Source organism: Paraconexibacter sp., from assembly GCF_059438195.1.
Genome location: NZ_JBLKKY010000018.1, coordinates 1 through 55685 on the forward strand (window position 1 = coordinate 1; position 55685 = coordinate 55685).

Here is a 55685-nt window from a genome sequence, read left to right on the forward strand (position 1 = left end):
CTAGGTGTAGTTCCTGAGCACGTTGTTCATCCGGTCCTCCTTGGAGGCTGGTGGTTCTCTAAGCCCCAGTCCCAAGGAGTTCCGGATGAAGTTGCACGGTAACGCCGCGCTCAGTCTGAAAGGTCGTCGGCGGATGGTCGCCGCGGTCGTCGATGAGGGCCGGTCGGTCACGGAGGCCGCCGAGGCGGCCGGAGTGAGCGACCGGACCTGCTCGAAGTGGGTCCGTCGCTTCCGGGCTGAAGGAGATGCCGGTCTGCTGGATCGGTCCAGCGCCCCGCAGCGGGTGCACAACCGCACCGATGAGCAGCTCGTTCAGCTCCTCGCGGGGCTGCGGAAGCTGCGGTTCACCGCGCCGGAGCTTGCCGATCTGCTCGAGATGCCGGTCTCGACGATCAGCGGGATCCTCAAGCGCATCGGGATGGGCAAGCTCGGCCGGCTCGGGATGGAGCCCGCGGTCCGCTACGAACGCCAGCGTCCCGGAGAGCTCGTCCACATCGACGTCAAGAAGCTCGGCCGGATCCAGGGCGGCGCCGGGAAACGGATCACGGGCGGACAAGGCCGCAACGGCCGTCGCCAGCGCACCGATGCCGCCGGGGTCCGCCGAAACACGAGAGGCTGGGAGGCCGTTCACGTCGCGATCGACGACGCGACGCGCCTTGCTTACGTCGAAGTGCTCCCCGACGAGAAGGCCACGACCGCGATCGGGTTCCTGCGCCGCGCCGTCGCGTTCTACGAGCGCCACGGCATCACCGTCGAGCGTCTCATGACCGACAACGGCTCCCCCTACCGCTCCGCTGCGCACGCCGTCGCCTGCCGCGCGCTCGGCCTGCGCCATCTGCGCACCCGGCCCTACCGCCCGCAGACCAACGGCAAGGCCGAGCGGTTCATCCGCACCATGCTCGGCGGCTGGGCCTACGGCGCGATCTACGCCTCAAGCGACGAACGCACCGCAGCCCTTGACGGATGGCTCTGGCACTACAACCATCACCGCCGACACTCAGCCATCGGCCGACAACCACCCGTCCAACGGCTGAACAACCTGCTCGGGACTTACACCTAGGCGCGCCGGCGCGCATCTGCGACGAGCGTCATCCCGCCAGGGCGGGCCACCCGTAGGCTGAGGGACGACCCCGTCCCGACCCAGGAGAACCCGCCCTCATGAAGGTGACCGTCACCGGCGCGACCGGACTCATCGGCACGAAGCTCGTCGAGGCGCTCCGCGCCCGTGGCGACGAGGTGACCGTGCTGTCCCGCTCCCCCGAGAAGGCGAGGGAGAGCCTCGGCGTCGAGGCTCACGCGTGGGACCCGAAGAGCGAGCCGGCGCCCGCGGAGGCCCTCCGCGGACGCGATGCGGTCGTCCACCTCGCGGGCGCGCCCGTCGCGCAGCGCTGGAACGACGAGCGCAAGCGCGAGATCCTCGAGAGCCGCGAGCTCGGCACGCGGAACCTCGTCGCCGGGATCGCCGCGGTCGAGGAGGGGCCGCGGACCCTCGTGTCCTCCTCGGCGGTCGGCTACTACGGGAAGCACGGCGACGAGCGGGTGCCGGAGTCCACCCCGGCCGGCGACGACTTCCTCTCCGACGTCTGCGTGCGCTGGGAGCGCGAGGCGCTCGCCGCCGAGGACCACGGCCTGCGGGTCGTCGTCGTGCGCACCGGGGTCGTCCTCGATCCCGACGGCGGCGCGCTCAAGACGATGCTGCCGCCCTTCAAGGCCGGCGTCGGCGGCCCGGTCGCCGGCGGCGACCAGTACATGCCGTGGATCCACGTCGACGACATCGTCGGCCTCTACCTCAAGGCGCTCGACGATCCGCAGTGGACCGGTCCGGTCAACGGCAGCGCGCCCGAGCCCGTGACGAACAAGGAGTTCTCGAAGACCCTCGGCTCGGTCCTCAAGCGTCCCGCGTTCGCCCCCGTCCCCGCCTTCGCGCTGCGGATCCTCTACGGCGACATGGCGGAGATCGTCACCGAGGGCCAGCGGGCGGTCCCCGAGAAGCCGCTCGCCGGCGGCTACGAGTTCAAGCACCCGGAGCTGCGACCGGCGCTCGCGGACGCGCTCGGGAAGTCCTGAGCGCGGGCGGGTCGGCGCGCGGCGGTACGCGCGGGCGCGCGACGGTCCTCTGAGCTCTCGCCTCCGCCTCCGGCTCCGGCTCGGACGCCGCTTCAGAGGACCGTCGCACGCCCGCGCTGCTCGTCGGGCGGCGGCGCCCCGGGGCGTCGTCCGGTCGCGCGGGACGCGCAGGCCGGCCGTGTGGCGTTCCGGCGACACCGAGCGTCGCTCGGACGCCGCACCACCTCACGGATACGCACGTGGGGAGAAATCGGGACGCGCCTGCGGCGCGTCCCGATGAGACCGGCCACCCGAGTCCTCGGAGTGCACGACGTACCGTCGCCATGTGCTCACACTCGCCGAGAAGGGCGGGCGATTGCTGGTCGAGACGTCACGCAGGCCGCCAGGCCTAGGCGGCATCGCGCCCTGCCACCGGGATGTTCACAGTCGTGACGTTCTCTTCCGCCTGCGCGATCCGGAACGCCTCGTCGATCCCCTTGCGACGCCGGTGCGACCGCTCGAACGCTGCGCGCTCGTAGCCCTCGAAGAGGTGCGGTGAGAGCGCGATGAGTCGCTGCGACACATGGGGCGGCGTGATCCGGGGCCGGTGCATCCACATGACCTCGGCCTGCGCCACGGTCCCGTGGTTCACCTGACGGAGCGCCGAGGACGAGAGCTTCGAGACGGGGATGTCCTTTTCTGGGATGTCGACCCACGACATGAGGACGACGTGACGCGAGTCCAGCGGCACGCGGACCTCGACGACGCTCGCGAGCCCCAGGGCAGGGATGGGCTCCGGGATCCCTCGGTTATCGATGGCCACGAGGACGATCGGGTGGTCCGACGTCACGATTCGCGGCGAGCTACTGCGCAGGAGCGTCCAGTGCATCGAAGCGAAGACGGCGGAGAAGACCTGTGCCTGGCGGGTCATCTGCGTCGCGATGCTCTGGTCGGATGCAAGGTGGTTGCAGACCTGACGCCACTTCTCGGGCGGGAGTGCGTCACCGAGCGCTCGCCCCTCGATCTCGAGTTGCTGAGCGAGAAGCTCCCGATAGAGCGATCGCCAGTAGGGGCCGCGGACGGCCTGCAGCCCAAAGAGCTGGGCGAGGGCGAAGCGCTCATCGCCCGTGAGCGGCCACCTCTTCGCGGCGGTGGCCGCGACGGGGAGGAACTGACTCTCCGCCCCCGCCAGTACCTCCTCGACGGTCGTGTCGCGACCGGCGCGGGTCGCGATCACGTAGAAGTTCTTCCGGACCGCTGCATGCGTGGTGGCGATCCTCCGTCGCTCACCCGTGCCTACGAAGTGTGCGTCGAGCTGACCGTCGACCGCGAACAGGTCGAGCCATCCTCGCGGGACGATGTGATTCCGGGCGTAGCCTGCCATCGCGATTTCCTTGCCGATGGTAGGCCGAGGGTCGGAGGTCTCATGGTGGCTTCGGTGGGTTCTCTGCCGGCGCACCCGGAACACTGACCATGCAGCGAACGGATGACCTTCTGACGACGCGGAGCGTCGCTGGAACGCCACACGTGCCACCGACACGGTGGCGCTGCCACCCCGCACCCCAGCAAGGACGGGGGCGCGGGGACCACGCGCGTCGACGTCGAGCGGGAGCGGACGTCCCCCGGAGCGGCGTCGCAGAACGGCCGGAGGCCGGACTGCGGAGCGCAGGGGGATGTCCGCTCCCGCTCAGACCACCCGCTCAGACCACCCGCTCACTCGGCCGCAGCAGCCGGCTCACGCACGCGCAGCACGCCCGCCGCCGAGTACGCCTCGGCCTCGTCCAGCGTCTCGCAGCGCAGGAGCTCGCGGACGAGGGAGTCGAGCTTGTCGCGGTTCTCGGTGAGGAGGATCGTCACGTCGTGGTGGGCCTCGTCGACGATGCGGCGGACCTCCTGGTCGACGAGCTCCTGCGTCGCCTCCGAGACGGGGCTCGCCCCCGGCAGCAGCATCCCCTCGGCCTGGCGCGCCTCGACGGCGATCGGGCCGAGGGCCTCGCTCATGCCCCACCGCGTCACCATGCCGCGCGCGATGTTCGTGAGCATCTGGATGTCGGACTCGGCGCCGGCGGTGATCTTCCCGTAGACGACCTCCTCGGCGACGCGGCCGCCGAGCGCGACGAGGATCTTCGAGCGCAGGTACGCCTCGTCGTAGTTGTAGACGTCGCTCTCGGGCGCGGAGACCGTGACGCCGAGCGCCTGGCCGCGAGGGATGATCGACACCTTGCGGACCGGGTCGGCGCCCGCGGTGAGCATGCCGACGAGCGCGTGGCCCGCCTCGTGGTAGGCCGTGCGCTCGCGGTCCTCGTCGCTCATGACGACGCCGCGCTCGGTGCCGAGCATGATCTTCTCGAGCGCCTCCGTGAAGTCCGAGGTCCTCACGCGCTCGTGGTCGCGGCGCGCCGCGATGAGCGCCGCCTCGTTGACGAGGTTCGCGAGATCCGCGCCGACCATCCCCGGCGTCGAGGCGGCGATCGCGTCGAGATCGGCGTTCTCATCGAGCGGCACCGAGCGGGTGTGGACCTCGAGGATCGCGCGGCGGCCGTTGACGTCCGGGGAGCTGATCTCGACCCGCCGGTCGAAGCGGCCGGCACGGAGGAGCGCCGGGTCGAGCACGTCGGGGCGGTTCGTCGCCGCGAGGACGACGACCCCCGAGGTCGGGTCGAAGCCGTCCATCTCCGTGAGGATCTGGTTGAGCGTCTGCTCGCGTTCGTCGTGGCCGCCGCCGCCGAACCCGTTGTTCCCCGAGCGCGAGCGGCCGATCGCGTCGATCTCGTCGATGAAGATGATCGTCGGGGCGGCCTCCTTCGCCTGCTCGAAGAGGTCGCGGACGCGGCTCGCGCCGACGCCGACGATCATCTCGATGAACTCGGAGGCCGACGCGCTGAAGAACGCGGCGTTCGCCTCGCCGGCGGTCGCGCGGGCGAGCAGCGTCTTGCCGGTGCCGGGCGAGCCGCTCAGCAGGACCCCCTTCGGCACCTTCGCCCCGAGCTTCTTGTAGCGGTCGGGGTTGCGCAGCATGTCGACGACCTCGGAGAGCTCGCGCTTCACCTCGTCGATGCCGGCGACGTCGTCGAAGGTCGTGCGGACCGTCTCCTCCTGGACGCGCTTGGCCTTCGACCGGCCGAACGTGCCCATCGGCCCGCCCTGGCCGGCCATGCGGCGGAAGAAGTAGACGATGAGCGCGATGAGGAGGATCGTCGGCAGCAGCGAGATGAGGAAGCTCGCGAAGAGGGAGCGGCCCTGATCCGGCGGCTCGGCGTTCACCTCGACGTTCTCGGACACGAGGAGGCCCGAGAGCTCGTCGTCGTTCGCGAAGGTGGGCACCTCGGTCGTGAAGCTCGTCGTCGGGCCGACGTCGTCGCCCGGCGGGTCGACCTCCTTCTTGAAGTCGCCGCTGATCGTCTCGCCCTTCGAGGCGATGGACTCGACGTTGCCCTCCCGCAGCTCGGTGAGGAACGTCGGCGTGTACGAGATCCGGCCGGGCTTGTCGCCGCCGGGCAGCAGCGTCGCGAGGAAGAAGTTGAGCGCGAGGAGGACGAGCAGGATCGTGAAGAAGCGCTGCCACGACATCCCGCTCTTCATCGGGCCCTTCGGCGGCGGACCGCCGCGACCGTCCGGCGCGGGGCTCACGCGCCATGGGGGCTTCTCGGGCTCGTTGCCCGGGCGCTCCCGCTGGGGACCGCGCCGCTGACCGGCGCCGTCGTTCGTCGGGCTCGGGCGGTGGGTCGCCGGGCTCGGACCGTGGGGAGAAGGGCCGGTGTCGCTCATCTGCTCACCGCATGGTACGCAGACGACATACGGTTCCGATCAGGATCTCGTGCGAGCCGTCACTCGAGCTCGAGGACGCGGTCGAACGCGAGCGTCCCCGCCTCGACGCGACTCGCGCCGTAGAACGGGAGCGTCGTGTCGCCGTTCGCGTCGATCGAGTACTTGCCGAGGACGGACTCGCGGTCGGCGATCCGGAAGAAGGCGTCCGTCACCGCGATGCGGTTGTTGCCGCGGTCACCGGCGTTCTGGATCGCCGTGAGGACGACCTTCATCGCCTCGTAGCCGTAGAGCGCCCACGGGTCGGGCGCGACGCCGGCCCGCGCGGTGAGCGTCTCGAAGACCTCCGCGGAGGACCCCGGGTAGGAGTCCACCGGATACGTGGGGTGCGTGAAGCGGACCACGTCGCCTGCCATCCCGAGAGACCGCGCGAACCGCTGCTCGTGGAGGGCGTCGGGGAGGAAGACCGAGATCTCGCGATCCGCGGTCCGCACGTCGCGGACGAGCTGCGCGACGTCGCTCTCGAGCGTCGCGCCGACGAACACGCAGTCGGCCTCCGCGAGCACGACGTCGGAGGCGAGCTGGCGGAACTCGGAGTCGTCGCCGTCGAACGACTCGTTCGCGACGACGTCGATGTCCTCGTTCCTCGACGACTCCGTGACGGCGTCCGCGAGGCTGCGGCCGTAGGGGGTCGAGTCCTTGAGGACGTAGAGCCGCTCGCAGCCCTCCTCCTCCTGGAAGGTCGCCTGCGCCTGGGCCTGGCGGTGGTCGGGCGGCATGATGCGCCCGAACGTCCGGCGACCGGCCGGGTAGTACTTGTCGGGCTCGCCCTTCCCGGCGTGATCGGCGCGCGTGAGGCCGATCGCACGGTCACCTGGCGAGACCTGGAGCACGCCCGCCTGGTTCATGAGCGGGATCGAGATCGCCGACGCGTTGTTCTCGAGCTCGCCGAGGTACGCGATCGTCGTGCGGTCCTTGATCGCACGACGCGCGTTGCCGGCCACCTGCTCCGGCTCCCATCCCTCGCCGTCCGGCGTCGAGGAGTCGAGGCTCACGAACTTCACGGTGAAGCGGCCGACGCGGCCGCCCGCCTCGTTGAGCGCGAGCTTCATCCCCGCGATCGCCGCCTGGCTGCGCGCGCGGTCCGGACCTTGGAGCGGCGCGCTCGAGTAGACCGTGAGGCTGTCGGAGCCGACGTTGCCGAGCGCCTCGTCGTCGTCATCGCCGCCGCAGCCGGCCACGGCGAGTGACAGGGCAGCGACGAGTGCCAGTGGAAGTGCTCGCAAAGGGGACCGGGGTCGAAGTCGGGGACCGCCGCCACGGCGGCCGGGAACGGCGACTCTACCGCGCGCGGCCGGGCGCACGCAGCGGTGCGATCGTCAGGTCTTGTGCTGGTTGCCGGGGACGAAGCGGCCGGCGATGCGCCCCATCGAGGCGATGAGGACGATGACGATGCTGATCATGATCGCGTCGATCGCCTTCACGTCGATCGACCAGAGCGCGAGCCAGATCGCGAGGGCGGCGGTGGTGGCGAGGACGAGTCCCATGGGGCCAGAATATCCCAGCGAGGTCCCGTCAGGCCTCGAGCCCCGTGGCCAGCTCCTCGACGACGGCGCGGACGGCCGCGGCGGGGTCGTCGGCCTCCTGGGCGGCCCGCACGAGACGGCTGCCGACGATCACGCCGTCGGCGCCCGCGTCGGCCGCCTCGCGGGCCTGCTGCGCGGTCCCGATGCCGAACCCGAGCGCGACGGGGACGTCCGTCGCCCCCTTCGCGCGGGTGACGATCTCGGCGAAGCGCTGTGAGAGCGCCGCCCGCTCGCCGGTCGTCCCGGTGACCGACACGGTGTAGAGGAACCCGCGGGCCCGCGCGCCGATCCGGGCGAGGCGCTCGTCCGGCGTCGTCGGCGCGACGAGGGGCACGAGCGCGACCCCGGCCGCATCGCAGGCGTCGAGGACCTGCGGGGCCTCCTCGAGCGGGAGGTCGGGCACGATGAGCCCGCTCGCACCCGCGGCCGCCAGGCGCGAGGCGAACGCCTCCGGGCCCCGCGCGAGAACGAGGTTCGCGTAGCACATGACCACCACCGGGACCCGCGGAGCGAGGCTCTCGCAGACGCCGAGGACGTCGTCGACGGTGGCGCCCGCCTCGAGCGCGGCGGTGCCCGCGGCGTGGATGACCGGGCCGTCGGCGAGGGGGTCGCTGAACGGCACTCCGAGCTCGATGAGGTCGGCGCCGCCGTCCACGTACGCGTGCCCGATCCGGGCGCTCGTCTCCACGTCAGGGAAGCCGCCCATGAGGTAGGGCATGAGCGCCGCGCGACGACCGTGCCCGGCGAAGGCGGCCGCGATCCGCTCGGCGCCCTTGTTCGCGGGGCGCGTCTCGGTGCTCATGCCTCCTCCTCGGCGGCCGGGCGGCGGAGGGCGTCCGGGCCCTCGCGCTCCTTCAGCTGGGCGATGACCTCGGCGAGGTCCTTGTCGCCGCGGCCGGAGAGCGCGACGACGTCGAGCGTCGACTCCGAGGGCTCGCGCAGGACGTAGTGGAGAGCGTGGCTCGGCTCGAGCGCCGGGATGATCCCCTCGAGGCGCGCGACGTCGCGGAACGCGTGCAGCGCGTCGTCGTCGGAGACCGCGACGTAGGTCGCGCGGCCGGACTCGCGCAGCCACGCGTGCTCGGGCCCCGACCCGGGGTAGTCGAGCCCGGCGCTGATCGAGTGCGCCTCGCCGATCTGCCCCTCGTCGTCCTGCATGATGAGGCTGAGCGAGCCGTGGAGGACGCCTGGGCGCCCGCCGACGGTGAGCGGCGCGCCGTGACGGCCGCTCTCGAGCCCCTCCCCGGCGGCCTCGACGCCGATGAGCGCGACGTCGGCGTCGTCGACGAAGGCCGCGAACGTCCCGATCGCGTTCGAGCCGCCGCCGACGCACGCGACGACCCGGTCGGGCAGCCGCCCCTCGCGCTCGAGGACCTGGGCGCGCGCCTCGTCGCCGATGAGCCGCTGGAGGTCCCGGACGATGACCGGGTAGGGCGCCGGGCCGACGGCCGAGCCGATGATGTAGTGCGTGTCGGCGACGTTCGTCACCCAGTCGCGGATCGCCTCGCTCACCGCCTCCTTCAAGGTCCGCGCCCCCGCCCGCACGGGCTCGACGGTCGCGCCCAGGAGCTCCATCCGCTCGACGTTGGGGCGCTGCCGGCGGATGTCCTCCTCGCCCATGTAGACGACGCAGTCGAGGTCGAGGAGGGCGCAGGCGGTCGCGCTCGCCACCCCGTGCTGTCCCGCGCCGGTCTCGGCGATGATCCGCCGCTTGCCCATCCGCTTCGCGAGCAGCGCCTGTCCGACGGCGTTGTTGATCTTGTGCGCGCCGGTGTGGTTGAGGTCCTCGCGCTTGAGGTAGATCGTGCGCCCGGCGAGCGCGCTGAGCCGCTCGGCGAGGTAGAGCGGCGTGGGACGACCCACGTAGTCCCGCAGGAGGCGGTCGAGCTCGGCGGCGTAGCCCGCGTCCTGACGCGCCGCGACCCACGCGGTCTCGAGCTCGGCGAGCGCGGGCATGAGGGTCTCGGGGACGTACTGGCCCCCGAAGGGGCCGAAGCGGTGCTCGACGGACGCGACGTGGCTCATCGGACGCGCGCCTCCTCCGCGCCGGCGACCTCGGAGCCGGCGGCGTGGGCGGAGGCGATGAACGCCTCGACGCGACCGTGGTCCTTCACGCCGGGCGCCGACTCGACGCCGCTCGCGACGTCGACCGCGAACGGCCGCACGGCGCGGACCGCGTCACCGACGGTCTCGGGCCGCAGGCCGCCCGAGAGGATGAGCGGCGTCGGCGAGCGGCGGTCGGCGACGAGCGCGTGGTCGAAGGCCTGACCGGTCCCGCCGGGGACCCCGTCGACGTGTGCGTCAAGGAGGTGGAAGTCCGTGTGGAAGGGCTCGAGCGCCTGGACGTCGCCGCGGTCGCGGACCCGGGCCGCCTTGATGACCTTCGCTCCGGTGCGGCGGGCGACCTCGGCGCAGAACGACGGCCCCTCGGAGCCGTGGAGCTGGACCATCGTGAGACCGACGCCCTCCACGGTCCCGACGACCTCGTCGAGCGTCGCGTCGACGAAGACGCCCGCGATCTCGACGCGCCGCCGCAGACGGCGCGCGATCGACTCCGCCTCGGGGAGGGCGCAGGCTCTCGCCGAGCCCGGCCACATGACGACGCCGACCGCCCAGGCACCGGCCTCGGCGGCGTGCTCGGCGTCGGCGAGGCGGGTGACCCCGCAGATCTTCACGCGCGGCTGACTCACCCGACCATCGTACGGCTTCGCGCCTCGCTGCCCGGCACGGGCCGGCGCTGCGGGACGCTCAGCCGAGGACCTGCTCGTCGGGACGCGAGCCGAGCTTCACGGTCGCCTTGTCCCGCTTGCCGTCCCGGAAGAACTCGACCTCGATCTCGTCGCCCGGCTTGTCGTCCTCGATCGCGGCGGCGATGTCGTCCGAGGAGCGGACGGCCTGACCGTCGAGCTTCACGATGATGTCGCCCCCGAGCTGGATCGGGCCGTCGGTGAGCTGGGCGCTGATCGCGCCGCCGCGCAGGCCCGCCTCGTCGGCCGGGCTGCCCTGCTCGACGGTCTGCACGAGGGCGCCGCGCTCGGCGGAGAGGTCGAGCGCCTCGAGCGAGCCGTCGATCGTGAGGGTCGTGATGCCGAGGTACGCGCGGTCGACGCGGCCGGTCTCCTCGAGCTGCGGGAGGATCCTCTTCGCGGTGTCGATCGGGACCGCGAAGCCGATCCCGACGTTCCCGGACGAGCCGCCCGTCTGGATCTGCGAGTTGATGCCGATGACCCGGCCGGCGCCGTCGATGAGCGGACCGCCGGAGTTGCCGGGGTTGATCGCCGCGTCGGTCTGGATGACGTCGGTGATCGCGAAGTCGTTCGGGGCGCGGATCTCGCGCTGGAGGGCGCTCACGACGCCGGTCGTGAGCGTGCGATCGAGTCCGAAGGGGTTGCCGATCGCGATGACCGGGTCGCCGACCTGCACGTCCTTCGAGCTGCCGAGGGCGAGCGGCGTGAGGTCGAGGCCGTCGGGATCGATCTCGAGGAGCGCGAGGTCCGTCGAGATGTCCTTGCCGACGACGCGGGCGTCGACGGTCTTCTTGTCCTCGAACTGGACGGACACCTTCACCGCCCCGTCGATGACGTGCGCGTTCGTGAGGATCTTGCCGTCCTCGTCGATGACGAAGCCCGAGCCCGTCGAGAGGCTCTCGCGCGCCGTCGGGATCCCGAAGTCGAACGGCGACTCGGTCTGCTGGACGACCTGGGCGCGGATGAAGACGACGCCGGGAGCGTCGCGCTCGTAGATCTCGCGGGGCGTGAGGGCACGCGCGTCGCCGCCGTCGGTCACGCGCGCGCGGCCGTTGGCGTTCTCGAACGGCGCCTGCTGGACGACGGTCGTCGTCCCGCCGCCTCCGCCGACGTCGAAGATCGCGACGGTGCCGACGGCGAGACCGGCGCCGAGGACGGCCGACGCGAGAGCGACGGGCAGGAGCTTGTTCCTCATGAGGACATCGTGCGGTCGCGGTCTGAGCCCGGAGTGAACGGCGCCTGAAGCGCGACTAAAGCGACGTTCCCCGGCCCCGGCGGTCAACCGTAGCGGAGAGCCCGGGCGGCGCCCGCCGGTCGCCCCCGGCGGCGAGGATCAGGGTGCCGGCGGCGCGACGGTGAGGGCGCGACAGGCGGCCTCGGGGTCGTCGGAGCGCATGAGCCCCTCGCCGACGAGGACGGCGTCGACGCCGACGCGCTCGAGGTCGTCGAGCTGATCGCGGGTGTGGAGCCCCGACTCGGAGACGACGAGCTTGCCCGCCGGGATGTCGGAGAGCAGCTCGTAGGTGCGCTCGACGTCGACCGAGAAGTCCGTGAGGTCGCGGTTGTTGATGCCGATGAGGTCGGCGTCGACGACGTCGAGCGCGCGCTCGAGCTCCTCGCGGTCGTGGACCTCGACGAGGACGTCGAGGTCGAGCTCGCGGGCGGCCGTGTGGAGGCGGAGGAGGCGCTTGTCGTCGAGCGCGGCGACGATGAGGAGGATCGCGTCCGCGCCGGCGACCGCCGACTCGACGACCTGGTAGCGCTTCACGACGAAGTCCTTGCGCAGGACGGGGAGCCCGGACGCCCGGCGCGCCTCGCGGAGGTCGTCGAGCGAGCCGCCGAAGTTCGCCTCCTCGGTGAGGATCGAGAGCGCCGCCGCGCCGCCGCGCTCGTAGGCGGAGACGACGTCGGCGACCGTCGCGCCCTCGCGGATCGTCCCGGCGGACGGCGAGCGGCGCTTGTGCTCGGCGATGACGGCGATGCCGGGACGCGTGAGCGCCTCCGCGAACGGCCGGCCGTCCTCCCTGCGGTCGAGCTGCGCCTCGAGCGCGCTCATCGGCACGTCCTTCTGGCGGCGCTTCACCGCGTCCTTCGTCTCGTCGACGATGCGTTCCAGGACGTTCACGACTCGGCTCCTCCGAGCTCCTGCGAGAGGGCGACGTAGCGGTCGAGGGCGTCGGCGGCGGCGCCGGAGTCGACGGCCTCCGCGGCGGCGGCGACGCCCGAGACGAGGTCGTCGCAGCGGCCGGCCGCGTAGATCGCGGCCCCGGCGTTGACGAGCGCGAGATCGCGCGCCGGGTGCCCGGCCCCGTGCTCGCCGGCGAGGATCGCCCGCGTCGTCGCGGCGTTCTCGTCGGGCGGCCCGGCGGGCACGAGGTGCGGCTCGACGCGCTCGACCCCGAGCTCCTCGGGGGTGATGTCGTAGCGCAGGAGGCTGCCCCCGCCGACCTCGACGACGTGCGTCGCACCGGAGGTCGAGATCTCGTCGAGGCCGTCGGCGGACGAGACGAGGAGGGCCCTGTCGACCCCGAGCCGCTCGAGCGCTCCGGCCATCACGTCGAGCATACCCGCGTCGCTGACGCCGATGAGCTGACGCCGCGCCCCCGCCGGGTTGGTGAGCGGCCCCAGGACGTTGAAGATCGTGCGGACCGCGAGCTCCTTGCGGACGGGCACGACGTGGCGCATGGCGGCGTGGTGCGCCGGGGCGAACATGAAGCCGAAGCCGACCTCGTCGATGCAGCGCGCGACCGCGGCCGGTGCGAGGTCGATGCGGGCGCCGAGCGCCTCCAGCACGTCGGCGGAGCCGGAGAGGCCCGTCGCCGACCGGTTGCCGTGCTTCGCGAGCGCGCAGCCCGCCCCCGCCGCGATGAGGGCCGCCGTCGTGGAGACGTTGAACGTCGGGCGCCCGCCGCCCGTCCCCGCGGTGTCCACGAGGTCGTCGCGGCCGGTCTCGACCGCCGTCGCGAGCTCGCGCATCGTGCGCGCGAGGCCCGCGACCTCGTCGACCGTCTCGCCCTTCACCCGCAGCGCGACGAGGAACGCGGCCGTCTGCGCGTCCGAGACCTCGCCGGCCATGATCTCGGCGAGGACGGCGCCGGCCTCGTCGAGCGTGAGGTCGCGGCGGGCGGCGAGCGCGTCGATCGCCGCGGTGAGGACGTCGTTCGGCATCGGAGGTCGCGGCAGCGTATCGGGATCTGCGGTCCTTCTCCGCTGTCGCGTGTTGAGCCGTCACGGGCGCCCGCGGCAGTCTGCACGCGGATGTCCCCCCTCCCCCGCGAGATGCAGCTTCGTGACCGCGGCGGTCACGTTCCTGCATCTCGCGGGGCGTGGCGGCGGGCCGGCGCGCGAGCGACGCAGCAAGCCGGCCGAGCGGCGGACCGGCAGCTCATCGAGGAGGGCCTCACCCGACCGATGGTGCGCCGGGCCGCGCGGGAGGGCCGCATCCTTCCGCGGCCGGGGAAGGTCTGGGCGATCGGGCACGTCGCCGTCTGCGCGGACGCACGCTGGCACGAGGCGCTGCTCGCCGTCCCCGGCGCGGTCCTGTCCCATCGCAGCGCAGCCGTCCTGTGGGGACTGCTCCCGGACGACCGGGGCCCCGTCCATCTCGTCGCGCCGCACCGGCACGTCCGCGTCGCCGGCGTCGTCATGATCTCGACTCGCTGGAGCCTCGGCGCGACGTCCGCCGCCGCCGCGGTCTCGCCGTCGTGGAGCCGATGCGAGCGATCCAGACCCTCGCCGCGGTCGCGCCGCCTCCCGTCGTCGCGGCCGCGATCGACGAGGCGGACGTCAAGGGCTGGCTGCACACGGCGGCGGTCGAGCGTCTCCTCCATCTCGTCCACGGGAGGCGAGGCGCGAGAGCCGTCCGCGCCGCGCTCGCCGACAGGGACCTCGGCCGCGGGATCCCGCGCAGCCGGCTCGAGCGCCGCTGGCGCCGCTTCGCGCGCGAGTGGGCGCTGCCGCGGTACGAGCGCGGGACGCACGTCGACATCGGCGGCGGCGAGCTGCGGGAGTGCGACGTCGTGTTCCCGGAGGCCGACCTCGGCGTCGAGCTCGACGGCGGCCGGGTCCACGGCACGCGCAAGGCCCGCCGGCGCGACCGGCGCCGCGACCGCCGGCTCGCCGCCGGCGGACGGGTCACGCTGCGGGTCGCGTGGGAGGACATGGTCGACCCGATCCTCGAGCGCGAGCTCGCCGAGGACGTCCTCCGTCTCCTCGGCCTCGACGAGCGCGCCGATGCGATCCGCGAGCACCGCGAGCACCCTGTCCGGCGGCGCCGCTGACGTCGCGAGATGCAGCTTCGTGACCGCGGCGGTCACGTTCCTGCATCTCGCGGGTCAGGGGCCGGCGAGGAACGTCGCGAGCATCTCCTTGCCCGAGTGCGTGAGGACGGACTCCGGGTGGAACTGGACGCCCTCGGCGGGCAGCTCGCGATGGCGCAGGCCCATGAGCACGCCGCCGCCGTGCGCGGTGGGCTCGAGGCAGTCGGGGAGCGTCTCCTCCGGGACGACGAGCGAGTGGTAGCGCCCGACGACGAGCGGGTTCGGGAGGCCCGTGTAGATCGAGCGGCCGTCGTGCACGATCTCGGTCGTCTTGCCGTGGACGGGGACGTGCCGGATCACCTCGCCGCCGAACGCCTGCGCCATGGACTGGTGGCCGAGGCAGACGCCGAGCGTCGGGATGCCGGCCTCGGGGAAGCGGCGCACGGCCTCCACGGAGACGCCCGCCTCGTCGGGCGTGCACGGCCCCGGCGAGACGACGACGCGATCGGGCGCGCGCTCCAGCAGCGCCTCGATCGGCTCGACGTCGTTGCGGACGACCTCGATGTCCGCGCCGAGCTCGCCGAGGAACTGGACGAGGTTGTAGGTGAAGGAGTCGTAGTTGTCGATGACGAGGACGCGGGTCATGGCGTTCCTAGGCCCAGTCCGGCTGACGGGCGGCGAGAGCGATCGCGGCCTGGACGCCGCGGGCCTTGTTGACGGACTCCTCGTACTCGTAGTCGGGCTTCGCGTCGGCGACGGTCCCCCCGCCGGCCTGGACGTGCGCCCGGCCGTCCTTCATGACGACGGTCCGGATGTGGATGCAGGTGTCGAGGTCGCCGGTGTAGCTGAGCCAGCCGATCGCGCCGCCGTAGCCGCCGCGCTTCACGGGCTCGAGCTCATCGATGATCTCCATCGCGCGCACCTTCGGGGCGCCCGAGAGCGTGCCGGCGGGCAGGACCGAGCGCAGGGCGTCCATCGCGCCGATGCCCTCCCGCAGCGTCCCCGAGACGTTCGAGACGATGTGCATGACGTGCGAGTAGGTCTCGACGACCATGAAGCGGTCGACCTCGACGGTCCCGTACTCGCACACGCGGCCGAGGTCGTTGCGGCCGAGGTCCACGAGCATGACGTGCTCGGCGCGCTCCTTCTCGTCCTCGAGGAGGTCCTCGGCGATCGCGATGTCGTCCCGCGCCGTCTCCCCCCGCGGACGGGTCCCGGCGATCGGGCGCGTCGAGACGTGCCGGCCGCTGACGGTGAGCAGCGGCTCCGGCGAGGCGCCCGCCACCTGGAAGTCGACGAAGTCGAGGAAGTACATGTACGGCGACGGGTTGACGACGCGCAGGCCGCGGTACACGCTGAACGGGTCGATGTCGATGTCGGCCGACCAGCGCTGGGACGGGACGACCTGGAAGGCGTCGCCGGCGTGGATGTACTCGACGATCCGCCCCACCATCCCCTCGAACTCCGAGCGCTCGAGGTTCGAGGCGAAGGCCGGGGGCTCCCGCGGCGGATGCGCCTCCGGCGCGGGCACGGGCCCGGCGAGGCGCTCGCGCACCTCGGCGATCGTCCGCCGCGCCTCGGCGTCGCGCGCGCCGACGTCCTCCCCCTCGCCCGCGAAGACGTTCGCGAGGATCGTGATCGTGTGCTTGAGGTGGTCGAAGACGACGAGGACGTCCGAGAGCATCAGCGCCATGTCCGGCAGCCCGATGACGTCCTCGTTCGGCTCGCCGAGCGTCGTCTCGACCGTCCGCACGAGGTCGTAGCCGAAGTAGCCGACCGCCCCGCCGGCGAAGGGCGGCAGGTCCTCGAACTGGGCCTGGGAGTGACGCTCGACCGCCTCGGCCGCGAGTCGGTACGGGTCCCCCTCGTCCCCGAGCGACCAGCGCAGCACCGAGCGCGGGCGCACGCCGATGAAGCTGTAGCGGCCGACGCGCTGGCCCTGCTCGGCGCTCTCGAGGAGGAAGGACGGCGAGTCAGGCCGGTCGCCGCGGAGCTTGAGGAACGCGGAGACCGGCGTCTCGCAGTCGTCGATGAACGTGTGACGCAGCGGGACGAGGTTGTGATCGCGCGCGAGCTCGCGGACGACGTCCGGGCCCGGCTCGATCGTCAGCGCGCCGCCGGCCTCAGCGCCGTCGGCCACGCAGCACCTCCTGGGCGTCGGCGAGGCTCCGGTCGCGCCCGTGGAGGAGCACGAGGAGGTGGTAGAGGACGTCGGCGGCCTCCGAGTCGACGCGCTCGTCGCTCTCCTCCCGGGCGGCGCGGGCCACCTCCTCCGCCTCCTCCATGACCTTCTCGCCGATGTGCGGCGGGTCGTCGAGGAGCGCGACGGTGTAGGACCCCTCGGGGCGCTCCGCCTTGCGCTGGGCGAGCGTGCGCTCGAGCGCGGGCAGCACCTCGTGCGGCGCGAGCGGCTCCGTCTCGCCCTGGAAGAAGCACGTCCGCTCGCCGGTGTGGCAGGCCGGGCCGGCCGGCTCGACGAGCGCGAGGAGCGCGTCGCCGTCGCAGTCGAGGCGCAGGGCCCGGACCTTCTGGACGTTCCCGGACGTCGCGCCCTTGTGCCAGAGCTCGTCGCGCGAGCGGCTCCAGAGATGGAGCTCACCGGTCTCCCGGGTCTTCGCGACCGCCTCCGCGTTCGCGTAGGCGAGGGTGAGGACCTCCCCCGTCGTCCAGTCCTGGATGACGACGGGGACGAGGCCGCGCTCGTCGTAGGCGATGTCCACCCGCGGCAGTCTAGGACGCGCCCGTCCGCGGGGCGGTCACCGGCTCGGCGGGAGGATCCGCAGGAGGCGGTCGTCCTCGGCGATCGGGTCGCCGCGGCCGTCGGTGTTCGACGTGAGCGCCCAGATCGCGCCGTCGGGCGCCTCGGCGACGGCGCGCAGGCGCCCGAGCTCGCCGGCGAGAAGCGTCTCGTCGCCGCCCGCGACGCCGTCGTCGTCGATCTCGATGCGGCGAATCTGCTCGCCGACGAGGCCCGCGACGAGGAAGTCGCCCTTCCACGGCGTGCCGCCGCGGGTCACGAACGTCGCGCCCGAGGGGGCGATCGACTCCTCGTAGACCTCGATCGGCGCGGTGAAGTCCCCGTGGTCGGCGCCGACGACGAGCGGCCAGCCGTAGTTCTCGCCCTTCCTGATGACGTTGACCTCGTCGTTGCCGACCGGCCCGTGCTCGGTCGCGACGAGCCGGTCGGTGCCGGGCTGCCAGTCGAGGCCCTGCGGGTTGCGGTGGCCGATCGAGACGACCTCCGGGTCGGCCGGGCCGTCCCCGCGCGCCTGCGCGAGGTCGAGCCTCAAGATCTTCCCGTTGCGCGAGCCCTCGTCCTGCGCGAGACCCTCGTTCCCGGCGTCGCCCGTGGGGACGTAGAGCCGGTCGTCGGGCCCGAAGCGCAGGCGGCCCGAGTCGTGGATCGGCCCGACCTCGATCCCGTCGAGGATCGTCGCCTCGCGTCGCACGTCGTCGCCGTCGAGCCGGTAGCGATCGACGCGGGTCTCGTCCGAGGCGGTGAGGTAGAGGTAGACGAAGCCGTTGTCCTCGAAGGCGGGGTCGGTCTCGACGCCGAGGAGACCGCCCTCGCCGACCGAGACGACGTCCTCGACGTCGGCGAGCGGCTCGTCGCGGACCTCCCCGCCGGCGCTCACGAGCCGCAGCCGTCCGGGGCGCTCGGTGAGCAGCGCCCGGCCGTCCGGGAGGAAGGCGAGGTCCCACGGGACGTCGAGGTTCGTCGCGAGCGTCTCGACCTGCGGTGTCGAGCCGTCGGCGCGCGCGGGGCCGTCCCCGTCGGTCGGCGACGGCGGCGCCGCCGTCGTCTCCGGCCGCGGCGGGGACGTCGCGGCACCGGGGGCCTCGTCGTCGGAGTCGCCGCACCCGGCGAGCAGCGCGGCGGAGGCGAGGAGGGCGACGAGGCGTCCGGAGGTCATGTGAGCGGGCTACCCGGATCGGGCGAGGACGCGCCGGGGACCGGCGCGGCGACGCTCGCGCGGGGCGCCGTCGGCGGGCGGCGGGGCCTGATCGAGGTACCAGCCGAACGCCCGGTCGCAGATGGGCCGGCGGCCGACGAGCTTCAGCACGAGGTGGAGGGCGCGCGGCGGCAGCGCCGGGACGATCCGCTGGAGGAGGAGCGCCCGGCGGAACGCGGGCGCGTGGGCGGCGCTGAACGCCGCGTAGCGCCGCAGCGCCTCGGTCCTCCCCTGCCGGCCCTCGACGACCGCGCGGATCTCGGCCCCGGCGGCGAGGCCGAAGTGCATCGCGGTGCGGATGCCCTCGCCGGAGAGCGGGAAGCAGTGGCCGGCGCTGTCGCCGGCGAAGAAGACGCCATCGCCGGTCGCGTCGCGCAGACGGTGCGGGAACCAGTTGCCCTGGTAGCGCTCGCGGTCCTCGTCGAGGCGCTCTGCGAGGCGGACGGTGGGCTCGCGGACGTGCTCGCGCGGGTCGTAGCTGCCGACGCCGATCCGCGCCTCCTCCCCCGCGGGGACGCACCAGCCGTAGCCGCGGCGGACGAAGTCGCGCTCGACCCACACGTCGAGCGCGTCGCCGCGCGGCGCGACGCGGTGCGGGTGCACCTCGAGGCCGCGTGAGAGGGGAGCGTCCGGAGGCTGGTAGGGCGAGCGCTCCGCGGGCGCGGCGGCGAGCACGCGGCGCCACCCGAGCGCGTCGACGACGAGCGGCGCCCGGATCGGGCCGCGATCGGTGTGGACGACGTGGTCGGCCTCGCCCCCGCGGTGCGACGCCCGCCCCTCGACCTTCGCGCACGCGAAGCGGGCGTCGGACTGCGCGAACAGCAGCTCGCAGAGGCGCCGGTAGTCGAATGCCGACCAGCTCCACGGCAGCCGGTAGCGGTGCGTCCCGTGCGGGGTCGTGAACGTCATGTGGGGCAGCTCCTGCAGGATCGCGTCCTGCAGCCCGAGCGCCTCGAGCCACGGCGTCGGCGCCGCGCAGGCGCTCGTCGCGCGCTCCCCGATCTCGTAGCGGTCGACGACGAGGACGTCCGCGCCGCTGCCCGCGAGCGCCCGGGCGACCGCGAGCCCGGCGAAGCTCGCCCCGCACACGAGGACGTCGGGCCGCTCGCCCTCGAGCGGCCGGCGCTCGGGGCGCGCCGTCGTGCGGCGGACCGTCACGCGACGCCCCTCAACCCGCTGACGCCCGCGACGGCGACCTCCCAGGGGCCCAGGCTCGGCCGCCCGCCGAGGACGTCGTAGCCGAGCCGCTCGACGCGGTCGAGCACCCGCACGTACACGGAGCGCGCGAGCCGGACGCCCGGGCGCACCGACGGCGAGAGCTCGCGATGGAGCCCGTCCGTCGCGGCGAAGAGGCGGCGGGCGCGGTCCACCTCGCCCGCGATCCGCTCGCGGAACGGGTCGCTCGCGACCCCGAGCGCGAGATCGGACTCGGCGAGACCCGGGAGGTAGACCCGGTCGAGCACCCAGTCCTCCTCGACGTCGCGGATGAAGTTCGTGAGCTGGAAGGCGACGCCGAGCGCGGCGACGTCCTCGTGACGGTCGGCCGGCGCGCCGATGAGCGGCGCCATGATCCGACCGACGGTCGCCGCGCTGCCCTCCGTGTAGCGGTCGAGCTCCACCCCGCTGCCCAGGCGGACGGGGCCGCAGTCGACGCGCATGCTGTCCATGTAGACCGCCAGCCGCTGCAGCGGGAGCGCGTGGCGCGGGCCGGCGTCGACGAGCGCCGCGATGACGGGATGCGGCGAGCGGCCGTCGCGGAGGCCCTCGTCGAGCGCGCGCTGCCACGCGTCGAGGGCGAGACGGCGCCGCTCGGGAGGCGCGTCGCGCAGGGGCCCGGGTCCGTCGACGATCTCGTCGGCCCCCCTGAGGAAGCCGTACAGTGCGTGGACGGCCGGACGCCTGTCCGCCGGCAGACAGCGCGTCGCGGCGTAGAAGGTCGGGTCGTGGCGACGCTGCATCCGCCGGCAACGCGCGTAGGCGCGACGCAGCTCCACCCTCTCGTTCACCCGATCGTCCACCTCACCTGCGCTTACGTATACCGGACGTGCTCGGATCGACCGACATCCTGGACCGCGAGCTCGTCTACGTCACCGGCAAGGGCGGCGTGGGCAAGACGACGGTCGCCGCGGCCATCGCCCTCGCCGCCGCGCGCGCCGGCCGCCGGACGATCCTCTGCGAGGTCGGAGACCAGCACCGCGTCCCCGGGATGTTCGGCGCCGCACCGGGCGAGCACGGCGCCGAGGTGCCCCTCGCCGAGGGCCTGTGGTCGACGTCGGTCGACCCGATGCAGGCCCTCGAGGAGTGGATCGCCCGGCAGGTCGGCTCCCGCCAGCTCACGCACGTCCTCGCCCGCTCGAACGCCTTCCAGTACTTCGTCGCCGCGGCGCCGGGGGCCCGCGAGCTCGTGACGATCACGAAGGCCCACGAGCTCGCCCAGGACGAGCGGTGGGACAAGCGGGCGACCGCCTACGACCTCGTCGTCGTCGACGCCCCCGCCTCCGGCCACGGGCTCGGCCTCCTGCGCACCGCGGGGACCTTCGCCGACATCGCGCGCATCGGGCCGATCGCGTCGCAGGCGGGCGCGGTCCGCGAGGCGCTCCGCGACCCCGCCCGCAGCGCGTACGTCGCCGTCGCGCTCCCCTCCGAGCTGCCGGTCAGCGAGACGCTCGAGCTCGAGGCCCGCCTCGCGGACGCCGTCGGCCGCGGCCTCGACGCGGTCGTCTGCAACGCGGTCCTCCCCCGCCGGTTCGCCGAGGCCGACATCACGACCGTCGCGAGCGCCAACGGCGCCGTGCCGCCCACCGTGAAGCGCAGCATCGCCGCCCATTCCGGCCGCGTCCGCGAGCAGCAGTCCCAGCTGCGCCGGCTGCGCCGGCGCGCCTCGTCGGGCGTCGTCACCCTGCCGTTCGTCACGGGCGAGCTCGACGCCGGAGCGGTCGGGGAGCTCTCCGCGCAGCTCATGCGTTAGGGTTCCCTAACGACATGGAGATCATCGATACGCTCGGCGACGAGAGGCTCGTCGTCTCGCCCCATGGACACGAGTGGGTGACGATCGGCGTGCAGTGCCCGCGCTTCGGCGGCATCTCGCACGTGCGGCTCAGCCACGACCAGGTCGCGTCGCTCGCCGGCGCCCTCGCCGGGATCGCGCTCGAGCAGGGCGCCCGCCTGGCCGACGAGCCGTCGACGTAGCCCGCTACTCGATCCCGAGGCGGTCGAGCAGGCGCTCGTCCCCGCGCCACCCCCGGCGGACGCGCACCGAGAGGTCGAGGTGGACGTGCGTCCCGACCTCGCGCTCGAGCTCCTTGCGCGCCTTCGTGCCGATCGCCTTGATCATCCGGCCGCCGGCGCCGATGAGGATCCCCTTCTGCGACTCGGTCTCGACCCAGATGAGCGCCCGGACGCGGACGAGGTCCTCCCGGACCTGCTCGATGTCGTCGACGACGACCTCGACGGCGTGCGGGACCTCCTGACGGGTGCGTCGGAGGATCTGCTCGCGGACGAGCTCGGCGAGGAGCACGTGCTCGGACTGGTCGCTCGTCTCGTCGGGGGCGAAGAAGAACGGCCCCTCGGGGACGAGCCGCGAGAGGTGCTCGACGAGAGGGCCCACGCCCTCGCCCGTCTGCGCGCTCACCGGGAACACGTCGTCGCCGACGTCGAGCGCCGCCGCCGCCTCGAGGGCGAGGACCGTCCGCGGGCGGTCGAGGCGGTCGACCTTGTTCACGGCGACGACGACCGGGACCGGGGCGTCCCGCAGCGCGGCGGCGATGAAGCGGTCCCCCGGCCCGACGCCTTCCATCCCGTTGATGACGAAGAGGGCGGCGTCGCTGTCGCGGAGCTCCTGCTCGACGCGCCTCTGCATCCGCTCGGTGAGGGCGTCCCGCGGGCGCTGGACCCCCGGGAGGTCGACGAGGACGAGCTGCGTGCGGTCGGTCGTCGCGACCCCGCGGATCGCGCGGCGCGTCGTCTGCGGCTTGTCGGAGACGATCGCGACCTTCCGGCCGACCATCGCGTTGACGAGGGTCGACTTGCCGACGTTCGGACGGCCGGCGAGGGCGATGAACCCCGAGCGCGTCGGCTCCTCCCCCGCCCTCGGCTCCGGCGGCGCCCCGCTGCCCGGCTCGCTCACCACGTGAGGATCTCCGCCTGGAGGGCGAGCATCTCGCCGTCGTCGGTCTCGTGGTCCATGCCGGTGAGGTGCAGGACGCCGTGGACGACCGCCTCCCGCAGGTCCTCCGTGTGCTCCGGGCAGATGACGACGTCGCCGAGCTCGCGCAGGGACGGCGGCCCCGAGATCGGGGCGGCCTCGTCGATCGGGAAGCTGAGGACGTCGGTGGGGCCCTCCTTCCCGCGGTGCTCCTCGTTGAGCGCCGCGATCTCGTCGGCGTCGACGAACGAGACCGCGAGATGCCCCTCGTCGATCCCGGCCGAGGCGGCGGCGAGGCCGGCGAGGCGCTCGATCTCCGCCGCGGGGAGGACGGTGATGAGGCGCTCGCCTCCGATGACGTCGACGTCGAGCATCTCGCGTGGGTGCGCCGGGGCGGCCGCGCCGCGCTCAGGCGCGCTTGCGGTCGGCCGGGCGGATGCCCGGCGCCTGCCGCTCGGCGTGCTCGGCGTAGGCCTCGACGATCCGCTGGACGAGCCGGTGCCTGACGACGTCGTCGCCCCCGAAGCGCACGAAGTCGACGCCCTCGACCTCGCGCAGGATCTCGCCGACGACGATGAGGCCCGAGCGCTGGTCCTTCGGCAGGTCGACCTGCGTGACGTCGCCGGTGACGACCATCCTCGAGTTGAACCCGAGGCGCGTGAGGAACATCTTCATCTGCTCGGGGGTCGTGTTCTGCGCCTCGTCGAGGATGACGAAGGAGTCGTTGAGCGTCCGGCCGCGCATGAACGCCAGCGGCGCGACCTCGATGACGCCCTTCTCGAGATGCCCGGCGACCTTCTCCGGATCGAGCATGTCGTGGAGCGCGTCGAAGAGCGGCCGCAGGTACGGGTCGATCTTCGCCATGAGGTCGCCGGGCAGGAACCCGAGCCGCTCTCCGGCCTCGACCGCGGGGCGCGTGAGGATGATCCGCGTCACCTCGCGACGGCTGAGCGCCGCGGCGGCCGCGGCGACGGCGAGGAACGTCTTGCCCGTGCCGGCCGGGCCGACCCCGAAGGTGATCGTGTTCTCGCGGATGGAGTCGACGTAGCGCTTCTGCGTCACCGTCTTCGGCGCGATCTTCTTGCCGCGGTGGCGCCACACGACGTCCTCGAGGATCCGCGCCGGCGACTCGTCCTGCTCGAGCGCGCTCCCGACCGCCCGGATCGTCCCGGGACCGATCTCGTGGCCCTGGTCGACGAGCTCGGAGAGCTCGCGGACGACCGTCGCCGCCCGGCCGACGTGCTCGGCCTCGCCGTCGAGCGTGACGACGTTGCCACGCAGGAAGACGTCGCAGTCGACGTGGGCCTCGAGCGCCCGCAGGATGTGGTCGCCGCTGCCGCTCATGGCGGCCGCGACCTCGTTCGACACTTCGAGCTGGCGCCTCACGCGCGGAGGACCTCCTGGACGACGCTGGATACCCGCTTGCCGTCGGCGCGCCCCTGGACGCGGGACATCGCCGCCTTCATGACCTTCCCCATGTCCTGCGGCGAGGAGGCGCCCGTCTCCGCGGCGGCGTCGTGCGCGATCGCGCGCAGCTCGTCGTCGGAGAGCTCCGCGGGGAGGTAGGCGGTGATGATCTCGGCCTCCGCCTCCTCGGCCGCCGCCATCTCCTCGCGGCCGCCGTCGCGGAAGGCGCTCGCGGAGTCGAGGCGCCGCTTGCGCTCGCGGCGCAGCACGGCGACCTCGTCGTCGGAGCCCTCCTTCGCGGCCTTCTGCAGCTCGCTGAGGATCATGCGCAGCGTGCCGACGCGGTGCTTCTCGCCCGCCTTCATCGCGCTGACGAGATCCTGCTTCACGGTGTCGGTCACGTCCACTGCGACCGATGATACGCCTCGCGCGGACGGTGCCCGCGAACCTCAATCCGGCGACGGCTGCAGGCGCTCCGCCGGATCGTCGCGGTCGCCCTCGCCCGGGCCCGGCGGCGGGGCGTCCGCGCCGCGCGGGACATCGAGCGGCGCGGGGTGACCGAGCCGGCCGAGCTCGCTCGTGTCACGCCCGAACAGGAGACCGACGTTCCAGTCGAGGAGGAGGCGCAGGCGGCGCTTCACGCCGGGCATGGCGAGCAGGTGGTAGGTGCGGGCGAGGAACCAGGCGGGCCGTCCGCGCCACTTGATCCCCATCGTCGACGCGACCGCCTGCGAGCGCCCCATGTCCACGAAGACCCCGCGGGTCTTGTAGCGGAACTTGCGCACCTTGCCGTCGCCGAGGCTCGCCGCGATGTTGCGCGCGACGCGCCGGCCCTGGCGGATCGCGTGCTGGGCCGTCGGCGGGCAGGGGCGCCCGTCGTCGCTCGCCGGGTCGGGCACCGCGGCGGCGTCGCCGATCGCCCACACGCCGTCGGCGCCCTCCACGCGCATCGTCTCGTCGACGCGGATCCGGCCGCCGTCGGTGAGCGGGAGCCCGAGGCGCTCGACGATGGGCGCCGGCTTCACGCCCGCCGTCCACACGACCGTGCGGGTGGGCACGATCTCGCCGTCCGAGAGCCGCGCGGTGCTCTCGGTCACCTCCTCGAGCGTCGTCGAGGTGCGGATCTCGATGCCGCGGCCGCGGAGCTCCGCCTCGGCGAAGCGGGCGAGGTCGGACCCGATCTCCGGCATGACCTGGTCGCGCGCCTCGACGAGGATCCACCGGATGCCCTGCGTCCTGGCCCGCGGGTAGAGCTCGAGGACGTCGGCGGTGAAGTCCTGCAGCTCCGCGAGCCCCTCGAGGCCGGCGTAGCCGGCGCCGACGAAGACGTAGGTGAGCCACGCGCTTCGCTCGACGGGGTCCTCGGTGTTCTCGGCCGCCTCGAGTGTGCGGATGACGTGGTTGCGCAGGCGGATCGCCTCGGGGAGGTCCTTGAACCCCATCGCGTGCTCGGCGAGCCCCGGGACGGGGAGCGTGCGGCTCACCGAGCCGAGCGCGACGACGAGGTGGTCGTAGCGCAGCCGCTCGCGGCGGCCGGTGAGGTTCTTCACGTCGATCGTCTTCCCGGCGGGGTCGGCGCCGCAGACGCGGCCGAGACGGAGGTCGGTCCCGCGCAGCTCCTCCCGGAGCGGGACGACGACGTGGCGCGGTTCGAGGGTGCCCGCCGCCGCCCCCGGGAGGAGCGGCGTGTAGAGCATGAGGTTCTGGTCGGTGACGAGCGTGAGCCGCGCGCTGTGGCGCGGGAGGATGCGCTCGAGGGTCCGGGCGACCTCGAAGCCGCCGAACCCGCCACCTGCGATGACGACGTTCCAGGCCATGGCTCTCAGCTTCCCCGGAGATGGCGCACGAGGAACTCCGTCTGGTCGGCGACCGCCTGCTCGAAGCCCTCGCCGACGTAGATCTCGAAGTGCCCGATCGGGTAGCGCCGCAGCTCCCCGCGCGGCGCGCGCTCCGCGGCGCGGGCGGCCGGCTCGGGCGGCGTCGTCTCGTCGCGGTCGCACACGCAGACCAGGAGCGGGCAGCGGATGTCCGCCGTGCCGGCCGCAGGCCGGTAGAGCCCGACGTGGAGCATGACCCGGGCGCTCACCTCGTTGCGCCAGCGCGACCACTCTGGGGTGATCGCCTCGAACCCCGGCCGCGCCTCCGGCGCGGTCATCACCGCGAACTCGCCGGGGTCGGCGACCGCCGGGATGCAGCGCGGCGCGCGCCCGGCGAGCGCCCCGGCCTCGTCGGCGAGCGCCTCCGCGCTCGCCCTCAGGACGTTCTTCATCGAGCCGGCGCGGATCGCCGAGAGCCCGTCGGTGAAGGGCGCCTGGGCGACGACCGCCGCGATGTCGTCGCGCCCCTGCGCGAGCGCCATGACGTGGCCTCCGCTGAACGACGAGCCCCAGAGGGCGATCCTGTCGGCATCGACGGCGTCCTGCGCGCGGGCGAACGCGATCGCCGCCTCGTAGTCCTCGTGCTGGCGGCGGATGTCGAGGAGCTGACGGGGCTCGCCGGTGCTCGCCCCGAAGTGCCGGTAGTCGAAGACGAGCGCCGCGAGGCCCGCCTCCGCGAAGCGCTCGGCGTACGCGGGGAGCCCGTCGTCGCGCGTCGCCGAGAAGCCGTGCGCCATGACGACGCACGGCGCCGGGCCGGGAGCGCCCTCGGGGGTGTAGAGGTACGCGGCGCACTCCTCGCCGCCGGAGGGGAACGTCGTGTCGATCCGGTCGGGCATATGGCCACGAGCCTATCGCCGCCCGTATCCCCCGCATGCACCTCGACGGGAAGGTCTGCCTGCTCACCGGCGCCTCGCGCGGGATCGGTCGGGCGACGGCCCGCGCCCTCGTCGCGCGAGGCGCGATCGTCGCCGCCGGCGCCCGGTCGGTCGACGGGCTCGCCGACCTCGGCGCCGCGAGCGTCCACGGCGCCGACCTCGCCGACCCCGCGGAGCGCAGGCCCTCGCCGAGGAGGTGCTCGACGCCCACGGCCGCGTCGACGTCCTCGTCTGCAACGCGGCGCTCCGCGTCGACGGTCGGATCGGCGAGGTGCCCCTCGACGCGCTCGACCGCAGCTTCCAGGTGAACGCGCTGTCCCCGTTCGTCCTCGCCGGCGCCGTCCTCCCCGGCATGCGCGAGCGCGGCGAGGGAGTCGTCGCGACGCTCGTCGCCCCCAAGGTGAGCGCGGGACGCAAGGGCCTCGGGGCCTACGCGGCGTCGAAGGCGGCGCTCGCGTCCCTCACGCTCACGCTGCGCCAGGAGGCCGGCCGCGGCGTCGCGGTCTTCGGGTTCGACCCCGGCTGGGTGCGGACGGACCTCGCGCCGGACGGCGAGGAGGAGCCGGGGCCCGTGGCCGAGCGCCTCGTGGGGCACATCGAAGCGGCGCGGAGCAGCCGCGAGTGGCTCACCTAGTCGCCCGCGCCGCGCCTCGGCCATACTCGGCACATGGACGACGCGACGCTCCTGCGTCACCTCCGGGCGAGCCTCGCGGGCGCGTGGATCGACTGCGTCGCGCAGGGGTCCGAGGGCGCGCACGCCGTCGAGCTGCCCGGCGTGCGCGGGGCGGTCTGCCCCGCCGCCCCCGACCGGTCGCTCCCGAACTGCGCGCTCGCCGCGTCGGCCGAGGCGCTCGCCTCTGCCTACGACGAGCTCGCCGCGCACTACGAGGCCGAGGGGATCCGCTCCTGGACCGTGCTCGTCACCGAGGGCGACGCCGGCTCCGCGGGCGTCCTCGCCGACCGGGGTCACCTCCTCGACGCCGTGCCCCGCGCCATGGGACGCGCTCTCGATGGCCTGCCGCCCGCGCCGGCGGAGATCGAGCTCGACGATGCGCCGGGCGCCGGGGTCGTCGCGGCGATCAACGACACCGCCTACGACGAGCCCCTCCCGGTGTTCGGCCCCGCACTCACGCGGTACCCCGCGAACGCCGATCTCCTCGCCGCGCGGGTCGGCGGCGAGCACGTCGCGTGCGGCTTCGTCCTCGACGGGGGCGTCGACGCGCACGTGAGCGGGATGGCGACGCTCGCGCCGCACCGCGGGCGGGGCCTCGCCGGCGGCATCCTCTCGCACCTCCTCGCGCGCGCCGCCGCGCGCGGCCGCCGGACGACGACGCTCATCGCGACCCGCGCCGGCGCGCCCGTCTACGCCCGGCTCGGCTACCGCGACGTCGGCGGCATCGAGATGTGGGAGCGCCGCCGCCTGCTCTGAGCGTCCTCAGCGCACGAGGAGGAGCGCCGCCCACTCGTCGCTCTCGCGTCGGTCGGCCTCGCGCAGGCCCATCCGGTCCGCGAAGGCGGCGGCGACCTCGTCGGCCTCGTGCCGGAGGAGGCCGCTCGCCACGAGGGCCTCGGGGAGGACCCCGTCCGCGAAGCCGTCACGCGCGATGCGCAGGAGCAGCGGCCGCAGGAGATTCGCGAGCACGAGCGGCGCGCCCGGCGCCGGGCCGTCGTGGACGATGTCGTGGCGACGCGCGGCGACGACGACGCCGTTCGCCTCGGCGTTGGCGAGCGTCGCCTCCACGGACTCGCGCTCGTGGTCGACGCCGAGGACCGGGGCGTGGCCGAGGAGCGCCGCGGCGATCGCGAGGACCCCCGAGCCGCAGCCGACGTCGACGACCTCGCGGGGCGGATCGGCGCCGAGCGCGACGAGCAGCTCGAGGCAGAGGCGGGTCGTGTCGTGGGCCCCGGTGCCGAAGGCCTGCCCCGGGTCGATGACGATCTCGCGGACGGCGCCGCCCGCCGCGGCCGGACCTCCCTCGTGGGGCGGGCACCACGGGGGGCGGACGTGGAGCGCGTCCGCGACGAGGATCGGCTTGTGGAACGCGCGCCACCGCTCCGACCAGTCGTCGGCGACCTCGGTCGTCGTGATCTCGACGAGCGCGCCGCCCGCCGCCGCCTCGAGGTCCGGCAGCTCCGGCAGCTCACCGGGCGCCCCGTAGATCGCGTACTCCACCTGCGCGCCGAGATCGGTCTCCTCGACGCCGGACGGCGCGAACGTGAGGAGCTCGGCGAGCGCGACCTCGGCGTCCTCGCGGCGGACGCGGACCGCGAGCCGGATCACCGGCCGCCGACGAGCCGGCGCAGCTTGCCCATCACCGACTCGTCGGTGCGGAGGTTGTCCTCGGTCATCGCGTCGGCGAGCTGCTCGACGAGCTTGCGCTGCTGCTTGGTGAGGCGGCGCGGGACGACGACGTTGACGACGACGCGCATGTCGCCGAAGCGGCCCGGCCGCCGCAGCTGCGGCATGCCCTTCCCCTTCACCGTGAGGACCTCGCCGGGCTGCGTGCCGGCGGGCACCTCGAGCTCGACCGCGCCGTCCATCGCCTCGATCTCGACGCTCGTGCCGAGAGCCGCGCGCGGGGCGGCGACGTCGAGGACCGTGACGAGGTCGTCGCCGTCGCGGAGGAGGTTCTCGTGCGGGGCGACGGTGACGACGACGTAGAGGTCGCCCGCGGGGGCGCCCGGCTCCCCCTCGTGGCCGCGCCCGGAGAGGCGGATCCGCTGGCCGTCGGAGATGCCGGCGGGGATGTCCACCTCGAGCTCGCGCTCGGCGAGCTCGCGGCCCCGGCCGGCGCAGCGGTCGCACGGCTGCTCGGCGACGCGGCCGTCGCCGTGGCAGACGTCGCACTCGACCGTGCGCACGACCTGGCCGAAGGGCGAGCGCGTCACCGCCTGCAGACGGCCCGCGCCGTTGCAGCGCTCGCACGCTGTGATCGGCGTCCCCGGCTCCGCCCCGTTCCCGCGACACTTCTCGCAGCTCGCGACGATCTCGTAGGCGACCTTCTCCTTGCCGCCGGTGAAGGCGGTCGCGAGGTCGATCTCGACCTCGACGGCGACGTCGCCGCCGGGCGCCGGCCCGCTGCGCCCGCCGCCGAACCCGCCGCCGCCGAAGAAGGCGTCGAAGAGATCGCTGATCGAGCCGAACCCGTCGAAGTTCGGGGCGGCGCCGCCCTGGCGCAGGCCCTCGTGGCCGTAGCGGTCGAACATCGCGCGGCGCTCGGGGTCCGAGAGGATCTCGTAGGCCTCGGCGGCCTCCTTGAACTTCTCCTCGGCCTGCGGGTCGTGCGCGTTGACGTCCGGGTGCAGCTCGCGGGCGAGCCGCCGGAACGCCTTCTTGATCTGGCCCTCGTCGGCGTCGCGGGCGACGCCGAGGACCTCGTAGGGATCGCGCTTGGTGGGGCTGCTCATGCGTCGTAGACGTCCTCGATGAAGCGGGAGAGCTGGAAGCTGGCCTCGCGGACGGTCGCGATCGCGCCGGCGTAGTCCATGCGGACCGGGCCGATGACCGAGACCGTCCCGAGCTTGCGGGCGGGGAGCCCGTAGGCGGCGGCGACGACGGCGAGGGACCGCAGGGCGGGCACGTCGTTCTCCTGGCCGATGCGCACGAGCACGTCGCGCTCGCCGAGCGCCGCCTGGAGCGTCCCCAGCACCGACATGCGGCGCTCGAGCATCGACAGGAGATCCTCGACCTGCGACAGGTCGCGCACGCCGTGCTCGGCGAGGAGCCGCGTCGCCCCGTCCACGTAGAGGGTGTCGTCGGCGGTCGCGGCGAGGTCGGTGAAGGCGGGAGCGAGGGCCTCGAGGAACGCGCTCTCGGTCGGGCCGAGCGTCGGGTCGTGGAGGCGCTGGTGGAGCATGCGGGCGCCGAGCCCCATGCCGACGAGGCGGCCGTTGAGCTCGTCCGCCGCCCACGACACGAGACCGCTGTCGACGGCCCTCCCGAAGGTGAAGACCCGCTTCGTCACGCCGCCCGTCGAGGTGATGACGACGACCATGACGACGGTCGGCTGGAGCGCGAGGACCTCGATGTGCCGGATCGTCGCGGTCTCGAGCGGCGGCGCGGAGACGATCGCGAGGAGGTTCGTCACGCGCGAGAGCGTCTCGGTCGTCTCGCGCATCGCCTGGTCGACCTCTCGGCGGACGAGCTGGAGCTCGAGCGGCTCGCGCAGGACGGGCGTCCCCTCGGACAGGAGCCGGTCGACGACGTAGCGGTGCCCGGCCTCCGTCGGCACGCGGCCGGAGGAGGTGTGCGGATGCGCGAGGAGGCCGTGCTCCTCGAGCTGGGCGAGCTCGCCGCGAATCGTCGAGGGGCCGCAGTCGAGGTCGGCGTCGGCCGCGAGCGCCTTCGAGCCGACCGGCGTGCCGGACTCGAGGTACGCGTCGACGACCTTCTGGAGGATGGTCTCCTGTCGGGGGCTCAGCACCGTCCCCCCATGGTACGAACCCGGCGCGCGGACGCGCGGAGGGGAGCCGGTCGTCAGGACGACGCCCGCTCCTCGTCCTGCGAGCGGACTTCCGCCACCGCGTTGCGGATGATGCGCTTGCCGTCCTGCTTGGCGACGATGTCGAGGACGGCCGTCCCGTCGTCGCGGACCTCGCGGACCGTGCCGCTCACCGCGATCTCCTTCTCGGGGAGGCCCATCCCGCGGAACTGCACCTCGAGCCGGCGGAGCGTGGCGGGGCCGCCGGCCGCCTCCGTCGCCGCGCGCGCGACCTGGGCCATCGACCACAGGCCGTGGAGGATGCGGCCGGGAAGCCCGACGGCCTTCGCGAACTCCTCGTCGATGTGGATGGGGTTGAAGTCACCCGAGGCGCCCGCGTACCGCACCGTGAGGTAGCGGTCGGGGGTCGTCGTCAGCTCCGGGATCTCCGTGCCCTCGGTGAGATCGATCGGCTGTCCCACGGCGCTCACCCTCCTCGCACGATGTTGGTCCAGGTCCCGACGCAGACGGTCTCGCCGCGGTCGTTCGTCGAGCGCGACTCGAAGACGTAGAAGCCGCGGCCGTCCTGCTCGCTGATGTCGGCGACGGCGACGCTCGTCGTGATCTCGTCCCCGGCGACGACGAGCGGGCCCCATTCGAACGACTGCCCGCCGTGGACCATGCGCGCGAAGTCGATCCCGACCTCCGGGTCGAGGATCGCGGGGCCGAGCGCGGGGGCGCAGTAGACGACGGCGAACATGGGCGGCGCGACGAGGTCCGCGAAGCCGGCGGCGCGCGCGGCGCTCACGTCGAGGTGCAGCGGGTCGCTCTCGCCCACGGCGAGCGCGTACTCGCGGATCTTCTCCCGGCCGACCATGTAGACGGTCGGCGGGTAGGTCTTGCCGATGGCGTCGGTCTTCACGCCGGGGACCCTAGTCGGTGCGGCGGGCGCCTAGGGCTTCGAGACCATGAGGACGACGATCGCGAGGAACGCCAGCCCCGACGCGTAGTTGAGGACGGCTGCGAACCGGTCGTCGAGCCGGGCGCGCAGCTCCGGCCCGAGCGGCGTGCCCTCCTCGGCGTGGCGGACGGCGAGGAGCCGCGCCTCCTTCGGCCGGCGTCCGCCGAGCGCCCCGAGGACGAACATGACGACGAAGAGGGTCAGCGACCAGGAGATCCACCCGTCGGAGAAGCTCCAGGGACCGAGGTCGATGAGCCAGATCCCGAAGCCGAGCGCGCCGAGCGAGCCCGCGGCGACGAGGAGCACGCCGATCCGCGACAGGCCGAGCACGACCGCGATCTCCCGCGGGTCCTCGCGCCGGCGCGCGACGGCGTGCGCGACGCCGGCGACGACGACGCCCGAGAAGAGGGTGAGGACCGACAGGATGTGGAGGGTGAGCGCGAACTCGTAGTCGGACATCGCGCCGAGGCTACGCGAGGCACCTGACGCATCCCGTCCGTACTTCCCCGCGCTCCCTGCGCGGTGGCGCCCGGAGGCTCGGGTCCGCCGCTGCGCGTACGGTTGGCGCACGAGCCATGCCGCCCGCCGACTCGGACAGCCGTCGCACGCCGTCTCCCCCGTCGGAGAAGAAGACCCCGTGGCGCGTCGAGGGCCATCCCGACGAGCACGAGACGGCCGGCGCGGGCGGGGGCGGCAAGTGGGCGCTCCTCTGGATCTTCGCGGCGCTCCTCGCGCTCAACTGGCTGATCGCGAGCGCGGTCACGCAGACCGACCGGATCACCGTGCCGTACAGCGAGTTCCGCGACCAGGCGCTCGCCGACAACGTCGAGGAGGTGAGCTCGCAGGCCGAGACGATCGAGGGGCGCTTCCGCGAGCCGGTCGTCCCGCCCGACGGGGACGAGGGCGACGCCGCGGAGCGCTTCGAGACCGAGCGTCCCGCCTTCGCCGACGACCGCATCCTCGACCTCCTCCTCGACAACGACGTCGAGATCAGCGCGACCCCGCCCGACGACCGCTCGCTGTGGACGACGCTCCTCATCGGCTTCGGGCCGACGATCCTCCTCGTCGCGCTCCTCATCTGGGCGTTCCGCCGCGCGGGGGCGATGCAGGGCGGCGGAGGGCTCCTCGGCGGCCTCGGCAAGTCGCGGGCGCGCCGGTACTCGGGCTCGGAGACGCGGACGACGTTCGCCGACGTCGCCGGCATCGACGAGGTGACCGACGAGCTGCAGGAGGTCGTGAGCTACCTGAAGCACCCCGAGCGCTACCGGCGGCTCGGCGGGCAGATGCCGCGCGGCGTCCTCCTCACCGGCCCACCGGGCACCGGGAAGACGCTCCTCGCCCGCGCGCTCGCCGGCGAGGCCGGCGTGCCCTTCTTCTCGCTCTCGGCCTCCGAGTTCGTCGAGATGATCGTCGGCGTCGGCGCGAGCCGGGTCCGCGACCTCTTCGAGCAGGCGAAGGCCGCGGCGCCCGCGATCATCTTCATCGACGAGCTCGACGCGATCGGCCGCGTGCGCGGAGCCGGCAACCTCGCCGGCGGCAGCGACGAGCGCGAGCAGACGCTCAACCAGATCCTCACCGAGATGGACGGCTTCACCGGCAACGAGGGCGTCATCGTCCTCGCCGCGACGAACCGGCCCGAGATCCTCGACCCGGCGCTCCTGCGCGCGGGGCGCTTCGATCGCCGGCTCACCGTCAACCCGCCGGACCACGACGGTCGCCGCCGCATCCTCGAGGTGCACACGCGCTCCGTGCCGCTCGACGGCGACGTCGACCTCGACGTCCTCGCCTCGAGCACGCCGGGGATGACCGGCGCCGACCTGCGGACGCTCGTCAACGAGGCCTCGCTCTCCGCCGCCCGCCGCGGCGTCGAGCGGGTCTCGCACGGGGACTTCACCGGCGCGCTCGAGAAGATCGTGCTGGGGACGGCGCGGAAGATCCTCCTCTCCCCCGCCGACCGGCGCCTCACGGCCTACCACGAGTCCGGCCATGCGCTCCTCGGCATGCTCGAGCCCGGGGCCGACCCGGTGCGCAAGGTGTCGATCATCCCCCGCGGCCAGTCCCTCGGCGTCACCTTCCAGAGCCCCGAGCGCGATCGCTACGGCTACAGCGCGCGGTACCTGCGCGGGAGGATCGCCGGGGCGCTCGGCGGCCGCGCCGCGGAGGAGCTCGTCTTCGGCGACGTCACGTCCGGCGCCGAGTCGGACCTCGAGGTCGCGACGAGCCTCGCCCGGCAGATGGTCGGTCGCTGGGGCATGTCCGAGTCGCTCGGTCTCGTGTCCCTCCTCCCCGGTCCCGGCGAGGAGGGCTTCGTCCTCCCGGGCTCCCCCTCGTCGATCGCCGACAGCACGCGCGACCGGCTCGACGCCGAGGTGCGGCGGATCACCGACGAGTGCTACGCCCACGCGCTCCAGGTGCTGCGGGACCACCGCGCCCAGCTCGACAGCCTCGCGCAGACGCTCCTCGAGCGCGAGACGCTCGACGAGGCCGACGCCTACCAGGCCGCCGGGCTGCCGCGGCGTCCCGCGGGCGGGGGCGACGTGCCGGGCGAGGACGCGCCGGCCGGGGCGACCGGCACGACCTCTAGAGGATGATCGCCACCGCGCCGCCGTCCGCCGACCAGGCGGCGCCGGTGACGGTCGAGGAGCGCTCGCTGCACAGGAACGCGACGACGTCGGCGATCTCGCCCGGCTCGGCGAAGCGTCCGAGCGGGATCTTCGCGGCCTGACCGGCGAGCGCCTCGTCGCGGGTCATGCCCTTCTGAGCGGCGACCTGGTCGGCGAGACCGCCCTCCGCGACCCACAGCTCGCTCGCCGTCGCGCCGGGCGCCACCGCGTTGACGAGGACGCCGCGGCCGGCGTACGCGTCGGCGTAGGCGCGGGAGAGCGAGAGCTGGCCGGCCTTCGTCACCGCGTAGGCGACGTTCGTGAGCGAGGGCCGCTTCCCGGCCGAGGAGGTGACGTTGACGATGCGCCCCCAGCCGCCCTCCGCCATCCGCGGGGCGGCGGCGGCCATGAGGCGGTGCGGCCCGAGGACGTGGAGCGCGTACTGCGACTGCCAGTCCTCGTCGGTGAGCTCGTCGAGGGGCACGGGGCGGCTCGTCCCGGCGTTGTTGACGAGGACGTCGACGCGGCCGAAGGCCTCGAGGCAGGCGGCGACGATCGCCTCGCCGGCGCCGGGCGCGGTGACGTCGGCGGCGTGGGCGACGGGCCGGCCGGCGTCAGCGCGCGTCGCGGCCGAGAGCGCCTGGACGGCGTCGTCGAGCCGCCCGCGGTCACGCGCGACGCAGAGGACGTCCGCCCCCTCGGCGAGGAGCCGCTCGGCGGTCGCGCGACCGATGCCGCTCGACGCGCCCGTGACGATCGCCGCCCGTCCTGCGATGCCGAGGTCCATGTGCCTCAGCCTACGCGGGCGATCGCACGGCGCGGACGTGCGGAGATCCGGCGACGCCCCGCGTCGCCCGATCGCCACACGTCGCGGCGCCGCCGGACGTGCGACGTCTCAGCGACGCTCCGCGTCGCCGGCTCGCCCCACGCCGGGGGACGGCGGGGTGATCGCCCACGGCTCGGTCGGGAGGTCGAACGCCCCGCAGAGGAACGCGACGAGGTGGTAGAAGCCGGCGACGCAGACGACCTCGACCTGCTCGGCGTCGGTCCAGCCGTCGGCCAGCGCGGCGGCGAGGTCGTCGTCGAGCCGGCCGGTGTCGTGGAGGGAGTCGGCGACGCGGACGAGCGTCGCCTGCCGCGGCGTGAAGGCGGGGTCGTCGGCGTCGCTCTCCCACGTCGCCCGCAGCCAGCCCTCACCGAGGCCGAGCGCGGGTGCGAACGCGGCCGCGTGGACGCCCCACTCGTACGCGGCGCCGCAGCGCGCGGTCGTGCGGTGGATGAGCGTCTCGCGCTCGTCGGGGGCGAGGGTGCCCCGGCCGAGGAGCGTCGAGCCGATCTGCCGGAACCGGTCGAGGAGCTGCGGATGGTGGGCGATCGTGCGGAAGAGAGCGAGCGACGGTGCGTCGACGCCGCCCATCAGGCGGCTGAGCGCCGACTCGATCTCGGGGGCGAACGGCGGGTCGAGCGGCGCGGGTCGGGTGACGGACACGAGAAGGCCTCTTGGTTCGAATTCCGAAGCAGTCCAGACGCTACCACGGTGCGCTTCGTTTTTCGAACTGCGGTCGGATAGGCTCCGCCGCATGCCCCCCGTACGCGGCTCGCGGACCGGCCGGCCGATCATGGCCCTCCTCGACCTCCTCGGGCGGCGGTGGGCGCTGCGCGTCCTCTGGGAGCTGCGCGACGGCGAGGCGCGCCCGTTCGGCGCCCTGCGCGCCGAGGCGGACGGCATGTCGACCTCCGTCCTCTCGCAGCGCCTGCGCGAGCTCGTCGACGCGGGGTTCGTCGCGAAGGACGACGACGGCTACGTCCTCACCCCGCTCGGCGCGGACCTCCTCCGCGACCTCGCGCCCCTCGACGCGCTCGCGAAGCGCTGGCGTCCGCGTTGAGAGCTGCGACTGCGCGGCGCAACTCCTCCCGTCCTCGGGCGTTTGAGCCGACACCCGACCCGGAGCAGTGTTCGTGCGCCACGCCATCATTGCCGCCCTCGCCTCGGCCGCCGCTCTCGTCGCGCTGGCACCCGCCGGCCACGGCCTCGCGGCCGGTCCCGGTTCGCCCGCCCCGAGCGACGTCGACGCGACCCCGATCGCCCTCGTCGCGGACCCCACCCCGATCGCCGCGCACGACGGCTGGGTCGGCTGGAGCGTGAAGGACGACGCGGGGTGGCACCTCACCGTCGCGCGCGGCAGCCGCGTCCGCCGGGTCGGAATCGCTCCGTCGCCGCGGGCCCTCGACCTCGACCTCGGCACCGACGCCGACGGCCGCGTCGTCGCGACGTTCTCCCGCTGCGCGACGGTGCCGCCCGACGCCGGCCCGGGGCCGCGGGAGTCGCTGGACTGCCGCATCCGGGTCGTCGATCTCGAGACGGGACGGGAGCGCGGCGCGGGCATCCTGCGGCCGCCCGGCGCGAGCGACCGCCACCCCTCGATGTGGAACGGCGACATCGCGTTCGCCCGCCTGTTCTCGCCCGACGACCGGGTCGTCCAGATCATGCTCGCCGAGCGCGGCGAGCGGCTCCGCCGCCTGCGCCACGGTCGGATCGCGTCGTGTGACCCGGACGAGGACTCCCAGGACGACTACGACTGCAATCTGCGTGGACGCGTCTACGGCCTCGACCTCGGGGAGCGGTTCGTCGCCTTCGGCTGGGGGGTCGCGGCTCTCTCCGGCGGCGGCGGCCAGGAGATCCGTGCGGTGAGCCGGGCGAGCGGCCGGTCGGCCCTCCTCGCCAGAGGTGGGTACGACGGCGAGGTCTGCGCCTCCGAGTTCGCCGACCAGGGCTACTCCCGGCCGTCGGTCGTGGGCGGCTCCGTCTGGTTCCTGCGAGAGACGTTCAGGTGCTTTCACGAGACCTATCAGGTCCGCCGCGGACGGCCGACGCGCACGACGCCGCGTCTCGTCTACGGCCGCCTGGACTCGACGCTCTCGCCGATGACGATGGCGAGGTCGCGCCGCGCGACCTACGTGCTCGCCGCCCGAGCGGACGACGAGGACTTCGAGCGCTGCACCGCCCCAGCCCCGTGCGTCATCGCCCGGATCGATACGCCCCCGTGGCGTCGGACGACGAACCCACGCTGACTGCACCAGCCGCGGCCGCGCCCGGCCGCTACGACTTCGACGAGCCCGACGAGTCGCCGAGCTCGAGCACCGCGAGGAACGCCTCCTGGGGGACCTCGACGCGGCCGACCTGCTTCATGCGCCGCTTGCCCTCCTTCTGCTTCTCGAGGAGCTTGCGCTTCCGCGAGATGTCACCGCCGTAGCACTTCGCGGTGACGTCCTTGCGGAAGGCCTTCACGGTCTCGCGGGCGACGATGTGCGAGCCGATCGCCGCCTGGATCGGGACGTCGTACTGCTGGCGCGGGATCTTCTCGCGCAGCTTCTCGGTGAGCGTGCGGCCGAAGGCGTAGGCCTTGTCCTTGTGGACGAGCATCGAGAGCGCGTCGACGATGTCGCCGGCGAGGAGGACGTCGAGGCGGACGAGCTCGGAGGCCCGCATGCCCTCGACCTCGTAGTCGAGCGAGGCGTAGCCGCGCGTGCGCGACTTCAGCTGGTCGAAGAAGTCGAGGACGATCTCGCTCAGCGGCAGGTCGTACTCGAGCTGGACGCGGTCCGCGCTGAGGTAGTGCATGCCGGAGTGCTCGCCGCGCTTGTCCTGGCAGAGCTCCATGATCGTGCCGACGTACTCCTTCGGCGTGAGGATCGACGCCTTCACGTACGGCTCGCGGATCTCGGCGATGCGCGCCGGCTCGGGCATGTCGCTCGGCGCGTGGACCTCGATCTCGTCGCCGTTGGTCAGCGTCACCTCGAACCCGACCGACGGCATCGTCGCCATGAGGTCGAGGTCGTACTCGCGGCCGAGCCGCTCGCGGACGATGTCCATGTGCAGCAGCCCGAGGAACCCGCAGCGGAAGCCGAACCCGAGCGCGTCGGAGGTCTCGGGCTCCCACTGCAGCGCGGCGTCGTTGAGCGTGAGCTTCTCGAGCGCGTCGCGGAGGTCGGGGTAGTCGTCGGCCTCGAGCGGGAAGAGGCCGCAGAACACCATCGGCTTCGCCTCGCGGTAGCCGGGGAGCGGCTCGGTCGCGCGGTGGCGCTTCGACGTGAGCGTGTCGCCGACGGCGAGCTTCGTGACGTCCTTGATGCCGGTGATGAGGAAGCCGACCTCGCCGGCGCGGAGCTCGTCGGCGGCGACCATCGCGGGCGTGAAGAAGCCGATCTCGTGGATCTCGGCCTCGGTGCCGGTCGCCATCGCGACGATCTCGTCGCCCTTGCGCAGGACGCCGTCGACGACGCGGATGTAGGCGATGACCCCGCGGTACTGGTCGAACTCGGAGTCGAAGATCGCGGCGCGCGGCGGGGCGTGGGGGTCGCCCGACGGCGGCGGGACCTTCTGGACGAGCTCCTCGAGGACGTCGAGCACGCCCTCCCCCGTCTTGCCGCTGATGCGCTTGATCGACTCGGCCGGCTCGCCGAGCAGCTCGGCGACCTCCGCCCCCACGCGCTCGGGCTCGGCGCCGGGGAGGTCGATCTTGTTGAGGCACGGGATGAGCTCGAGGCCGGCGTCGAGCGCGAGGTAGGTGTTCGCGAGCGTCTGCGCCTCGACGCCCTGCGAGGCGTCGACGACGAGGAGCGCGCCCTCGCAGGCCGCGAGCGAGCGGGACACCTCGTAGGTGAAGTCGACGTGACCGGGCGTGTCGATGAGGTGCAGCTGGTACTTCTGCCCGTCCTTGGCGTTGTAGTAGACGCGGACGGCTTGGCTCTTGATCGTGATGCCGCGCTCGCGCTCGAGGTCCATCGAGTCGAGCAGCTGGTCGCGCATGAGCCGCGGGTCGACCGACTCGGTGAGCTCGAGGATGCGATCGGCGAGCGTCGACTTCCCGTGGTCGATGTGGGCGATGATCGAGAAGTTGCGGATGTGCTGCTGGTCGGCCATGCGGACGGTGAAGGATGGCAGGGCTGCGCGCCGGGCCCGTTCCCGGCCGCGAGACTGCGGGTCCGATGATTCTCCGCCCCGGCGACGAGGCCTGGCCCGCGCGGCTCTCCGCTCTCCCCGACGCGCCCTCGCGTCTCACCGTCCGCGGGGACCCGGCGGTGCTCGGGCGGCCGGCCGTCGCGGTCGTCGGCGGACGCGCGCCGAGCGCGGAGGGCATCGCCGCGAGCACGGCGCTCGCGCGCACGGCCGCGGCCGCGGGTCTCGTCGTCGTGAGCGGCCTGGCCCCCGGCTGCGACGCGGCGGCGCACGCCGAGGCCGTCGCCGCGGGGACCCCGACCGTCGCGGTGCTGCCCGATGGCCTCGATGCGCTCGAGCCCGCGGCGGACGCCGGGCTCGCGGAGCGCATCGTCGCCTCCGGCGGCGCGCTCGTCTCCGAGCACGACGGCGCCGCGCGCCCGACCGCGGCGAGCCGCGTCGCGCGGGACCGGATCCAGTCGGCGCTCGCCCTCGGGATCGTCGTCGCCGAGACGGAGTCCGACGGAGGCGCCCTCCACACCGCGCGGTTCGCCGTCGCGCAGGGCCGCCCGCTCGCGGTCGTCGCCCCCCGGGAAGCGGGTGCCGAGGCCGATGGGTCGCGCGCGCTCCTCGCCGGCGGCGCGGCGGGGCTCGACCTCGCGGACGCCGCCGGCTGGATGGCGGCGCTCAGCCGCGGTTGAGCCGCCCGCCGACGAGCCGCCGGATCTGGTGGGCCTCGGGGACGTGGAGCTGGAGGACGAGCCCCGCGTAGACGCACCCCGCGGCGGTGAGGGCCGTCCCCACCGAGACGATCTGGGCGAGGAGGGACCGGCCGACGACGTCGTCGAGGCCCCACCAGACGAACCACGCGGTGAGGCCGAACGCCGCGGCCGCCAGGAGGATGCGCGCGAGCGCGTCCGTCGTCCGCTTCACGTCGAACGCCCCTCCGAGCATGCCGCCGAGGACCTTCGACTGCGCGATCGTGAGGAAGAGGCTGCCCGCGACGGTGCCCAGGACGATGCCCGGGATGCCGAGCGGCGCGTAGAGGGCCGCGCTCACCGCGATGTTGACGACGAGGTTGCCGGCCGCGAGACCCGCGGTCATCCACGGCCGCTGGAGCGAGAAGAACGTGCGGGTGAGGAGCAGGTTGACGCCGGTGAACGGCAGGCTGAACGAGAACCAGAAGAGCGCGCTCGCCACGAGCTCGGTGGACCCCGCGTCGAACTCACCGCGCTCGTAGACGAGACGCGTGATCGGCTCGGCGAGAGCGATCGTCGCGGCCGCCGCCGGGACGAGCAGCAGGAAGATCATCCGGAAGCCGCTGCCCATGAGGTCGCGCAGGCCGTCGTGGTCGCGGCGGGCGGCGAAGCGGCTGAGGGCCGGGTAGAGGACGGTCGCGACCGCCACGCTGAACATCCCCTGGGGCAGCATGTAGATCCGGAACGCCGCGTCGATCGCGCGCGGCGCCTCCTCGCTCACCAGCGCGCCGAGCACCGAGTTGATGAGGAGGTTGAAGTTGATGAGGCCCAGCCCGATGCAGACCGGCAGCATGAGGTGGAGCACCTGCCGGACCCGCTCGTCCCGCCAGTCGACGTGGAACTCGATGCGGAAGCCGAGCCTCCGCAGCTGGGGGATCGCCATCGCGACCTGCACGGCGGTCCCGACGAGGATGCCGATCGCGTAGGCGTAGAGCTCGTCGTCGCCCTCGAAGAGGGGCTTCGTCGCGACGAGGATCGCGATGATGACGAGGTTCCAGACGAGCGGCGAGAGCGCCTGGATCGTGAAGCGGTCGTAGGCGTTGAGGATCCCGATGAGGAGCCCGTTGACCCCGAGCAGCACGAGGATCGGGAAGAGGACCCGGCTGAGCCCGACGACGAGATCGTCGAGCGCCGCCCCGAACTCGGCGCCGGTGAACGCGGGCATGATCGCGCCCGCGAAGACGATGAAGAACGCGGTGATCGAGCCGAGCACCGCGAGGACGAGCCAGAAGAGCGTCGAGGCGAGCCGGAACGCCTCCCGCTTCTGCCCCTTCTCGAGCAGCTCGGTGAAGACCGGGACGAAGGCCGCGCTCAGCGCCGCGTCGGCGAAGAGGCTGCGGATGACGTTCGGGACCTGGAAGGCGAGCGTGAACGCCGAGAACGCGCCGCTCGTGCCGAAGTAGGACGAGGCGACGATCTCGCGCCCGAGCCCCGCGACACGAGAGAGCCCGGTGAGGAAGCTGAAGATCGCGGTGTTGAGCGCCATCGCCCGACCGCCGCCACCAGGGCGCTCGGCCTGCGCCTCGGGCACGGTCTCGGGTTGCCGGGCGGTCGTCACGCGGCGGGATGGTACGGCCCGCTATCATCCGCCGCCGCTCATGGCCAATATCCATTCGCAGAAGAAGCGCATCCTGCGCTCCGAGCGTGAGCGTCTCGAGAACCGTCGCTACACGACGACGATCAAGACGTACTTCCGCCGCCTCGAGGCCGCCGTCGCCGCCGGTGACGACGCCACCGCCGACTCCGAGCACCGCGAGCTCATCCGCATGATCGACAAGGCGGTGAAGCGCGGCGCCCTGCACAAGAACACCGGTGCCCGCAAGAAGAGCCGCGCCGCGCGCACGCGGCAGGGCACGCCGGCGGCGTAGCGCCCCCGACACCCCCGTCGGTCTCTCCGGCCCGCCCCACGGCGGGCCGTTTCGCGTGCGCGAGCGGCTCAGGGCAGCTCGCGCGCGGGCGTCGAGAGAGCGAGCCGTCGGCGTCCGCGAGCCGGCCCGCCCCGCCGCCGAGCCGGCGGCCCTACGCCGCGATCCGCGCGATCGCCCGCAGCGCGTCGGTGTCGTCGTCGAGCGGCGACGCCCCCCGGCTGTCGAGCTCGAGGTCGGCGAGCGCCACGAGCGCGTCGCGCAGGCGCTGCGGGTCGGCGGCGCGCGCCTCCTTGATGCGGCGGTCCGCCGTGTACGGGCTGCCCTTGAACGACGACTTCAGCTGCGCCGGAGTCTCACCGGCTTCGAGACGCTCGGCGAGAGCGAGGACGTCGCGCAGGCGCCGCGCGATGAGCGGCACCAGGCGCGGGAGCGTCTCGCCGTGCTCGCGGAGACGCAGGAGCTCCGCCGTCGCGCGCCGCTCGTCGCGGGCCGCGAGCGCGTCGACGAGCCCCCACACCTGGGTCTCCGCCGACGGGGCGGCGAGCGCGACGACGTGATCTTCCGAGAGGCGGGCGCCCGTCCCGTAGCAGAGGACGAGCTTCTCGAGCTCGCGCAGGAGGCGCTGCTGGCGCTCCCCCACCTCGGCGACCAGCCGGTGCGCGGCGGGCCGGTCGAGCTCGATCCCGAGGCGCTGCGCCTCGCCCTGCAGCCAGTCGGGGAGGCCCTTGCCCTTGACGGCGGCCTCGGCCTTGGTGACGCCGCCGGCCGCCTTCACGGCCTTCACGAGCGCCGCAGGCACCTTCGCACGCCCGTCCTCCCGCCCGAAGAAGGCGACCGTCGTCTCGGGCGGCATGTCGCGCAGCACCCCCGCGAGGGGCTCGAGATCCGCGTCCTTCCAGCGCTCGACGCCGTCGACGACGACGAAGCGCCGGCCCGTCGCGAAGGTCATCGCGCAGAGGGCCTGCGCGACGGACTCGGGCGAGGCGGCATCGCCCTCGAGCACCTCGACGGCGCCGCCCTCCGCCTCGGCGCGGGCACGCAGACCGCCCCGGCGCTCCGTCACCCGGCCGTGGTCGTCGCCGTGGATGAGATAGGCGGCCTTCCAGGCCGCGGCGGCGGGCGTGCTCACGCGGCCGAGGATACGCGGCGACGCGGCGGACGGACGCGCTGCGCCGCGCTCCGCCGACCGGCGCGGACGGCCCCCGCGAGCCGGCTCCGGCGGCTGCGCTCAGCCGAGCGCGCGGACCCGCACCGCGCCGGCCGGCGCGTCGACGACGACGGTCCCGTCCCGGTCCGTCCGGGCCACGAGGGGGACCGCGGCCTCGAGCGCGGCGACCGTCCCCGGCGCCGGGTGGCCGTGCCGGTTCCGCCGCCCCGCGCTCACGAGCGCGACCTGCGGCCGCAGGCGGGCGAGGAGCGCCGGGAGCCCGTCGTCCGCGCTGCCGTGGTGGGAGACCTTGAGGACGTCGACGCGCGGGAGCGCGAGCCCCGCGAGGACCGGCGACTCGGCGTCGGCGGTGAGCAGCGCGCGCAGCCCGCCCCCGTCGACCTGGAGGACGATCGCGCGATCGTTCGGGTCCTCGCCCTCGATCGCCGGTCCTCCTCGCGCCTGCGGCGAGAGGACGCGCAGGACGAGTCCGCCGAGCCTCAGCTCCTGCCCCGCGTCGGGCGGGAGCAGCCGCGCCCCGGCCCTGGCCGCCGCCGCCCCGAGCCGGTCGCCGTCGGCCGAGGCGACGCCGTCCCTGCCGTCGAGGACGAGATCGACCGCGAAGGCGGAGAGGACCTCGTCGGCGGCGCCGATGTGGTCGTCCTGGGCGTGGGTCGCGACGAGGACGTCGAGTCGCGTGACGCCGAGACGGCGCAGCTCACCGACGACCCCGGCGCCGTCCGACCCGGTGTCGACGAGCACGGCGCGGGGACCGTCCTGCACGAGGATCGCGTCGCCCTGCCCGACGTCGAGCGCGGCGATCCGCACGCCGGCCGCGACCGGGAGCCGGGAGGGAGGTCGCGGGGCGGTCGCGAGACCGACGGCGACGAGCCCGAGCGCGAGCCACGCGGCGGGCCTCCGCGACGATCGCGCGCGGACGGCGACGGCCGCGAGAGCGGCGAGCCCGGCGACGAGCGCGAAAGGAAGGCCGACCGTCGCCCCGGGCACCGACGCGGCGGCTCGTGCGAGCGCGACGAGGAGCGCGAGCGGCACGGCCGTGAGCTGGGCCACGAGCCGGCCGGCCCCGACGTCGATCTGGCCGACGGCCGCGGCGATCGCCCCGAGCCACATGACGGGGGCGACGAGCGGCGTCGCGAGCACGTTCGCCGGGAGCGAGACGAGCGACGTCTCCCCGAACACGAGGGCGAGCAGCGGCGCCGTCGCGAGGGTGGCCGCCGCCGTCATCGCGGTCGCCTCCGCGAGCGGCCGGGGCCAGCCCCGGCGGACGAGGCCGTCACGGGTCGCCGGGGCGAGCAGCATGATCCCGACCACCGCGGCGAACGAGAGCTGCCACCCGACGTCGGCCGACGCGCGCGGGTCGAGGGCGAGCGTCACCGCCGCCGCGAGGAGCAGCGCGTACCAGCGCGAGGCCGGGCGGCCCGCGAGCATCGCGACGAGCCCGGCGGCCCCCATCACCCCGGCCCGGCGGATCGACGGGCCCCCGCCCGCGAGCGGGACGTAGAGCGCGACGAGGACGAGCGCGGCGACGAGCCGCCCGCGCCACGGGACGCCGAGCACGCCGCCGAGGAGCAGCACGAGCGTCGAGAGCAGGACGACGTTCTGGCCCGAGGCGGCGACGAGGTGGGTGAGCGAGGCGTCGCGCATGTCCTCACGCACGGAGGCCGGGAGAGCCGAGTCGTCGCCGAGGACCATCCCGCGCAGGAGCGCCGCCTCGGCGGGCCGCAGCGCGCCGGCGAGCGCGTCCTGCGCGCGGTCGCGGACGCGGTCGACCGCCCCGGTGAGGCCGCCGCGGCGCGCGCCGGTGGGCCGCGCGACATCGGCGCGCAGCGTCGCCTCGGCCCGGACGAGGTCGGCGTAGCGGTCGGGCGGCTCGAGCCGGCCCCGCACCGCGAGGAGCCGGCCGACGCGGAGCCCGCGCAGCTCCGCGGCGGCGGAACCGTCACGCGGCAGGCGCAGGAGCACGGGCGCTCCCTGCACGTCGACGATCGCGGTGCGCGTCCCGCTCGCGCCCGTCCGCACCGGCTCGAGCAGCGTGGCGACGACGCTGACGTCGTGCGGCTCGCCGGCGGCGAGCGCGGTCGCGGCGAGCGCGGCGAGGCGCTCCTGCGCGAGCACCGCGCCGGCGAGCGCGGCGACGAGCGCGAGCGTCGCGAGGCTCCTGCGCCCGGACGCCAGACCGAGGGCGAGACCGGCGACCGCGGCGAGGACCGGTGCGTGCGGGCCGGCGAGGAGCCCGGCGACGAGCGCGGCGAGGCCGACGTGCCGCGGATGGGCGGCGAGCGCAGCGCGCACCACGGCGATCCGCGGCGCGCGTCTCACACCCCGACGCGGGCGCGGATCGCCGCGAGGCGCTTCGGCCCGATGCCCGGCACATCCGCGAGATCGTCGACGGACCGGAAGCCGCCCCGCCGCGTCCGCTCGTCGATGATCTTCTGCGCCGTCGCCGGACCGACGCCGTCGAGCTCGTCGAGCTGCTCGATCGTCGCCGTGTTGAGGTTGATCGGCTGCTCGGCCCCATCCCCGGGCCCCGCCCCGCCGCCGGACGCCCCGCCGCCGCCGCGGCGCGGCACGACGACCTGCTGCGCGTCGGCGACGATCGCGGCGAGGTTGACGGCGTCGAGGTCGGCTCCGCCCCGCGCTCCGCCCGCGCGCTCCACGGCGTCGGCGACGCGCTCGCCCTCCCGCAGCGCGTAGACGCCGGGCCGGCGGACGGCCCCCGCGACGTGGACGACGACGCGGCCGCCGCCGGCGCGCGAGACGCGCAGGCCGGACGACGCGCCGTCGGGCGCCGCGGTGGCCGCCGGCGCGGTCGCCGTCCGCGGCGGGATCTGGCGGTCGCCGACGACCGGCGCCCGCAGCGCCCGCGCCCCGAGGAAGGCGACGGCGGCGACCGCGAGCGCGGAGAGGACGACCTGGCCGCGGGGGATGTCCGTCACACCGGCCGAGACTAGGCCGGTCGGTGTGACGGTTCAGCACGCGATCGCGGAGATCGCGCGCAGATCCCGCGCAGCTATCGCACGACGATGTTGACGAGCTTCCCCGGCACGACGATCTCCTTCACGATCGTCTTGCCGTCGATGTGCGCGACGACGTTCGGAGCCGTCCTCGCGGCCTCCTTCAGCTCGTCCTCGCTCGCGCTCGCCGGCACCTGCACCCGGTCGCGGACCTTCCCCATCACCTGGCAGACGAGCTCGAACGTGTCCTCCTCGAGGTACGCCTCGTCGGCGGCCGGCCACGGCTCCTCCCACACCCGCCGGCCCGTGAGCCGCTCGTAGGCCTCGGCGCCGAGATGCGGCGCGAACGGGAAGACGAGCGACGCCGCCGTCGCGAGCGCGAAGCGCGGGACGCCGGGCGAGACCTCGACGCCCGCCTCGTTGACCGCGCGCGAGCACTCGTTCGTCAGCTCCATCACCGCCGCGATGGCCGTGTTGAACGCGAACCGACCGCTCGACATGTCGTCGGTCACCTTCGCGATCGCCCAGTGCGCCTTGCGCATGAGCGCGAGGTCGTCGCCCTCCACCGCTGTCGGGACCGGCTCGTCGGGCAGCTCGGCGGCGTGCGCGCTGAGCCGGAAGAGCCGGGAGAGGAAGCGGTGGACGCCCTCGACGCCCTCGTCGGACCAGTCGGCGTCGTGCTCCGGCGGGCCGATGAAGAGGATGTAGCAGCGCGCCGTGTCGGCGCCGTGCGAGGCGACGATCGTCGCGGGCGAGACGACGTTGCCCTTCGACTTGGACATCTTCGCGCCGTCCTTCGTGATCATCCCCTGGGTGAAGAGGCTCGCGAAGGGCTCCTGCACGTCGAGGTGACCGAGGTCCGCCAGCGCCTTGCAGAAGAAGCGGGCGTACATGAGGTGGAGGATCGCGTGCTCCACGCCGCCGATGTACTGGTCGACGGGCATCCAGCGCGACACGATCTCGGGGTCCCACGCCGCCTCGTCGTTGCCCGCATCGCAGTAGCGCAGGAAGTACCACGACGAGTCGACGAAGGTGTCCATCGTGTCCGTCTCGCGCCGCGCCGCGCCGCCGCACGACGGGCACGACGTCGCGACCCAGTCCTCCGCCGCCGCGAGCGGCGAGCGGCCCTTCGGCGCGTAGTCCTCGATGTCGGGGAGGAGCACCGGGAGGTCGCTCTCGGGGACGGGGACGATCCCGCACGCCTCGCAGTGGACGATCGGGATCGGGCAGCCCCAGTAGCGCTGCCGCGAGAGGAGCCAGTCGCGGAGCCGGTAGTTGACCGACGCGTGCCCCTTCTCCTCGCGGTCGAGCCAGTCGACGATCGCCTCCAGGGCCTCCCGGTTCGGCCGGCCGTCGAAGTCGGGGTGCGAGTTGACGATGTCGCCGTCGCCGACGTAGGGCTCCTCGTCGAGCGGGCCGGCCTCGCCCTCCGGGCCCGTGACGACACGACGGATCTCGAGCCCGAACCTCGTCGCGAACGCGTGGTCGCGCTCGTCGTGCCCGGGGACGGCCATGATCGCGCCGGTCCCGTAGCCCATGAGGACGTAGTCGGCGACGAACATCGGGATCTGCTCGCCGTTGACGGGGTTCGTCACCGTCCGGCCGAGGGGGACGCCCGTCTTCTCGCGGTCCGCCTGCTCGCGCTCCTCGTCGGCCTTCGCCGCCGCCGCCTCGACGTAGGCGCGGACCTCCTGCTCGTGCTCCGTGCCCTCCGCGAGGCGCAGCACGTCCGGGTGCTCGGGCGCCACGACGAAGAACGTCGCGCCGAAGAGGGTGTCGGGACGCGTCGTGAAGACCGGGTAGTCGGTCCCGAGCTCATCGCAGCGGAAGCGGACCTCGGCGCCGCGCGAGCGCCCGATCCAGTTCCTCTGCATGGTCTTCACGTGTTCCGGCCACTCGATGGTGCCGAGGTCGTCGAGCAGCCGGTCCGCGTAGTCGGTGATGCGGAAGAACCACTGCTCGAGCTGGCGCTCTTCGACCTCGGCGCCGCAGCGCTCGCAGCGGCCGTCGACGACCTGCTCGTTCGCGAGGACGGTCGCGTCGTTCGGGCACCAGTTGACGGCCGCGTCCTTGCGGTACGCGAGCCCGTTCTGGAAGAGCTGGAGGAAGATCCACTGGGTCCAGCGGTAGTAGCGGGGCTCGTGCGTCCCGAACTCGCGCGACCAGTCGATCGAGATCCCCCACTGGCGGAACTGCCGCTGGAACTCGGCGATCGCCTTCGCCGTCGACTCCCGCGGGTGGACGCCCGTCTTGATCGCGTGGTTCTCCGCCGGGAGCCCGAAGGCGTCGTAGCCCATCGGGTGCAGGACCCGCATGCCGTTGCGGCGGCGGAAGTGCGCGACCGCGTCGCCGACCGAGTAGACCTTGAGGTGGCCGATGTGCGGCTCGCCGGACGGGTACGGGAGCATCTCGAGGACGTAGGTCGTGTCCTCGCCCGCGACGTCGTCGGGGACCTCCCACGTGCGCTCGGACTCCCACACCGCCTGCCAGCGCGGCTCGACATTTCCGGGGTCGTATCGATGCTCCATGCGATGGCGAAGCATAGAGTCGTCACCGTGTCCTCCGACCTCGCCCCCGACGCCTTCGCCGTGCACCGCGCCGAGGTCCGCCCCGGCGTCGAGCTCGCCCACCTCCACGTGCGGCCTCCGGCGGGGTCGGGACCCGCGGTGCTCCTCGTCCACGGCTGGCCGGAGACGAAGCGCATCTGGTGGCGCAACGTCGCGCCGCTCGCCGCCGCGGGCTTCGAGGTGATCGTGCCCGACCTGCGTGGCTTCGGGGACAGCGGGATCCCCGCGGACGGCCACCACGACCTCGCCGCCCACGCGCGGGACCTGCACGCGCTCGTCCACGACGTCCTCGGGCACGAGCGCTGCGCGGCGGCGGGCGGCGACCTCGGCGGCGGGGTCATCTACGACCTCGGCCTGCGGTTCGAGGGGTTCGTCGTGCGTCAGGTCCTCTTCAACTGCATCCTCCCGATCCTCCCGGAGCAGTACGAGGAGGCCGGGATCGACGTCTCGCCGTCCGCCGAGGTGCGCATGGCGGCCGACTACTACGTCCGCCAGGGCCGCGACGCGGACGCGCTCGCCGCCGAGCTCGACACCGCCGAGAAGCGGCGGCGGTACGTCGCGCAGTTCTACGGCTCGAGGTTCTGGGCGACCCCGGGGGCCTTCACGCGCGACGCCGTCGACTTCATGACCGAGCCGTTCGCGGACGCCGACCGGCTGCGCGCGGGGTTCGGGAACTACGAGAGCGCGCAGGGCACGATCCCGCTCTCGGAGGCTCCGCGGTTCTTCGACGTCTCCGACGTCCCCACCCTGGCCCTCTACGGGCCCGACGACCACGTCATGTACCGCGACTTCCCGGATCGCTGCGAGGTCGCCTTCCGGGACCTCGTCGGCCCGTTCGTCGTCCCGCGGGCGGGGCACTTCCTCCAGTGGGAGCGGGCGACGCTTCTCAACCGGACGATGGTGGCGTTCTTGCGGGACCTCCTCTAGCGCGTCCGTACCCTTCAGGGGATGGCCGAGTACGACGAGTACGCGCCGGATCCCCAGCCGGAGCCGGAGCCTGAGCCGATGCCCCTCCCGGAGGCGACGGCCCCCGACACGGCGGACGCGCCGCCCCCGGTCGTGCCCGCGCCGGCCGTGCACCCGGAGGTCCTCCAGCTCTCGGACCGCGTCCAGCACATCATCGACACCGCGGAGCGCTCCGCGGCCGAGATCCGGGACCGCACCGAGGCGCGCGTCAAGGAGCGGATCGCGGAGGCCGACCGGGCCGCCGACAACCGCGTCCGCGCCGCGGAGACCGAGGCCGAGGAGATCCTCGAGCAGGCACGGGCCGAGGCCCACCGCATCGTCGGCGAGGCGAAGGCCGAGGCCGACTCGACCCGCGCGGCCGGCCGCGAGGACGCGCGCCGGACGCTCGCCGACGCGCGCGCCGTCGCGAAGGACGTCCAGGAGCGCGGCACGAAGGTGAGCGGCGATCTCGAGGCGCTAGGCGGCTCGCTGAAGCGCAACGCCCAGACGATCCTCCGCGACGTCCAGAAGGCGCACCGCGGGATGCTCGCCCAGATCGAGGCCGTCGCCGGGCCGGAGGCCTCGCCGCCCCGCTCCCCGGCCGACCGCGAGCCGCGCGTGAGCCGCGGGGCGCCGGCCGGCGACGAGCCGCGGGGCCGCGACGACGAGCCCGAGGTCCCGTCCTTCCTGCAGCCCCGCCAGCCGCGCCCGCCGCGCCGGCGCGCCTCGCCCGCTCCCGGCCCGAGCGCCGCCGACCTCCCCGACGCGGAGATCGAGATCCCGGAGTTCTCGCGGGAGTACGTCCCGCAGCGGCACCGGCGCCGGCGGTAGCGCCCGGCGTCGAGGGAGCGGACGTGTGGCGTTCCGACGACGCCCCGCGTCGCCAGACCTCCACACGTCGCGCGTCCGATCGACGTGTGGAGGATCGACGACGCGGAGCGTCGCCGGTTCGACGAACGGTCGAGTCGCACGGCGTCAGGGGAACGACGCGCTCCGCGGTGTTAGGATGGCTGAGCAGTTCGAGTTCTCCGGGGCTATAGCTCAGCTGGGAGAGCGCTTGCATGGCATGCAAGAGGTCGCCGGTTCGAGCCCGGCTAGCTCCACTCCTCCGAAGGCCGCCTGATCCGGGCGGCCTTCGGCGTTCTCGGGACGCCGTCCTACTTCTCCGCCAGCCGCGACACCGCGCCCTCGAGCGAGATCGCGTAGATGCGCCCGCGGCCGTCCTCGCCGAACGACGAGAGGAGCGGGACCTGCAGGCCCTCGCGGCGCGGCAGCCGGCCGCGCGGGGCCTTCGGGACGATGCTCGCGATCTCGCCGCTGCAGAAGTCGCTGTAGAGCATGCGTCCCTCGAGGCTCGGGAGGCCGGGGTCGCGCACGACCGGGCCGCCGATGACCGAGCAGCCGCGGTCGCGGGTGTAGGTGTGCATCGGCGGCACGTGGTCCTTCGGGACGCTCACGTCGCGGTTGAAGCGGCTGTTGCCCTCGAAGGCGCTCCAGCCGAAGTTCGCGCCCTTCAGGCGACCGCGCGGCCGGTAGTCGAGCTCCTCCCAGCCCTCCTGGCCCACGTCACCGGCGACGAAGGCCCCCGTCTCGCGATCGAAGGAGAAGCGCCACGGGTTGCGCAGCCCGTAGGCGTAGATCTCGTCGCGCGCGCCCTTCAGCCGGACGAACGGGTTCGTCGTCGGGACGCGGTAGGGCCGCCGGGGTGGGCGGGTCGTTCTCCGGGGGTCGATCCGGAGGATCGTCCCGTAGAGGGTCGAGCGGTCCTGGGCGGCGCGCCGCGGATCGCCCGGCCCTCCCCCGTCCCCGACCCCGATGTAGAGGAGCCCGTCGGGCCCGAAGACGAGGTTGCCGCCGTTGTGCGTGTCGCGCGGCTGCGGGATCTCGAGGACGAGCCTCCGGGTGCCCTTGTCGGCGCGGTCCGGGGAGCGCTTCGAGCGCCTCCACTCCTCGATGCGCAAGTCGCCCGCGCGGTCGGTGAACGCGATGTAGAAGAGGCGCGTCCGCCGGTAGGACGGCGCGAACGCCAGCCCGAGGAGGCCCTGCTCGGTCGCGCCCGAGACCTTCCCGCGCAGGCTGAGGAAGGGCCGCTTCAGCTTCTTCCCGCCCCGCACCACCCGGATCCGCCCGGTCTTCTCGACGACGAAGAGGCGGCGCGAATCGTCCGGGGGCTGGACGAGGGCGAGCGGCTGGTCGAAGCGCCCGACCGGCCGGAGCTCGAGACGGCCTCCGCCCTCCGATCCGCCCGCGGCGTCGGCGGGCTCGCCGCTCGCCGACCCCTCGCCGCGCTCACCCGCCTGCCCGGGCGGCGCCGGGGACGCCTCGCCGCGCGCCGCGGGAGACGTGCCCTCATCGGGCGGGAACGGGCGACCCTCCTCGCAGCCCGCGAGAGCGGCGGCGGCGAGGACGGCGAGGACGACGCTCGGGAGGCGTGGACGGGCGGCGCGCACGCGCCGTGAGGCTACGCCTCCGCGTCGGCCGAGGGCGCGGTTCCCAGCAGCGCCGGGTCGAGGTCGATGCGCGGGACGTCCCCCCACAGCTGCTCGAGCCGGTAGTAGTCGCGCGTCTCCGGGGTGAAGATGTGGACGACGACGTCCGCGTAGTCCATGAGGATCCAGCGTGCCTCGGTCGCGCCCTCGACCCGCCGGGGGAGCATGTCGAGCTCCTTCTTGAGGCCGAAGTGGATCGCGTCGTGGATCGCCTTCGCCTGGCGCTCGGTGTTGCCGGAGCACACGACGAACGCGTCGGTGAAGCCGCTCGACCCGCGGAGGTCGAGCGCGACGACGTCCATCGCCTTCTTGTCGGCGGCGAAGCCCGCGATGCGCTCGACGAGCGCGACGGGGTCGGGCGCGTCGTCGTGCGCGCTGGGGGTCGTCTCGGACATGACTCGGGTCAATCTTCCTCCTCGGGGGACGGGCGCGTCGCGTCGCTGTAGTAGCCGCGCTCCTCGATGAGCGCGGCAACGGGATCCGGGACGAGGTGGCGGATCGAGCGCCCCTCGGCGACGCGGCGACGGATGAGCGAGGACGAGAGGTCGAGGCGCGGCATGTCGAAGAAGACGACGCGGTCCTCGGCCCCGCGCAGCCCCGCCAGACGCTCGCGGATGTCGGCCCGCTTCACGCCCTCGCGCTCGGCGACGGCGATCGTCGCCAGCTCGAGCACCGATTCCGGCTCGCGCCACGTGGGCAGGCTCTGCGCCGTATCGCCGCCCACGATGAACGTCAGCTCGTCCTCGGGTCTCGTCTCATGGATCTCCCTCAGGGTAGCGACGGTGAAGGACGGGCCGCCCCGGCGCACCTCGATGTCGCTCACCGCGAGGCGCGGATCGTCGCCGATCGCCGCGCGGCAGAGCTCGAGCCGCGCCTCGGGGCCGGGATCGTTGAGCGCGACCTTGTGCGGCGGCAGATGGACCGGGATGAGGTCGACGCGCTCGAGTCCCAGCTCGCCGAGCGCCTCCTGGGCGCAGACGAGGTGACCGACGTGCGGGGGGTTGAACGTCCCCCCGAGGATCCCGACCCGCTGCACCGCCGTCTCTCCGACGCCCGCGGGCGTCAGGGGCGGACGTGGCCGTCGCCGACGACGACGTACTTGAAGGTGCAGAGCTCGCGGAGCCCGATCGGGCCGCGCGCATGCAGCTTCTGGGTCGAGTTGCCGATCTCGGCGCCCATGCCGAACTCGCCCCCGTCGGTGAAGCGCGTCGATGCGTTCACGTAGACGCACGCCGCGTCGACGCCCAGCTCGAAGCGCCGGGCGGACCTCGTGTCCCGCGTGACGATCGCCTCCGAGTGGCCCGAGCCGTGCTCGGCGATGTGCGCGATCGCCTCCTCGACGGAGTCGACGACGCCGACCGCGAGGACGAGCGCGAGGAACTCGGTATGCCAGTCCTCGTCGGTCGCGTCGAGGAGGCCGCCGGCGAGGTCCGCGCCGGCGAGCGCGCGCGTCCGGCCGTCGACCCGCAGCTCGACGCCCGCCGCCGCGAGCGACCGCAGCAGGCGCGGCAGCAGCTCGGCGGCGATCCCCGAGTGGACGAGCACCGTCTCCGCGGCGTTGCAGACCCCGGGGCGCTGCGTCTTCGCGTTGAGGACGATCGCCTCGGCGGTGTCGAGGTCGGCCGAGGCGTCGACGAACACGTGGCAGTTGCCCGACGCGGCGTAGATGACCGGCACCGTGGCGACGCCCTTGAGCGCGTTCTTCAGGCCCTCGCCCCCGCGCGGGATGATGAGGTCGACGACGCCCGACTGCGTCGCGAGCTCGGCGAGCTCCTCGCGGCCGCCTCCGGCGACGAGGCCGATCGTGCCCGCGGGAAGTCCGGCGGCCTCCGCGGCCGCCGAGGCGACCTCCGAGAGGATCGCGTTCGAGTGCGTCGCCGACGACGAGCCGCGCAGGACGATCGCGTTGCCGCTCTTCACGCAGAGCGCCGCCGCGTCGATCGTGACGTTCGGGCGCGCCTCGTAGACGACCGCGATGACCCCGAGCGGGACCCGGACCTTGCGGACGTCGAGCCCGTTCGGCAGGCGCTTGCCCTCGACGACCTCCCCCACCGGATCGGGGAGCGCGGCGATGTCGCGGACCTGCGCGGCGATGACGCCGATGCGCTCCGGCGTGAGGAGGAGACGGTCGAGCAGCGCGGCGTCGAGCCCCGCCTCGCGGCCGGCGTCCATGTCGCGTGCGTTCGCCTCGAGGATCTCGGAGGTGCGCGACTCGAGGGCGTCGGCGATCGCGTGGAGCGCGCGGTCCTTCGTCGCCGTGTCCGTCGCCGCCAGGGCCTGCGCCGCCTCACGCGCGCGCAGGCAGACGTCGGTGGCGCTCGTCGTCGTCGTGGCCATGGCCGAAGGGTAGTCCAGCCATCGCGTCGGGCGTCTGCGAGGCCCGGCGGCAGGGGGGCGGGGCGGGGGGCGAATCGAACGCGCGTTGATCTCGCTCCCACATAGGGGGCGAATCGAACGCGCGTCGATTTCGCTCCCACATAGGGGGCGAATCGAACGCGCGTTGATCTCGCTCCCACATAGGGGGCGAATCGAACGCGCGTCGATCTCGCTCCCTGCGTCAGGCGAGGACGAGGTAGTCCCGGTGGACCGCCTCGTCCGTCGCGCCGCCGAGCCGCTCGCGGACCGCGGCGCCCTTCATGCCGCGCACGGCGGCGAGCTCGGCGGCCGCGAAGCTCGAGATGCCCTTGCCGACCGGGGACCCGTCCTCGGTCGCGATCTCGACGGCGTCACCGGCGTCGAACCGGCCGCGCACCTCGACGACGCCCACGGGGAGCAGGCTCGCCGACCCCTCACGCAGGGCGCGAGCGGCGCCCGCGTCGACGACGACGACCCCGCGGGAGGGCTTGGCGTACTTCAGCCAGAGCTTGAACGACGAGTAGCGGGCCGCACCCGCCGGGAAGCGCGTCCCCTCCGCCTCGCCGGCGAGGACGGCTTCGACTGCGCCCTCGCGGATGCCGTTGCAGATCGTCGCGTCGATCCCGGCGGCCGTCGCCATCTCGGCGGCGACGACCTTCGAGCGCATCCCGCCCGACCCGAGCGGCGAGGTCGCGTGGCCGATGTCGAGCGCCTCGAGCGCGTCGAACGACGAGACCTCGCGGACGAGCTCGGCCGACGGGTCGGTGCGCGGATTCGCCGTGAACAGCCCGTCGATGTCGCTGCAGAGGACGAGCCGGCTCGCGCCGACGAGGACGGCGACCTGCGCGGCGAGGAAGTCGTTGTCGCCGAAGCTGATCTCGTCGGTCGTCGTCGTGTCGTTCTCGTTGATGACCGGCACGACGCGCCAGTCCAGCAGCCGGCTCAGCGTGCGGCGGGCGTTGAGGTAGTGGCCGCGCGCGCTCATGTCGAAGAAC

The 55685-nt window shown here is 73.9% G+C and carries 54 protein-coding genes, 1 tRNA gene and 2 pseudogenes (1 of these 57 running past the window's edge); 16 read left to right on the forward strand and 41 right to left on the reverse strand.

The annotated features are described in order from the left end of the window. Window positions 1-85 precede the first annotated feature (85 nt). Together ACME2J_RS08400 and ACME2J_RS08405 are read left to right on the forward strand one after the other, a co-directional pair. Window positions 86-1060 (forward strand): IS481 family transposase, encoded by a 975-nt coding sequence (locus tag ACME2J_RS08400; RefSeq protein ID WP_495544446.1) that lies wholly within the window; start codon window positions 86-88, stop codon window positions 1058-1060. A 98-nt stretch (window positions 1061-1158) separates the two neighbouring features. Further along, window positions 1159-2067 (forward strand): TIGR01777 family oxidoreductase, encoded by a 909-nt coding sequence (locus ACME2J_RS08405; RefSeq protein WP_495544447.1) that lies wholly within the window; start codon window positions 1159-1161, stop codon window positions 2065-2067. Window positions 2068-2455: 388 nt separating this feature from the next. Here the strand turns inward: ACME2J_RS08405 and ACME2J_RS08410 are convergent, their stop codons facing one another. The 10 genes from ACME2J_RS08410 to trpD all read right to left on the reverse strand — a co-directional run bounded on the left by ACME2J_RS08410 (window position 2456) and on the right by trpD (window position 13312). Then, on the reverse strand, window positions 2456-3430 hold the full coding sequence (locus tag ACME2J_RS08410) for a DUF4238 domain-containing protein (protein WP_495544448.1): 975 nt from the start codon (window positions 3428-3430) through the stop codon (window positions 2456-2458). A 329-nt stretch (window positions 3431-3759) separates the two neighbouring features. Then, on the reverse strand, window positions 3760-5814 hold the full coding sequence (gene ftsH, locus ACME2J_RS08415; protein WP_495544449.1) for an ATP-dependent zinc metalloprotease FtsH: 2055 nt from the start codon (window positions 5812-5814) through the stop codon (window positions 3760-3762). Window positions 5815-5873: 59 nt separating this feature from the next. Then, entirely contained in the window at window positions 5874-7052 is a 1179-nt protein-coding gene (locus ACME2J_RS08420; RefSeq protein ID WP_495544450.1) for a branched-chain amino acid ABC transporter substrate-binding protein, read from the reverse strand. Window positions 7053-7190: 138 nt separating this feature from the next. After that, a complete protein-coding gene (locus tag ACME2J_RS08425) occupies window positions 7191-7358 on the reverse strand; it encodes a hypothetical protein (protein ID WP_495544451.1) in 168 nt (55 codons plus the stop codon). Between the two features lie 28 nt (window positions 7359-7386). Further along, window positions 7387-8199, reverse strand: coding sequence for a tryptophan synthase subunit alpha (gene trpA / locus ACME2J_RS08430; protein ID WP_495544452.1), 813 nt, complete (start codon window positions 8197-8199; stop codon window positions 7387-7389). Beyond that, window positions 8196-9422, reverse strand: coding sequence for a tryptophan synthase subunit beta (trpB, locus tag ACME2J_RS08435; RefSeq protein WP_495544453.1), 1227 nt, complete (start codon window positions 9420-9422; stop codon window positions 8196-8198). The genes trpA and trpB overlap by 4 nt, the downstream gene beginning before the upstream one ends. Next, the gene (locus ACME2J_RS08440; protein ID WP_495544454.1) at window positions 9419-10087 is read right to left on the reverse strand and encodes a phosphoribosylanthranilate isomerase; all 669 of its coding nucleotides are present in this window, start codon (window positions 10085-10087) and stop codon (window positions 9419-9421) included. Before ACME2J_RS08440 ends, trpB begins: the two co-directional genes overlap by 4 nt. Before the next feature lie 58 nt (window positions 10088-10145). Next, the gene (locus ACME2J_RS08445) at window positions 10146-11339 is read right to left on the reverse strand and encodes a S1C family serine protease (RefSeq protein ID WP_495544455.1); all 1194 of its coding nucleotides are present in this window, start codon (window positions 11337-11339) and stop codon (window positions 10146-10148) included. A gap of 138 nt (window positions 11340-11477) precedes the next feature. Next, window positions 11478-12269 (reverse strand): indole-3-glycerol phosphate synthase TrpC, encoded by a 792-nt coding sequence (trpC, locus tag ACME2J_RS08450; protein ID WP_495544456.1) that lies wholly within the window; start codon window positions 12267-12269, stop codon window positions 11478-11480. Beyond that, window positions 12266-13312, reverse strand: a complete 1047-nt coding sequence (gene trpD / locus ACME2J_RS08455; RefSeq protein WP_495544457.1) for an anthranilate phosphoribosyltransferase — start codon at window positions 13310-13312, stop codon at window positions 12266-12268. The genes trpC and trpD overlap by 4 nt, the downstream gene beginning before the upstream one ends. A gap of 545 nt (window positions 13313-13857) precedes the next feature. On the opposite strand from trpD, the gene ACME2J_RS08460 reads away from it, so the two are divergent. Then, window positions 13858-14424, forward strand: a complete 567-nt coding sequence (locus ACME2J_RS08460) for a hypothetical protein (RefSeq protein ID WP_495544458.1) — start codon at window positions 13858-13860, stop codon at window positions 14422-14424. A 54-nt stretch (window positions 14425-14478) separates the two neighbouring features. Here ACME2J_RS08460 and ACME2J_RS08465 read toward each other — a convergent pair whose 3' ends face one another. From ACME2J_RS08465 to ACME2J_RS08490, 6 genes are read right to left on the reverse strand one after another with little or no spacing between them, the layout of a single operon-like run. Further along, on the reverse strand, window positions 14479-15048 hold the full coding sequence (locus tag ACME2J_RS08465; protein ID WP_495544459.1) for an anthranilate synthase component II: 570 nt from the start codon (window positions 15046-15048) through the stop codon (window positions 14479-14481). Between the two features lie 7 nt (window positions 15049-15055). Beyond that, window positions 15056-16543 (reverse strand): anthranilate synthase component I, encoded by a 1488-nt coding sequence (gene trpE / locus ACME2J_RS08470; protein ID WP_495544460.1) that lies wholly within the window; start codon window positions 16541-16543, stop codon window positions 15056-15058. Then, complete coding sequence (hisIE, locus tag ACME2J_RS08475) at window positions 16527-17123, reverse strand: bifunctional phosphoribosyl-AMP cyclohydrolase/phosphoribosyl-ATP diphosphatase HisIE (RefSeq protein ID WP_495544461.1); 597 nt, start codon at window positions 17121-17123, stop codon at window positions 16527-16529. The genes trpE and hisIE overlap by 17 nt, the downstream gene beginning before the upstream one ends. 36 nt (window positions 17124-17159) lie before the next feature. Continuing rightward, the gene (locus ACME2J_RS08480) at window positions 17160-18317 is read right to left on the reverse strand and encodes a PQQ-dependent sugar dehydrogenase (protein ID WP_495544462.1); all 1158 of its coding nucleotides are present in this window, start codon (window positions 18315-18317) and stop codon (window positions 17160-17162) included. Window positions 18318-18326: 9 nt separating this feature from the next. Further along, complete coding sequence (locus ACME2J_RS08485; RefSeq protein ID WP_495544463.1) at window positions 18327-19514, reverse strand: NAD(P)/FAD-dependent oxidoreductase; 1188 nt, start codon at window positions 19512-19514, stop codon at window positions 18327-18329. After that, window positions 19511-20362 (reverse strand): phytoene/squalene synthase family protein, encoded by an 852-nt coding sequence (locus tag ACME2J_RS08490; RefSeq protein ID WP_495544464.1) that lies wholly within the window; start codon window positions 20360-20362, stop codon window positions 19511-19513. Before ACME2J_RS08490 ends, ACME2J_RS08485 begins: the two co-directional genes overlap by 4 nt. A gap of 38 nt (window positions 20363-20400) precedes the next feature. Between ACME2J_RS08490 and ACME2J_RS08495 the strand changes: the two genes are divergently transcribed. After that, window positions 20401-21324 carry an ArsA-related P-loop ATPase gene (locus tag ACME2J_RS08495; protein WP_495544465.1) on the forward strand — a complete coding sequence of 308 codons (924 nt, stop codon included), beginning with the start codon at window positions 20401-20403 and terminating at the stop codon, window positions 21322-21324. A 14-nt stretch (window positions 21325-21338) separates the two neighbouring features. Continuing rightward, the gene (locus ACME2J_RS08500; RefSeq protein WP_495544466.1) at window positions 21339-21545 is read left to right on the forward strand and encodes a hypothetical protein; all 207 of its coding nucleotides are present in this window, start codon (window positions 21339-21341) and stop codon (window positions 21543-21545) included. Between the two features lie 4 nt (window positions 21546-21549). Here the strand turns inward: ACME2J_RS08500 and era are convergent, their stop codons facing one another. Genes era through ACME2J_RS08530 form a run of 6 tightly spaced genes read right to left on the reverse strand, consistent with a single transcriptional unit; the run spans window position 21550 to window position 26623 of the window. Beyond that, on the reverse strand, window positions 21550-22482 hold the full coding sequence (gene era, locus ACME2J_RS08505; protein WP_495544467.1) for a GTPase Era: 933 nt from the start codon (window positions 22480-22482) through the stop codon (window positions 21550-21552). Then, window positions 22479-22874: an rRNA maturation RNase YbeY gene (gene ybeY, locus ACME2J_RS08510; protein WP_495544468.1), complete on the reverse strand. Its 396-nt coding sequence runs from the start codon at window positions 22872-22874 to the stop codon at window positions 22479-22481. The genes era and ybeY overlap by 4 nt, the downstream gene beginning before the upstream one ends. Window positions 22875-22908: 34 nt before the next feature. Further along, window positions 22909-23844: a PhoH family protein gene (locus ACME2J_RS08515; protein WP_495544509.1), complete on the reverse strand. Its 936-nt coding sequence runs from the start codon at window positions 23842-23844 to the stop codon at window positions 22909-22911. A 38-nt stretch (window positions 23845-23882) separates the two neighbouring features. Then, entirely contained in the window at window positions 23883-24314 is a 432-nt protein-coding gene (locus ACME2J_RS08520; protein ID WP_495544469.1) for a GatB/YqeY domain-containing protein, read from the reverse strand. Between the two features lie 42 nt (window positions 24315-24356). After that, window positions 24357-25724, reverse strand: a complete 1368-nt coding sequence (locus ACME2J_RS08525) for an NAD(P)/FAD-dependent oxidoreductase (RefSeq protein WP_495544470.1) — start codon at window positions 25722-25724, stop codon at window positions 24357-24359. Between the two features lie 5 nt (window positions 25725-25729). Next, complete coding sequence (locus tag ACME2J_RS08530) at window positions 25730-26623, reverse strand: alpha/beta hydrolase (protein WP_495544471.1); 894 nt, start codon at window positions 26621-26623, stop codon at window positions 25730-25732. 35 nt (window positions 26624-26658) lie between these two features. Between ACME2J_RS08530 and ACME2J_RS08535 the strand changes: the two are divergent. From ACME2J_RS08535 to ACME2J_RS08545, 3 genes and pseudogenes are all read left to right on the forward strand, one after another. Continuing rightward, a pseudogene (locus ACME2J_RS08535) lies at window positions 26659-26736 on the forward strand (hypothetical protein); the annotation flags it as partial. 110 nt (window positions 26737-26846) lie between these two features. After that, window positions 26847-27296, forward strand: a pseudogene (locus ACME2J_RS08540) (SDR family NAD(P)-dependent oxidoreductase); the annotation flags it as partial. A gap of 33 nt (window positions 27297-27329) precedes the next feature. Further along, window positions 27330-28091 carry a GNAT family N-acetyltransferase gene (locus tag ACME2J_RS08545; protein WP_495544472.1) on the forward strand — a complete coding sequence of 254 codons (762 nt, stop codon included), beginning with the start codon at window positions 27330-27332 and terminating at the stop codon, window positions 28089-28091. A 6-nt stretch (window positions 28092-28097) separates the two neighbouring features. On the opposite strand, the gene ACME2J_RS08550 is transcribed toward ACME2J_RS08545, so the two are convergent. Genes ACME2J_RS08550 through ACME2J_RS08575 form a run of 6 tightly spaced genes read right to left on the reverse strand, consistent with a single transcriptional unit; the run spans window position 28098 to window position 32503 of the window. Next, on the reverse strand, window positions 28098-28943 hold the full coding sequence (locus ACME2J_RS08550; protein WP_495544473.1) for a 50S ribosomal protein L11 methyltransferase: 846 nt from the start codon (window positions 28941-28943) through the stop codon (window positions 28098-28100). After that, on the reverse strand, window positions 28940-30070 hold the full coding sequence (gene dnaJ / locus ACME2J_RS08555) for a molecular chaperone DnaJ (protein WP_495544474.1): 1131 nt from the start codon (window positions 30068-30070) through the stop codon (window positions 28940-28942). The genes ACME2J_RS08550 and dnaJ overlap by 4 nt, the downstream gene beginning before the upstream one ends. Beyond that, entirely contained in the window at window positions 30067-31086 is a 1020-nt protein-coding gene (gene hrcA / locus ACME2J_RS08560) for a heat-inducible transcriptional repressor HrcA (RefSeq protein WP_495544475.1), read from the reverse strand. Before hrcA ends, dnaJ begins: the two co-directional genes overlap by 4 nt. A 53-nt stretch (window positions 31087-31139) precedes the next feature. Then, entirely contained in the window at window positions 31140-31565 is a 426-nt protein-coding gene (locus tag ACME2J_RS08565; protein ID WP_495544476.1) for a MaoC/PaaZ C-terminal domain-containing protein, read from the reverse strand. Between the two features lie 5 nt (window positions 31566-31570). Further along, entirely contained in the window at window positions 31571-32005 is a 435-nt protein-coding gene (locus ACME2J_RS08570; protein WP_495544477.1) for a MaoC family dehydratase N-terminal domain-containing protein, read from the reverse strand. A 30-nt stretch (window positions 32006-32035) separates the two neighbouring features. Beyond that, window positions 32036-32503, reverse strand: coding sequence for a DUF2269 family protein (locus tag ACME2J_RS08575; protein ID WP_495544478.1), 468 nt, complete (start codon window positions 32501-32503; stop codon window positions 32036-32038). Between the two features lie 116 nt (window positions 32504-32619). Here ACME2J_RS08575 and ftsH (ACME2J_RS08580) point away from each other — a divergent pair, with 116 nt between their 5' ends. Next, window positions 32620-34635: an ATP-dependent zinc metalloprotease FtsH gene (gene ftsH, locus ACME2J_RS08580; protein ID WP_495544479.1), complete on the forward strand. Its 2016-nt coding sequence runs from the start codon at window positions 32620-32622 to the stop codon at window positions 34633-34635. Here the strand turns inward: ftsH (ACME2J_RS08580) and ACME2J_RS08585 are convergent. Both ACME2J_RS08585 and ACME2J_RS08590 read right to left on the reverse strand, forming a co-directional pair. After that, window positions 34625-35434: an SDR family NAD(P)-dependent oxidoreductase gene (locus tag ACME2J_RS08585; RefSeq protein WP_495544480.1), complete on the reverse strand. Its 810-nt coding sequence runs from the start codon at window positions 35432-35434 to the stop codon at window positions 34625-34627. The genes ftsH (ACME2J_RS08580) and ACME2J_RS08585 overlap by 11 nt on opposite strands. 108 nt (window positions 35435-35542) lie before the next feature. Continuing rightward, window positions 35543-36136 (reverse strand): carboxymuconolactone decarboxylase family protein, encoded by a 594-nt coding sequence (locus tag ACME2J_RS08590; protein WP_495544481.1) that lies wholly within the window; start codon window positions 36134-36136, stop codon window positions 35543-35545. Between the two features lie 91 nt (window positions 36137-36227). On the opposite strand from ACME2J_RS08590, the gene ACME2J_RS08595 reads away from it, so the two are divergent. Together ACME2J_RS08595 and ACME2J_RS08600 are read left to right on the forward strand one after the other, a co-directional pair. Then, window positions 36228-36533, forward strand: coding sequence for a winged helix-turn-helix transcriptional regulator (locus tag ACME2J_RS08595; protein ID WP_495544482.1), 306 nt, complete (start codon window positions 36228-36230; stop codon window positions 36531-36533). 73 nt (window positions 36534-36606) lie between these two features. Next, window positions 36607-37719 carry a hypothetical protein gene (locus ACME2J_RS08600; RefSeq protein WP_495544483.1) on the forward strand — a complete coding sequence of 371 codons (1113 nt, stop codon included), beginning with the start codon at window positions 36607-36609 and terminating at the stop codon, window positions 37717-37719. A 28-nt stretch (window positions 37720-37747) separates the two neighbouring features. Here the strand turns inward: ACME2J_RS08600 and lepA are convergent, their stop codons facing one another. After that, a complete protein-coding gene (gene lepA, locus ACME2J_RS08605; RefSeq protein WP_495544484.1) occupies window positions 37748-39571 on the reverse strand; it encodes a translation elongation factor 4 in 1824 nt (607 codons plus the stop codon). Between the two features lie 65 nt (window positions 39572-39636). Here lepA and ACME2J_RS08610 point away from each other — a divergent pair, with 65 nt between their 5' ends. Further along, window positions 39637-40287: a DNA-processing protein DprA gene (locus ACME2J_RS08610; protein ID WP_495544485.1), complete on the forward strand. Its 651-nt coding sequence runs from the start codon at window positions 39637-39639 to the stop codon at window positions 40285-40287. On the opposite strand, the gene murJ is transcribed toward ACME2J_RS08610, so the two are convergent. After that, complete coding sequence (gene murJ / locus ACME2J_RS08615; protein ID WP_495544486.1) at window positions 40274-41902, reverse strand: murein biosynthesis integral membrane protein MurJ; 1629 nt, start codon at window positions 41900-41902, stop codon at window positions 40274-40276. The two genes, ACME2J_RS08610 and murJ, sit on opposite strands and share 14 nt — an antisense overlap. Before the next feature lie 40 nt (window positions 41903-41942). Here murJ and rpsT point away from each other — a divergent pair, with 40 nt between their 5' ends. Continuing rightward, window positions 41943-42212, forward strand: a complete 270-nt coding sequence (gene rpsT, locus ACME2J_RS08620) for a 30S ribosomal protein S20 (protein ID WP_495544487.1) — start codon at window positions 41943-41945, stop codon at window positions 42210-42212. Window positions 42213-42363: 151 nt separating this feature from the next. On the opposite strand, the gene holA is transcribed toward rpsT, so the two are convergent. From holA to leuS, 4 genes are all read right to left on the reverse strand, one after another. Continuing rightward, window positions 42364-43341 carry a DNA polymerase III subunit delta gene (gene holA / locus ACME2J_RS08625; protein ID WP_495544488.1) on the reverse strand — a complete coding sequence of 326 codons (978 nt, stop codon included), beginning with the start codon at window positions 43339-43341 and terminating at the stop codon, window positions 42364-42366. Window positions 43342-43440: 99 nt separating this feature from the next. Then, window positions 43441-45672, reverse strand: a complete 2232-nt coding sequence (locus ACME2J_RS08630; protein WP_495544489.1) for a ComEC/Rec2 family competence protein — start codon at window positions 45670-45672, stop codon at window positions 43441-43443. Window positions 45673-45695: 23 nt separating this feature from the next. Continuing rightward, the gene (locus ACME2J_RS08635; RefSeq protein WP_495544490.1) at window positions 45696-46316 is read right to left on the reverse strand and encodes a helix-hairpin-helix domain-containing protein; all 621 of its coding nucleotides are present in this window, start codon (window positions 46314-46316) and stop codon (window positions 45696-45698) included. Window positions 46317-46390: 74 nt separating this feature from the next. After that, the gene (gene leuS, locus ACME2J_RS08640; RefSeq protein ID WP_495544491.1) at window positions 46391-48862 is read right to left on the reverse strand and encodes a leucine--tRNA ligase; all 2472 of its coding nucleotides are present in this window, start codon (window positions 48860-48862) and stop codon (window positions 46391-46393) included. 3 nt (window positions 48863-48865) lie between these two features. On the opposite strand from leuS, the gene ACME2J_RS08645 reads away from it, so the two are divergent. From ACME2J_RS08645 to ACME2J_RS08655, 3 genes are all read left to right on the forward strand, one after another. After that, window positions 48866-49828 (forward strand): alpha/beta fold hydrolase, encoded by a 963-nt coding sequence (locus ACME2J_RS08645; protein ID WP_495544492.1) that lies wholly within the window; start codon window positions 48866-48868, stop codon window positions 49826-49828. Window positions 49829-49849: 21 nt separating this feature from the next. Further along, the gene (locus ACME2J_RS08650; protein ID WP_495544493.1) at window positions 49850-50677 is read left to right on the forward strand and encodes a hypothetical protein; all 828 of its coding nucleotides are present in this window, start codon (window positions 49850-49852) and stop codon (window positions 50675-50677) included. Between the two features lie 199 nt (window positions 50678-50876). Next, window positions 50877-50949: transfer RNA gene (locus tag ACME2J_RS08655), tRNA-Ala, on the forward strand. A 54-nt stretch (window positions 50950-51003) separates the two neighbouring features. Here the strand turns inward: ACME2J_RS08655 and ACME2J_RS08660 are convergent. From ACME2J_RS08660 to proB, 5 genes are all read right to left on the reverse strand, one after another. Further along, on the reverse strand, window positions 51004-52296 hold the full coding sequence (locus ACME2J_RS08660) for a PQQ-dependent sugar dehydrogenase (RefSeq protein WP_495544494.1): 1293 nt from the start codon (window positions 52294-52296) through the stop codon (window positions 51004-51006). 11 nt (window positions 52297-52307) lie between these two features. Further along, window positions 52308-52730 carry a ribosome silencing factor gene (rsfS, locus tag ACME2J_RS08665; RefSeq protein ID WP_495544495.1) on the reverse strand — a complete coding sequence of 141 codons (423 nt, stop codon included), beginning with the start codon at window positions 52728-52730 and terminating at the stop codon, window positions 52308-52310. 8 nt (window positions 52731-52738) lie between these two features. Next, a complete protein-coding gene (gene nadD / locus ACME2J_RS08670; protein WP_495544496.1) occupies window positions 52739-53371 on the reverse strand; it encodes a nicotinate-nucleotide adenylyltransferase in 633 nt (210 codons plus the stop codon). 26 nt (window positions 53372-53397) lie between these two features. Beyond that, window positions 53398-54672, reverse strand: coding sequence for a glutamate-5-semialdehyde dehydrogenase (locus ACME2J_RS08675; RefSeq protein WP_495544497.1), 1275 nt, complete (start codon window positions 54670-54672; stop codon window positions 53398-53400). Window positions 54673-54892: 220 nt separating this feature from the next. Continuing rightward, window positions 54893-55685, reverse strand: the 3' portion of a protein-coding gene (proB, locus tag ACME2J_RS08680; protein WP_495544498.1) for a glutamate 5-kinase. Its footprint extends 302 nt past the window's final position; 793 of the gene's 1095 nt are visible here — the last part of the coding sequence; the start codon falls outside the window, past its right edge; it ends in the stop codon at window positions 54893-54895.

Bases quoted from the DNA above. Each gene is read 5' to 3' on its own strand.
- ACME2J_RS08650 (WP_495544493.1), top strand. From the start codon at position 49,850: ATGGCCGAGTACGACGAGTACGCGCCGGATCCCCAGCCGGAGCCGGAG.
- ACME2J_RS08610 (WP_495544485.1), top strand. From the start codon at position 39,637: ATGATTCTCCGCCCCGGCGACGAGGCCTGGCCCGCGCGGCTCTCCGCT.
- ACME2J_RS08645 (WP_495544492.1), top strand. From the start codon at position 48,866: ATGGCGAAGCATAGAGTCGTCACCGTGTCCTCCGACCTCGCCCCCGAC.
- dnaJ (WP_495544474.1), bottom strand. From the start codon at position 30,070: ATGAGCAGCCCCACCAAGCGCGATCCCTACGAGGTCCTCGGCGTCGCC.
- ACME2J_RS08480 (WP_495544462.1), bottom strand. From the start codon at position 18,317: ATGACCTCCGGACGCCTCGTCGCCCTCCTCGCCTCCGCCGCGCTGCTC.
- ACME2J_RS08530 (WP_495544471.1), bottom strand. From the start codon at position 26,623: ATGCCCGACCGGATCGACACGACGTTCCCCTCCGGCGGCGAGGAGTGC.
- ACME2J_RS08575 (WP_495544478.1), bottom strand. From the start codon at position 32,503: ATGTCCGACTACGAGTTCGCGCTCACCCTCCACATCCTGTCGGTCCTC.
- ACME2J_RS08500 (WP_495544466.1), top strand. From the start codon at position 21,339: ATGGAGATCATCGATACGCTCGGCGACGAGAGGCTCGTCGTCTCGCCC.
- ACME2J_RS08425 (WP_495544451.1), bottom strand. From the start codon at position 7,358: ATGGGACTCGTCCTCGCCACCACCGCCGCCCTCGCGATCTGGCTCGCG.
- ACME2J_RS08675 (WP_495544497.1), bottom strand. From the start codon at position 54,672: ATGGCCACGACGACGACGAGCGCCACCGACGTCTGCCTGCGCGCGCGT.
- rpsT (WP_495544487.1), top strand. From the start codon at position 41,943: ATGGCCAATATCCATTCGCAGAAGAAGCGCATCCTGCGCTCCGAGCGT.
- ftsH (WP_495544449.1), bottom strand. From the start codon at position 5,814: ATGAGCGACACCGGCCCTTCTCCCCACGGTCCGAGCCCGGCGACCCAC.
- rsfS (WP_495544495.1), bottom strand. From the start codon at position 52,730: ATGTCCGAGACGACCCCCAGCGCGCACGACGACGCGCCCGACCCCGTC.
- ACME2J_RS08460 (WP_495544458.1), top strand. From the start codon at position 13,858: ATGCGAGCGATCCAGACCCTCGCCGCGGTCGCGCCGCCTCCCGTCGTC.
- ACME2J_RS08405 (WP_495544447.1), top strand. From the start codon at position 1,159: ATGAAGGTGACCGTCACCGGCGCGACCGGACTCATCGGCACGAAGCTC.
- ACME2J_RS08545 (WP_495544472.1), top strand. From the start codon at position 27,330: ATGGACGACGCGACGCTCCTGCGTCACCTCCGGGCGAGCCTCGCGGGC.
- ACME2J_RS08595 (WP_495544482.1), top strand. From the start codon at position 36,228: ATGCCCCCCGTACGCGGCTCGCGGACCGGCCGGCCGATCATGGCCCTC.
- trpA (WP_495544452.1), bottom strand. From the start codon at position 8,199: ATGAGCACCGAGACGCGCCCCGCGAACAAGGGCGCCGAGCGGATCGCG.
- leuS (WP_495544491.1), bottom strand. From the start codon at position 48,862: ATGGAGCATCGATACGACCCCGGAAATGTCGAGCCGCGCTGGCAGGCG.
- ACME2J_RS08515 (WP_495544509.1), bottom strand. From the start codon at position 23,844: ATGAGCGGCAGCGGCGACCACATCCTGCGGGCGCTCGAGGCCCACGTC.
- lepA (WP_495544484.1), bottom strand. From the start codon at position 39,571: ATGGCCGACCAGCAGCACATCCGCAACTTCTCGATCATCGCCCACATC.
- ACME2J_RS08525 (WP_495544470.1), bottom strand. From the start codon at position 25,724: ATGGCCTGGAACGTCGTCATCGCAGGTGGCGGGTTCGGCGGCTTCGAG.
- trpD (WP_495544457.1), bottom strand. From the start codon at position 13,312: ATGCCGAACGACGTCCTCACCGCGGCGATCGACGCGCTCGCCGCCCGC.
- trpB (WP_495544453.1), bottom strand. From the start codon at position 9,422: ATGAGCCACGTCGCGTCCGTCGAGCACCGCTTCGGCCCCTTCGGGGGC.
- ACME2J_RS08400 (WP_495544446.1), top strand. From the start codon at position 86: ATGAAGTTGCACGGTAACGCCGCGCTCAGTCTGAAAGGTCGTCGGCGG.
- ACME2J_RS08585 (WP_495544480.1), bottom strand. From the start codon at position 35,434: ATGGACCTCGGCATCGCAGGACGGGCGGCGATCGTCACGGGCGCGTCG.
- ACME2J_RS08445 (WP_495544455.1), bottom strand. From the start codon at position 11,339: ATGAGGAACAAGCTCCTGCCCGTCGCTCTCGCGTCGGCCGTCCTCGGC.
- ftsH (WP_495544479.1), top strand. From the start codon at position 32,620: ATGCCGCCCGCCGACTCGGACAGCCGTCGCACGCCGTCTCCCCCGTCG.
- ACME2J_RS08410 (WP_495544448.1), bottom strand. From the start codon at position 3,430: ATGGCAGGCTACGCCCGGAATCACATCGTCCCGCGAGGATGGCTCGAC.
- ybeY (WP_495544468.1), bottom strand. From the start codon at position 22,874: ATGCTCGACGTCGACGTCATCGGAGGCGAGCGCCTCATCACCGTCCTC.
- ACME2J_RS08465 (WP_495544459.1), bottom strand. From the start codon at position 15,048: ATGACCCGCGTCCTCGTCATCGACAACTACGACTCCTTCACCTACAAC.